Source organism: Stenotrophomonas rhizophila (assembly GCF_003651185.1).
In the GTDB taxonomy this organism is placed as follows: domain Bacteria; phylum Pseudomonadota; class Gammaproteobacteria; order Xanthomonadales; family Xanthomonadaceae; genus Stenotrophomonas; species Stenotrophomonas maltophilia_Z.
The window spans coordinates 54,859-110,304 of record NZ_RCDC01000007.1; the positions used below are offsets into that span (position 1 = coordinate 54,859).

The window sequence follows — 55,446 nt, forward strand, 5'->3', positions numbered from 1 at the left end:
GTCCTCAATCTCTATTGAATTCACGCGGTCATGGCGCGCCAGATGGGCATGCCGGCCCTACCGGCTGACCGCAGCACCGACTCCGCTCCCGTTTTTTCACTCAAAGAGAGGCGACATGATGTCCAGTTCGATGAGCAAGGCCGCAGGTGTGATCGCGTTGTGTCTGTTGGGGGCCGGTGGCGCTGCCGCGGCGCCGTTGTTCGAGCCGGTCACTGTGTTGAGCCGGGCCGGCAACGCTCATCAACCGGCCCTGCAGGCCCTGATGGGCTCGCCGTCGACCAGCGCGGTGCAGGAGGTACGGGTGGATGCGAGGGCGGTCGCGCCGGCACAGAAACACCTGGAGTTCGAACTGCTGGGACAGCCGGTGCAGGCCCTGCAGAGCAAGGTCGAGACGCTCGCCGACGGCGGCAGCATCTGGTACGGCCAGATCGGCACGCGTGCCGGCGCTCGCCTGATCAAGGCCGGCGCGCCGGACCCGATGAACGCGGTGATCCTGGTGCGTTCGGGCGACACGATCACCGGCTCGATCCGGAAGGACGGCCAGCTGTACCGGCTGCGTCCGCTGAGCGATGGTCGCCATGTGCTGGTGGAAGTGGATGAGGCGCGCATGCCGACCGATCATCCCGCCGAGTACAACACCCTGCCCACCGTGGCGATGCCGGCCAATGACCGGCTCGGGATCGCGGCCGCCTCGTCGGGTACGCCGGCCACCATCCGCGTGCTGGTGGTAGCCACCAATGGTGCGGTGGCGGCCTATGGCGGCAACATGCAATCGCTGGTGCAGCTGGCGGTGGCCGAATCCAACCAGGGCTACAGCAACAGCAATGTCGGCATCACCCTGGAGCTGGCCGGGTACGAGACCACCAGCTACGCCGAGTCGAGCAGTTTTTCCACGGATCTGTCGCGCTTCCGCAACACCAGCGATGGGGTGATGGACAGCATCCATACCAGCCGCAACACCACCCGGGCCGATGTAGCGGTGCTGGTGATCAACAACGCCAGTTCCTGTGGCCTGGCCTCGGGGATCGGCTCCACGGCGGCGACGGCGTTTGCAGCGGTGCATTGGGACTGCGCGGCCGGGTACTACTCCTTCGCGCACGAAATCGGCCACCTGCAGAGCGCACGGCACGACATCGCCACCGACGGGAGCGCTTCGCCGTATGCCTACGGCCATGGCTACCGTTACGAGCCGGCGAGCGGCACCGGCTGGCGCACGATCATGGCCTACAACTGCACACGCAGCTGCCCGCGGTTGAACTACTGGTCCAACCCGAACGTCAGCTACAACGGGATCCCGATGGGCATCGCCAGCAGTGCCGACAACCAGCGCGTGCTGGTCAACACCAAGGCGGCTGTGGCCGCATTCCGCTGATCTGGATTTCCCGCGGCGGCCACTGGGCCGTCGCGGGGGCGGTTCAGTTCGCCAGGGCGTCCAGCGTCCAGCCATCGGGCGTGACGCGCAGCACCGAACCCTGTTCGTACCAGTCACCCAGCACGATGCGGGTGCAGTCTCGCCCGCCGGCCTGCAGCGCGTGGATGGCGGGGCGGTGGGTATGGCCATGGATCATCGTGTCCACGCCATAGCGGCCGAACGTGGCGTCGACCTCTGTCGGCGCGACATCGGTGACGGTTTCGAACTGGGCGCGATCGCCCTGTTTCATTTCCGACTGACGCGCTTGGCTCGCATCGCGCGCCTTCTGCGCGAACGCGATGCGTGCGGCCAGCGGCTGCGACAGGAACTGCGCCTGGAAGACCGGGTCGCGGGTCTGCGTGCGGAACTGCTGGTAGGCGACATCATCCGTGCACAGCAGATCGCCGTGCTGCAGCAGTACCGGACGGCCATACAGGTCGATGACGCTCGGGTCGGGGAGAATCGTGAACCCTGCGCGGCGCGCGTAGTCCTCGCCGACCAGGAAATCGCGGTTGCCGCGGATGAAGTACACCGGCACTCCGGCATCGGCCACGGCATGCAGCGCGATCGCCACCGCATCGGCGGCCGGGGAGGGCGTGTCATCGCCGATCCAGGCTTCGAACAGGTCGCCCAGGATGTACAGCGCCTCGGCCTGCATCGCTTCATCGCGCAGGAAGGCCAGGAACAGGTCGGTGATGGCTGGACGACTCGGGTCCAGGTGCAGATCGGAGATGAACAGCGTGGTCATGGACCCATTGTAAAACGCAGGTGCGCGATGCGCGCGTGCCTGTTGCTCACACCGGCAACGGCAGCCATTGCAGGCTGGCGGCAGCGAGCAGTGCGGCGATGCCGGTCGCGGCCAGCACATCGCTCGGGTAGTGCAGGCCCAGCACCACCCGCGACAGCCCGATCAGCACGGTGAAGGGCACCAGCAGCGGGGCCAGCCACGGGTAGTAGGCCAGTGCCACGATCGTGAAGGACACCGCGTGCAGGGTGTGCCCGGACGGGAAACTGAACTCGTCCAGCGGCGCCACCCAGGCACGGATGCGCAGGTCGGCGGCAAATGGCCGCGGGCGGCGCGTCCAGCGCTTGAGGCCCTTGTACAGCAGCAGTGCCATCAAGCCGGTGGCAGCCATGTGCAACGAAGCACGCAGGCCATCGAAGCCGTCCAGCAGCACCAGCGCGCCCATCAGCGCGTACCAGAACGCGCCATCGCCCAAGCGGCTGATCACCGCGAAGGCATGGCGGATCCGGCGGTGCCGGCAGTAGTGGTTGGCGCGGCGGCACCAACGGGTTTCGCGCCCGCGCAGGGCATCAAGCGGCGTGGTCGGCATGCGGCCTCCGGGCCTGGGCCAGTTCGGCCAGCAGCGCATCGAACTCGGCCACCACGTGCTGCGGATGCAGCCGCTTCATCGCAACGGCGGCCGTGCGGCCGAGCCGGTGGCGCAGGGCGTCGTCGCCGGCCAACTGCACGGCGGCGGTCACAAACTCGCTGTCGTCATTCACGGCAATGCCGTTTTCATCGGTGCGCAGGTACTCGCGGGCAGCGCCGTAATCGAAGGCGACCGTGGCCAGACCGCTGGCCATCGCTTCAAGGGTCACGTTGCCGAAGGTCTCGCTGCGGCTGGGGAAGAGGAACAGATCGCCGCTGGCGAAGTGCCGCGCCAGCGCATCGCCGCGCTGCACGCCGCAGAAGATGAAGTCCGGGTTGTCATGCGACAGCTTGGCGCGTGACGGTCCATCACCGACAAACACGAACCGCGCCTTCGGTCGCACCTGCTGCAGGCGGCGGAATGCTTTGACCGCCAGACCGAGGTTTTTTTCCGGTGCGATGCGGCCGACATAGATCGCCGCGAAGCCGTTGCCATCGATGCCCCATTCCTCGCGCAGTGCCGGATCGCGCCGCTCGGGCTCGAACTGGCTGCTGTCCACCGCGCGCGCCAGCAGACGCACCCGATCAAAGCCCTGTTCGCCGAGGAAGTGCTGCAGCTCCTGGGTCGGCACCAGCGTCGCATCGGCCTGGTTGTGGAAGCGCCGCATCCAGCGCAGGGCGGCCGCCTGCAGCCAGGCCACGCCGTAGTCGGGCAGGTACTCATCGAAGCGGGTATGGAAGCCGGTCGCGACCGGGATCCCGAGGCGCCGCGCGGTGCGCAGTGCCGACCAGCCCAGCGGGCCTTCGGTGGCGATGTAGATCGCGTCCGGCCGCTGGTGTTGCCACTGGCGGGCCAGGCGGGTGGGGGCGGGCAGGCCGAAGCGCAGGCCGGGATAGCGTGGCAGGCCGGCACCGGTGACCAGCACGGTGCTGTCCACCGCCTCGCTGTCGGACGGTTGCCGCGGCCGGACCAGATCGACCTGATGGCCCGCGGCACGCAAACCCAGTTCCAGGCCCTGCACGGTCAAGGCAACGCCATTGACTTCAGGGGGGTAGGTTTCGGTGACGATGGCATAGCGCATGGCGGGCCTCCGGTATGCCACGCATGCTGGGGCCGGGCGATGTAGCCGACATGACCGCTGTATGACGCTTGGATGACGCGCGCGCCGCCACAAAAAGCCACGGCCCCGAAGGGCCGTGGCAGTGACCTGGTGCTATCCGGCGGCGATCAGAAACGCTGCTGGTACTTCATGTACATGAAACGGCCGATGTCGTAGCCGCCGTAGTAGGAGAACGCCGAGTTCGGCTGGCTGTACATGATGGGGCCGTACTTCTGGAACACGTTGTTGGCGCCGACCGAGACAGTGGCATCCCAGGGCAGGTTGTAACGGAACTGCACGTCGTGGAAGGTGACAGAGCCGCGCCGGTTGTAGTCGCGCGAGCCGGCAAACCAGGGCGCCTGCATGCCCGGGTCGGAGCACTCGTCCGGCCGGGTCTTGACGTTGATGCAGCGTTCCTTCACCCCGGAGTAGTAGCGCGCGGTCCAGCTCACCCCGAAGTCCCCAACGTCCCAGCCCAGGGTCAGGTTGGAGCGCACGCGGAAGCCGCTGCCGATGCCGTTGCTAGGGGTCGGCACGACGTCGGTGTCGTTGGTCGAACGTGACAGGTACGAGCTGACGTAGGTGGTCGACCATCCCGTGCTCAGCTTGCCGTAAGCGGTATCCAGATGGTGGCTGAGCTCCAGGTCGTAGCCTTCGGTTTCCACGAAGCCGGAGTTGCGCTTGCCGTACTTCAACTGGTCGACGATGCCGGTGACCGGATCGCGGGTGAAGCCGCTGCAGCGAGACGCGATGCCCTGCTCATAGCAGTCGCGCAGCATGTCGTTGGGGTGGTCGTTGACGATGGTGTTGTCGATGCGGATCTTCCACCAGTCCAGTGCCACGTTGAGGTTGGGCACGAAGGTCGGGCTCCAGACCAGGCCCAGCGTGCGGCTGGTCGAGGTTTCCGGCTGCAGGTCCGGATTGGAGCCATTGGTGAACGGCACCGGGGTCTGGTCGCTGCTGCTGGTGATCGGCACGCCGCCCTGGCGCAGCTGACGGTAGCTGTCCGCATTGGCGATGTCAGCGGCACAGCGCGCGCGGACCTCGGCACTGCTGGCCGAGGCGCCGTAGACGGTATCGCAGGGGTCGCGGTAGCCGGTGGTGAAGGTCTCCGAGCCACCGCCGTACAGATCGGAGATGGTGGGTGCACGGAAGCCTTGCGCCCACGTGCCACGCACCAGCAGCTGCTCGATCGGCTTCCACTTGAAGCCGAATTTGCTGTTGAGGGTGGTGCCGAAGGTGCTGTAGTCCGAGTGACGGGTGGCGGCGTTCAGGCTCAGCTCGCGCGCACCCGGCAGGTCGGCCAGGATCGGCACGCTCAGCTCCAGGTAGGCCTCGTTGACCTTGTAGTCGCCGCCGGTCGGGCCGGCGGCCAGATTGGTGGTGGCGCCGCTCTGGGCCAGCGGATCGGGAATGAACTCACCGGCCTCCTTGCGGGTTTCCACGCCGAAGGCGAAGCCAAGACCGCCGGCTGGCAGCGTCATGACCGTACCGGCGATGCTGGCGAACGCGTTGCGGGTGGTGGTCTTGCCGCGGGAGACTTCCGGCGGGAACAGATAGTCGATCAGCGCCTGGTTGCCGGTCAGGCCATTGGGGTCATTGCTGCCGTAAGGCACCAGTGGATTCCAGGGCATGCAGCCGGCAATCGGCGCGCCAGGAACGCCGCATTCCACCTTGCCGGTAACCTCGTTGTAGTACGACGGGCCGACCGCGTTCTTGACGCGTTCCTTGTTGAGGTTGCCGGTGGCGCGCTGCAGCAGTTCGCTGCGGTTGTACTGGTAGCCCACTTCCCAATCGAAGTAGCGCTCGCCCACCTCGAAGCTGCCTTCCAGTGCCGCCACCGCACGCCAGGTGGTGAGGTCGCTGGTGCTGACCCGCGGGACCTCCCAGGTGCGGCGATTCCAGGCGATGTCGGTGGGGTTCTCGTACCCATGGTGATTGCCGAACGGATTGAACCAGCTGTCGGCCGACATCCGCCCGATGCCGGCGGTGGAGGACTGCAGCGGATAGCCGGCGATCTGGCGGGTGGACGTGCGCTTGTTGTAGCCCAGCTGAGTGGTCAGGCGGATGTCATCGGTCAACTCCAACCGGCCATCCAGGAACAGCGAATCGCGCTTGAGCGGCGAGATCAGGTGCATCTGTTCCTGCGCGTTGCTGACGTCGCCGGTGACGGGGGTCAAGTCACTGAGATGGTAGTTGCCCGGGTTGGTCGGGTCGGCGCCGCGGTCCAGTGAGTAGTTGCAGCCTGCCGCGGCGGTACAGCCCGGGCCCTTCAGGCCGTTGATCTGACCCCACTGACTGACCTGGGTCCAGTTGTCGCCGGGGTGGCGCGTGGTGTTCGGGAATTGGCTGAACCAGCGATCGCGTGCCCACACCCCCTTCTCTTCGGTGTGCTCGGCCGAGAAGGTCAGCGAAGCGCGGTCGTTGGACCAGCCGGCCACCACGTCGACGCTGTTGCGCGCGCCATCGCCCTGGCTGTACTGGCCGTGGTAGACGTTGGCAGTGACGCCATTGACGTTGTGGCGGGTGATGATGTTGATCACGCCGGCCATGGCGTCCGAACCATAGATCGCCGAGGCGCCGTCCTTCAGCACTTCCATGCGTTCGATCGCCGAGACCGGCACACTGGAGATGTCCTGGTAGCCGCCGGTGTTGATGCCCAGGCGCTTGCCGTTGATCAGCACCAAGGTGCGCTGTGCGCCCAGGTTGCGCATGTCGATGTAGGTGCCACCGGCGTTCTCGCCAGCGGCCAGGACGTTGGAGCGGCTGATGGACGGGCTGCCTACCGCGGTCAGGTTCTGCAGGATGTCGGCGACCGAGCTGAAGCCCTGGCGTTCGATGTCGGCGCGGCTGATCGCGAGCACCGGCTGCGCGGATTCGACATCAACCTGGCGGATGCGCGATCCGGTGATCTCGATGCGGTCCAGGGTGGTCGGGGTGGCGTCCTGGGCGAGGACGGCAGTGGAGGCCAGGCCAGCGGTGCCGGCCACGAGGGCAAGGCGGATCGCCTGCCACAACGGGGTGGTGGATGAAGACATGATCGACTCTCTCTCTCTTATCGGAACGACGTCCAAGAAGTCGGCGGACCCAAGTGCCGCCTGCTTCAAAAGTCCGGCCGTGTGAAGACCGGTGTCCCGAGAGTAGATCGATTGGTTAAGAAGCCATGAAGCACATGTGAGGCCGTTCTCACTATGAGTTCATGGGTGCAGCGATCTGCGAATTCAGCCCATGAATTGCTGCAGATGCACGTTTAGAAACGGTTGAAAGCGTCATGCAACGAAGGGTCGGAACTGCACACCCAGCCCGGCCATACCCTCGGTTTCCCCGATCAGATCCGCGCGCAGCAGCGGACGCGCATCGATATACGCCTGTGGCAGGATCAGTGACAGTCGCGCGTCATCGGCGGTCAGTTCCAGCGCCGGCATCGGGGTGTCTTCGTGCGCGCGGTTGAGCAGGACCGCCAGGCGCAGCAGCGCGGTCATGCGCCGTGCCGGCTGCAGCAGACGTTCGGGCAGCGCCTCGAAGGCGGACTTGGAAATGTTGCGGCGATGGCTGCGCACCAGCGCGGCCAGCAGCTGCTGTTCCTGCCGCGAGAAACCGGCGATGTCCGAGTTCTCCAGCACGTAGCTGCCATGCACGTGGTAGCCGCTGTGCGCGATCATCAGGCCGAGCTCGTGCAGGCGCGCGGACCAGCCGAGCATGCGCGCATCGTCCGGATCCAGCTGCCAGCTTTCTTCGACCTGGGCCAGCAGGTTCATTGCCGTGCGTTCCACACGATCGGCCTGCACGGTATCGATGCCGTAACGCTGCGTCAGTGCCGCGACCGATTCGTCGCGCAGGTCGTTCTCGCTGGCGCGGCCGAGGATGTCGTAGAGAATGCCCTCGCGCATCGCGGCCTTGCTGACCAGCAGCTTCTGCAGCCCGAGTGCCTGGAAGGCGGCTTCGAGCACCAGGATGCCACCGGCGATGATCGGGCGACGATCCGCGGACAGGCCCGGCAGATCGATGTCCTCGATGCGCTTGGCCTTGAGCAGTTCATCGCGCAGCTGCGGCAATGCCTCAGCGGTGATCGCGCCCTTGCTCAGTTTCATCGTGGCGCAGATTTCGCTGATTGCCTTGTGCGTGCCGGAGGACCCCAGTGCTTCGTGCCAGCCCAGTGCGCGGTACTTGTTGGCGAACTGCTGGAACTCCGCGCCGATTTCGGTCAGGGCGTCCTTCCAGCGCTTCTTGCTCAGCTTGCCGCCGGGAAAGAAGCGGCGCGTGCTGGCGATGCAGCCGGCCTGCAGGCTTTCGCGCTCCAGGGTCTGCATGCCCTGGCCGATGATGAATTCCGTGGAGCCACCGCCGATGTCGATCACCAGCCGGCGCTGGTCCGCCTTGGGGGGCTGCGCATGGGCCACGCCGAGGTAGATCAGGCGCGCTTCTTCGCGGCCGCTGACCACTTCGATCGCATGCCCGAGCGCGGTTTCGGCCGGCATCAGGAAGGCCTGCGGCGAGCGCAGCTGGCGCACCGTGTTGGTGGCCAGCGCGCGGACGCGCACCGAGGGGATCGCACGGATGCGCTGGCCGAACCGGGCCAGGCACTCCAGCGCGCGCTGGCGGGCCTCGGCGGACAGGCCGCCCTTGCCATCCAGGCCATCGGCCATGCGCACGGTTTCGCGCAGGCGGTCGACCACCCGCAACTGCCCGAGGGTGTATCGCGCGATGACCATATGGAAACTGTTGGATCCCAGGTCGATGGCGGCGAGCAGGTCGCCATCCTGCAAAGCGGGCGGAGTCGTGGAGGTATGCGGCATGGGCGAATGTTAGCCGAAGGCAGGGGCCCCGCGTCACCGCACCGCCTTCACAGGGGATGCGACGCGGGGTCGCAGGCTACAGACCCTGCAGCAGGGCCATCTGCGCCGCGTGCGGCGGCTCGTCGTGGCCGGGCGTGCACTTGATGTAGCTGCCGTCGGCCTGCAGTTCCCAGGCGTTGAGGTTGTCGTCCAGGTAGTTCTGCAGCACGTCGCGGTAGACCTTGCGCGCCAGTTCCGGGTCCAGGATCGGGAAACAGGTCTCGACCCGGCGCAGCAGGTTGCGCTCCAGCCAGTCCGCGCTGGCGCAGAACAGCTCCGAGGCCCCGTCATTGCCGAACCAGTAGACCCGGCTGTGTTCCAGGAAGCGGCCCACGATCGAGCGCACCCGGATGGTGTCCGACACGCCGGGCACGCCGGGTCGCAGCGTGCAGGCGCCGCGCACGATCAGGTCGATCTGTACGCCCGCCTGTGAGGCCGCGTACAGGGCCCGGATCATCTGGGGTTCGTTGAGGGCGTTCATCTTGGCGATGATCCGCCCGGGGCGGCCACTGGCGGCCAGGCGCGTTTCACGCTCGATCCGTTGCAGCAGGCCCGGGTGCAGGGTGAAGGGCGACTGCAGCAGGCGCTTGAGCTTCATCCGCGGGGCCAGCCCGGACAGCTGCTGGAACAGCAGGTGCACATCGTTGCCGATGTCCGCATCGGCGGTGATCAGGCTCAGGTCGGTGTAGGCCCGCGCGGTACCGCTGTGATAGTTGCCGGTGCCCAGGTGCACGTAGCGGCGCAGCTTGCGGCCCTCGCGGCGCACGATCAGCAGCATCTTGGCGTGGGTCTTGAAACCGACCACACCGTAGACGACCTGCACGCCGGCTTCCTGCAGGCGGTCGGCCAGGCCGAGGTTGGCTTCCTCATCGAAGCGCGCGCGCAGCTCGACCACGACGGTCACGTCCTTGCCGTTGCGTGCGGCCTGGATCAGCGCATCGACGATCAGCGAATCCTTGCCGGTGCGGTACAGGGTCTGCTTGATCGCCAGCACATTCGGGTCGACCGCCGCCTGCTTGATCACATCCAGCACGGCGGTGAACGCATCGAAGGGATGGTGCAGCAGCACGTCCCGGCGCGCGACGATCTCGAAGATGCCATCGCTGTCGCGCAGGACGCGCGGGCTCAGCGACGGGTACTTCAGGTCCGGCCGCTGGATCACGTCATACAGCTGGACCACGCGGTTGAGGTTGACCGGGCCGTCGATGCGGTAGACCGCGTTCTCGGTCAGCCCGAAGTTCTGCAGCAGGGTGCGGACGATGTCGCGCGGGCAATCCTGCGCGATCTCCAGCCGCACGGCCGGGCGGTAGCCACGGTCGACCAGCTCATCGCGCAGGGCAAGCGCGAGGTTCTCGACTTCTTCCTCGTCCACCACCAGTTCGGAATTGCGGGTCACGCGGAACTGATACGCGCCCTGGACTTCCATGCCCGGGAACATCTCATCGACAAAGGTGGACAGCACCGAGGACAGGAACACGAAGGTCTGCGGGCCGCCGAGTTTTTCCGGCAGCTGGATGATGCGCGGCAGTGAACGCGGTGCACGCACGATCGCCAGATGCCCCGCGCGACCGAACGCATCGGTGCCCTTGAGCACCACCACGATGTTCAGCGATTTGTTGAGGATCTTCGGGAACGGGTGCGACGGATCCAGGCCAAGCGGGGACAGCACCGGCATGATCTCGTTGCGGAAATACGCCCGCAGCCAGCGCTTCTGGCGATGGTTCCAGGAGTGCCGGCCGAGCACGTCGATGCCGGCGTCATGCAGTGCCGGGCGCAGGGTCTCGTTCCAGCAGCGGTACTGCTGGTCGACCAACTGCGCGGCACGGTCATGGATGGCATTGAGGATCGCCTGCGGGGTCATGCCGTCCGGCGCGGGCGGCAGGCCGAATTCCTGCGCATGGCGCACCGCAGCCGCGCGGATCTCGAAGAATTCATCCAGGTTGGTGCAGGAGATGCACATGAAGCGCAGGCGCTCCAGCAGCGGCACCTGCGGGTCCATGGCCTGGGCCAGTACGCGGAAGTTGAAATCCAGCTGCGACAGCTCGCGGTTGATGTACAGCGCCGGATCGCGCAGCGGATCGCCGTCCACAGGCACGGCGACGGGAACAGGAGTGCTCATGCGGAAAAGTCTTCAGAAGAAGGAAGGGAGACGACCTCGTTGCGCGCACGCACCTGGTCGGTATCGAAATGGCAGGAGAACGTGCTGCCTTTGCCGACCTCGCTCTGGATCTCCAGACGGGCATGGTGCAGGCCGAGAATGTGTTTGACGATCGACAGCCCCAGCCCGGTGCCGCCGCTTTCGCGCGAGCGGCTGCTGGAGACGCGGTAGAACCGTTCGGTCAGGCGCGGCAGATGGTTGGCCGGAATGCCGTAACCGGTGTCGCGCACCGACAGCACCACGCCATCGCCTTCGCGCGCGAACGCCACTTCCACGCGGCCACCGGCCGGGGTGTAGCGCACCGCGTTGGTGACCAGGTTGGAGAACGCACTGTGCAGTTCCTTGTTGGAGCCCTGCAGATCCACACCGGCGGTATCGATGATGCTGATCTGGTGACGGCCCTGGCTGTGCGCTTCGGCCTCGCGGCGCAGCGTGGCCAGCATCGGCGTCATCGCCACGGCTTCGGCTTCGGTGTGCTCCTGCGATTCCAGCCGCGACAGGGTGAGCAGGTCTTCGACCAGCTGCGCCATGCGCTGGGATTGCTTGCGCATCTCCTCCAGCATCGGGCCGGTGCCGGGGAAATCCTCCGGATCCATCATGTCCAGGTAGCCGTGCACCACGGTCAGCGGCGTGCGCAGTTCATGCGAGACGTTGGCGACGAAGTCGCGGCGCACCTGTTCCAGTCGCAGCAGCTTGCTGACGTCACGCGCGATCAGCAGCCAGTAGTCGGGCGAGTAGGGAATCAGGCGCAGGTTGAGGCGGATCGCCGGATCGACCGGGGAGGGTACATCCAGGATCGGTTCGGCATTGCGGCCCCCGGCCAGCCAGTGCGCCAGCGGCATCGGTTGCAGGCGTTCAACCAGCGCTTCGCCCAGGTCGCCCGGGTGGTGCAGCCCGAGCAGCGAGGTCGCCGCTTCGTTGAACCACTGCACGCGCTGGCTGTTGCGGTCGACCACCACCACCGCATCCGGCAGCGCGGCCGCAGCAGCGCGATAACTGCGCAGCATGTCCAGCAGGCGCCGCTTGCGCGTGCGCATTTCCCACTGGTTGCGGTAGAGCAGGCGGTCCAGCTCGTTCCATACACCGGTGCCGTCACCCATGTCCCAGCGATGGCGCGCGGTGAGGCCACGCAGCACCCGGCGCAGCCGCCAGTAATGCCAGGCCAGTGCACCGATCGAGGCCAGTGCGATGCACATCCACACATGGCCGGCTGCCAGGCCCAGCAAGCCGGCCGCGAGCAGCAGGGCGGCGAGGGTGGCCAGCGTTTTCAACCAGGCAGAACGGATGTGGCGGGGCATTGCGGTCTCGCAGAAAGTGCGGTCCTCGGACTCGATCCAAGGTTATAGCAGGAGTGGCCGGAACCAGGCATGCGCGCCCGGGACCGGCCCGACGAGACTCAGGTGGAGGTGGAGAACCGGTAACCGGCGCCGCGCACGGTCTGCACCATGTTCTCCGCGGCGAACGGCTCCAGCGTCTTGCGCAGGCGGCGGATGTGCACATCGATGGTGCGCTCCTCCACATACACGCTGCCGCCCCACACGTGATCCAGCAACTGGGCACGGGTGTACACGCGCTCAGGGTGGGTCATGAAGAAATGCAGCAGGCGGTACTCGGTCGGGCCGATCGGCACCGGCTGGTCGCCGGCGAAGACGCGGTGTGCGGCGCCATCGATGCGGATCGTACCGACCGCGACGCTGCCATCTTCGTCATCGTCGCGGGCGCGGCGCATGACCGCACGGATGCGGGCCAACAGTTCGCGCGCCGAGAACGGCTTGACCACGTAGTCGTCGACACCGGCTTCCAGGCCACCGACACGGTCGTTCTCTTCCCCGCGTGCAGTCAGCATGATGATCGGCACCTCGCGGGTGAGGGCTTCTTTGCGCCAGCGCCGGGCCAGCTCCAGGCCGCTGGTGCCCGGGAGCATCCAGTCCAGCAGGATCAGGTCCGGGACGCGATCGGCGATGGCGGTCTGCGCCTCGCGCGCGTCGCCGGCATGGATCGGATCGTAGTCGCCCTTGCGCAGGGCAAAGGCGACCATCTCGCGGATCGCGGGTTCGTCATCGACGATCAGGATGCGTTTCTGCACGTGCCCACCGTATTGCTCATCAGATCGGGATTGAGCTCAGTAGACTACGGTTTCATGACAGGTTTGTGACGAGGTGGCCGTTACCGTCGTGGGCCGCCATCCCACCGTCATCCGGGCGCACCTCAGCGGCGGTCCAGCTCGGGGTCGTCGATTCCCTGCCGGCGCATTTCCAGCACCGTGGGGGTGATGCTCTCGATCCGGGCATCGACCCGGGCACGGCCGACATAATCCAGGTTCGGCTGCCGCTTCAAGGCCTGCAGCTGGATCAGCGCCTGCTCCGGGCGGCCACTGAGGTACGCGGCTTCGGCATAGGCCTCGCTGGCCCGGGTGGTGTCGCCAGCCAGTTCACTGGCGCGGGCGAAGCGCTGCTGGAAGACCGGATCATTGCCGCTTTGCGACAGCATCGGGCGCAGCATCGCCTGCGCGCGCTGGCCGGCCTCGCGCCCGCCCTGTTCATTGAGGATGGCCGCATAGGTCAACGCGACCGGGCGGCTGCCGGGGTGCTGGCGCATCAGGGTTTCGAACCGGGCGTTGGCCTGCACCGGCTGGCCGCTGCGCGACTCCGCCTCGCCCAATGCCAGCGCCACCCAGACGTTGTCCGGGTGGTCGCGCAGCATCTCGGCCAGATCGCGGGTGGCCTGCGCGGCCGCACTGTTGCGCAGCCGGCCCAGGGCCAGCCCGTAGCGTTGCGGCTCGGTCAACCCGTTCTTCTGCGCGCGTTGCAGGCTTTCGTATTCCCGGATGACATCGCCAGGGGTATCGGCACTGAGCACGCGCAGGCGCTCACGCGCCCACTCGAACTGGCCGGTGCTGCCGCGGCTGAGCGCGTTGACCGAAATCTGCATCGAGGCCGGCAGCAAGGGGTTGCTCCGTCGCACCAGCGGATCGGACAACGCCGGGTCGGACGGGTTTACCCGCTCCTGGCGAACCCCGCCGGGCACCTCGGTGGTGAGCAGCACCGTGTCCTTCTTCATCTGCTCGGCGCGGGCCTTGGCCTCGCTGATGCGGGTGGTGGTGACCGGATGGGTCTGCAGGAAATCCGGGACGCTGTAACCGCCCTGGTTGCCCCGCATCGAGGCCGACATGCGCTCGAAGAAGCCGGCCATGGCATCCACGTCGTAGCCGCTGCGGGCCAGGGTGCGGATGCCCAGGCGGTCGGCCTCGGATTCGTTGGAGCGGGTGTAATTGATCTGGCGCTGCTGCATCAGGCCCATGCCCGAGGTGATCGCGGCCATGGTGGCATCACCGGAGGAATTGCCGCCGGCCTGCTGCGCGGCCACGATCGCGGCGAGCATGCCGAGCAGGATCGGGATCTGGTCGCGCTGGGCACGTTCGACACCGCGCAGCACGTGCTGCTGGGTGACGTGGGCGATTTCGTGGGACAGCACCGCGGCCACTTCGTCCTCGCGCTCGGCGGTCAGCACCAGGCCCGCGTTGACCCCGATATAGCCGCCGAGGGTGGCAAAGGCGTTGATCTGCCGGTCCTTGAGCATGAAGAACGTGTAGGACTGGCGCGGCTGGGCACTGTTGGAGCCCAGCCGGGCGCCCATGGTCTGCAGCCAGTCATCGACCAGCGGGTCATCGAGCAGATAGCCGTAATTGCGCAGTTCGCGCAGCATCATCCCGCCGTACTCGGCCTGCCGGGCCGGGGTCAGCAGCTCGCCGGCCGAGGAGCCGATGTCTGGCAGCTTGCTTTCCTGGGCCCCGGCCAGCGGCACGGCCAAGGCCAGGGTCAACGCGGCAGAGAGCAGCAAGGGGCGCAAACGGAGCTCCTGGGGGAAGACGGACGACAGCGTGACAGGGCCAGTACAACCTGCAGTTAAACCACAGTGTTGCGGTGGTGACGTGGAAAATCCAGCGGACCGCTACCATATACAGACCAACGTTCCGCTGTGGAGTTTCCCGTGAGCCAAGATGCTGTTTCCACCCCCGGTGGCGCACCCGCCATCACCATCTACTCGACCGCGGTGTGCCCGTACTGCGTGGCCGCCAAGAACTTCCTGAAGAGCAAGGGCCGCGACTGGACCGAGGTCCGGATCGATCTGGACCCGGTCGAGCGCGATAAAATGATGGCCAAGACCCGCCGCACCAGCGTGCCGCAGATCTTCGTGGGCGAGGTCCATGTGGGTGGCTACGACGACATGATGGCGCTGCACCGTGCAGGCAAGCTGGAGCCGCTGCTGGCCGGGCAGGACCCGGCATGAGCGCGGCCGACGACGGCAGCAAGGACCGCATCGCCGAATTCACCGAGTTCCGCCAGCGCATGAACCAGCGCATCCTGGGTGAACCCAACCAGGTCGTGCGTCGCTTCTTCGCGCTGGACACCCAGACCTACCAGGCCGGTGCGCTGGATGTGAAGACCAAGGAACTGCTGGGCCTGGTCGCCTCGATGGTACTGCGCTGCGATGACTGCATCAGCTACCACGTGGCCCAGTGCAAGGACGCCGGCGTGACCCGCGAGGAGTTCTTCGAGACCTTCTCGGTCGGTCTGGTGGTCGGCGGTTCCATCGTGATCCCGCACCTGCGCCGCGCCGTGGACTTCCTGGATCAGCTCGAAGGTGGCGCCGAAGCGCCGGCCGTTCACGAGCATTGAGCTGGGGCCGTGATGGCCCCGCCGCGGTAGGCGCCGACCGTTGGTCGGCTGCTTCGGCGCCCCAGCGATGTCGGCGCTTCCGGTGGCGCACCGTTCAGGTGCGAGACCCCGTTCAGCAACCCGGATAGCAATGCCTCTGGAGGAAAGCCCCTTCTGTTGAAGGGGCGCGCCGACAGGCGCGGGGTAGAGGGGGAATGCGCGGGCAAACCGCTTCGCGGTTTGCAGGGGCGCGCCGACAGGCGGGGGTAGAGAAGGAATGCGCGGCCAATTGTGCCTTTGCCGGGCTGCGCCAATGGTCTAGTTGGGACGTCTGCCCCGGCTAAGGCATAATTGCCGATGAAACTTCCCTTGCGCCCGCGCTTCGCGCACCTCACGGATGGCGCTCCCCCTCGGTTCGGAATACACATCAATGACGCAGAAAATCACGGTCATCCGCGGTGACGGCATCGGCCCGGAGATCATGGACGCTACCCTGTTCGTGCTCGGCAAGCTGGACACCGGCTTTGAATACGAAGACGCCGACGCGGGCCTGGTCGCGCTGGAAAAGCACGGCGATCTGATGCCGGCCTCCACGCTGGAGTCGATCGCACGCAACAAGATCGCGCTGAAGAGCCCGCTGACCACGCCGGTCGGTGGTGGCTTCACCTCGATCAACGTCAGCCTGCGTCGCCACTTCGACCTGTACGCCAACGTGCGCCCGGCCGTCTCGTTCCCGAACACCAAGTCGCGTTTCGGCGACGGCGTGGACCTGATCACCGTCCGTGAGAACACCGAAGGCGCGTACCTGGCCGAAGGCCAGGAAGTGTCGGCCGATGGCGAGACCGCCTTCTCCGGCACCCGCATCACCCGCAAGGGCTCCGAGCGCATCGTGCGCTACGCCTTCGAGCTGGCCCGCAGCACCGGCCGCAAGAAGGTCACCGCCGTGCACAAGGCCAACATCATCAAGTCGACCTCGGGCCTGTTCCTGGCCGTGGCGCGCGAAGTGGCGGCCAAGTACCCGGACATCGAGTTCCAGGAAATGATCGTCGACAACTGCTGCATGCAGCTGGTGATGCGTCCGGAACAGTTCGACGTGATCGTGACCACCAACCTGTTCGGCGACATCATCTCCGACCTGTGTGCCGGTCTGGTCGGCGGCCTGGGCCTGGCTCCGGGCGCCAACATCGGTGAGAACGCGGCGATCTTCGAAGCCGTGCACGGCACCGCGCCGGACATCGCCGGCCAGGGCAAGGCCAATCCGTGCGCGCTGCTGCTGGCCGCTGCGCAGATGCTGGACCACGTCGGCCAGGTCGAGAACGCCGAGCGCCTGCGCAAGGCCATCGTGGCCACGCTGGAAGCCAAGGATTCGCTGACCGGCGATCTGGGCGGCACCGGCAACACCATGGGCTTCGCCCAGGCCATCGCCAGCCGCCTGTAAGCGCGCGGGTCGGTTGTCCAGAAAGCGGGGCGCTTCGGCGTCCCGCTTTTTTGTTGCCTGGCGCCTCATTCGGCAGGGGGTGGGGACATGAAAAAGGCGCCTTGCGGCGCCTTCGTCATCGTGCAGTGAGCGTGTGGCTCAGCGCTGCTGGATCTTGGACAGCAGGCGCAGGAATTCCACGTACAGCCACACCAGCGTGACCATCAAGCCGAACGCGCCGTACCACTCCATGAACTTCGGTGCGCGCGCCTCGGCACCGGTTTCGATGAAGTCGAAATCCAGCACCAGGTTCAATGCCGCCACCACGACCACGAACAGGCTGAAAGCGATCCCCATCCAGCCGCCCTCGTGGATCATCGGGATGTTGATGTTGAAGAAGCTCAGCACGAACGAGGCCAGGTACAGCAGCGCGATGCCGCCGGTTGCCGCCACCACACCCAGCTTGAAGTTCTCGGTGACCTTGATCAGGCCGCTGCGGTACACCGCCAGCATCACGAACATCGTGCCGAAGGTCAGCATCACGGCCTGCATCACGATGCCGGGGAACTTGGCGTTGAACATCGCCGATATCGCACCCAGGAACAGGCCTTCGACCAGCGCATACATCGGTGCGGTGACCGGTGACCATTCCTTCTTGAACACGGTCACCAGGGCCAGCACCAGGCCGCCGATCGCGCCAACGAGCGTGTAGAGCATTGCGCTGGAGGTGGGCAGGCCGTTCGCATCGATCGACTGGCTCCACGCGAACGCGGCCGTCAGCACAGTGAGCAGCAACAGGACGCCGGTCTTGTTGACGGTGCCGTTGATGGTCATCGCCTGGTCGGGGCGGGCCACGACCGAGCCGCTGGCCAGGTCGAGGAAGGTGGACTCGGAAAGTGCGGGATTGCCGCTGCGCATTGCCAATCTCCTTGATGGGGTAGGGGTTCGGCCCTCCGGCCGCTGCCCCGAGCATAGCCGAAGCCGCCATCGGCAATGACGACATGTGAATTGATGTGTGAAAACCGTTGACAGATGCCTTGTCGATTCCCACAATAGGCGGCTCTTTCGGGGGGAACCCCGGAGGGAAACAAACCGCCGGGGTATAGCGCAGTCTGGTAGCGCGCCTGCTTTGGGAGCAGGATGTCGGGGGTTCGAATCCCTCTACCCCGACCAAGCCCGCTGCTCAAATCGGGATTGGAATGCGACAATCCGGATCGAGCGCCCGTAGCTCAACTGGATAGAGCACCGGCCTTCTAAGCCGGCGGTTACAGGTTCGATTCCTGTCGGGCGCGCCATTCGGTGCAAGCGGTAGGAACAAGGTTTTCAGTGGTGGCTGTAGCTCAGTTGGTTAGAGTTCCGGATTGTGATTCCGGTGGTCGGGGGTTCGAGTCCCCTCAGCCACCCCACTGATTCAGACTGGTTCACCGAAAGTGAATCAGGGTTGCAAAAGGCAGCACACACGCTACAATGTGCGCCTGAGTTTTCAGGGCTGTTAGCTCAGTTGGTAGAGCAGTTGACTCTTAATCAATAGGTCCAAGGTTCGAATCCTTGACAGCCCACCAAGACAGAAGCCATCGGGTCCGCCCGGTGGCTTTTTTCTTGTTTGAGACATCGCGTTGAACGGTGTAGTAGTTGAGCGTCTACGGACGCCATTCGCCATCCATTTAAATAAAACGCTTGCGTCGCGCGCAGGAAACCCTGCATAATTCGCCTCCCGATTTTCGGGCTGTTAGCTCAGTTGGTAGAGCAGTTGACTCTTAATCAATAGGTCCAAGGTTCGAATCCTTGACAGCCCACCAAGACGAAAGCCGCCTGGTCCGCCAGGCGGCTTTTTTCTTGTCAAAGCGCTTCAGCTTTGGGCGCGGGCCTGCAACAATGCGCGCCTGAGTGTTCAGACTCGCGAAAGTGGCGGAATTGGTAGACGCCCTGGATTTAGGTTCCAGTGCCGCAAGGCGTGGGGGTTCGAGTCCCCCCTTTCGCACCAGTGCAGGGCATTTTCGCCCGCACCATGACCATGGGCACGTCCCCGATCGGGGAGACGGCCACATGCTGGGCCCTGGCGGCCCCCGGGCATTCTCGGCCCGCGCTGGCGGCGCTGGCGTTTATCGGCGAAACTACAGGGCTGCGGCGGGCATGCGCGTCCACGACCCCGCGTCCAAAACCCGTTTCATCCATCACATCGTGCCGGGGCCCATGCCGCCGGTGGCAGGAGTCAACATGCAAGCTTCGATCGAATCCACTGGCAATCTGGAACGCCGCCTGACCTTCTCGCTGCCGGAAGACCGTCTGCAGACGCACATCAGCGGCCGTCTGGGCGAAATCGCCCGCACCACGCGCATCAAGGGCTTCCGCCCGGGCAAGGTGCCGGCCAAGGTGATCGAGCAGCGTTTCGGCCAGCAGGTCCGCAGCGAAGCCGTCGACGGCCTGCTGCGTGAGACCTTCGATGCCGCCCTGCGCGAGCACGAGCTGCGCATCGCCGGCACCCCGCGCATCGACAAGGGCGAGGGCGAGCTGTCCTTCGTGGCCACCGTCGAGCTGGTGCCGGACTTCGGCGACGTGGACGTCAGCAAGCTGACCGTGGTCCGCCACACCGCCGAGATCAACGACGCCGACATCGATCAGATGATCACCAACCTGCGCGAACAGCGCCGCAGCTGGAGCCCGGTCACCCGTGGCGCCCAGGACGGCGATCTGGTCGCCCTGGAAACCTGGTCGCAGGCCGGCGATGAGCGCCTGCCGGCCGAAGGCACCGAAAAGGGCAGCGTGATCGTCGGCCAGGGCATGATGTTCGAGCAGATCGAACAGGGCCTGGTCGGTCTGACCGCCGGTGAAGAAAAGACCCTGGACGTCGAGTTCCCGGCCGATTGGCGCGTGCCCGCGCTGGCCGGCAAGCAGGTCAAGGTCACCGTCAAGGCGGTGGACGTGTCCGCGCCGGTGCTGCCGGAGGTCGATGCCGAGTTCATCAAGAGCTTCGGCGTGAAGGGTGGCGACGTGGAGCAGTTCCGCAAGGACATCCGCGCCAACCTGGAGCGTGAGCTCAAGGGTGCCCTGATGAACCGCCTGCGCCGCGAAGTCGGCGAGCAGCTGATCGCCGCCTACGCCTCGGTGGAAATGCCGCCGCGCCTGGTCGAGAACGAAGCCCGCGCCATGCTGGATCAGCAGCTCGAGCAGATCCGCCGCAGCGGCCGCAACCCGGGCGACGTCCCGGCCGATGCCCATGAAGGCTTCAAGGAAGCGGCCGCCAAGCGCGTGCTGGTCGGCCTGCTGGTTGGTGAAGTGGCCCGCAAGAACGACCTGCGCCTGGACCCGAAGCGCCTGAATGAAACCATGCGCTTGATCGCGTCGACCTATGAAGAGCCGGAGCAGGTCATTGAGATGTACCGCAACGACCCCCAGCTGATGAGTGGGCTGCAGAATCGTGTGATGGAAGAGCAGGTGATCGACTGGATCGCCGAGCGCGCCCAGCACACCGAAGAGAAGCTGTCGTTCCAGGACGCGATCCGCCAGTAAGCGGTCCGCGTTTTACGCCCCGCGCCCCGGCGCGGGGTCGTTCCCCCCAAAATAGGTGCCTCACTAATGGACAACCGAACCACAGCCCTGAACATGGTTCCGATGGTGGTCGAACAGACCAGCCGCGGCGAGCGCGCCTATGACATCTATTCGCGCTTGTTGAAAGAGCGTCTGATCTTCCTCGTGGGCCCGATCGACGATCACATGGCCAACGTGGTGGTGGCGCAGCTGCTGTTCCTGGAAGCGGACAACCCGGAAAAGGACATCAGCATCTACATCAACTCGCCCGGTGGCGTGGTCACCGCCGGCATGGCGATCTACGACACCATGCAGTACATCAAGCCGGACGTGAGCACCATCTGCGTCGGCCAGGCCGCCTCGATGGGCGCCCTGCTGTTGGCGTCCGGCGCAGCCGGCAAGCGCTATGCGCTGCCGAATTCGCGCGTGATGATCCACCAGCCGCTGGGCGGCTTCCAGGGCCAGGCCACGGACATCGACATCCATGCCCGTGAAATCCTGACCCTGCGTTCGCGCCTGAACGAAGTGCTGGCCAAGCACACCGGCCAGTCGCTGGAGACCATCGCCCGGGATACCGAGCGTGACAACTTCAAGAGCGCGGTCGATGCGGTGGCCTACGGCCTGGTCGATCAGGTCCTGGAGCGTCGTCCGGAAGAGTCGATCCAGCCGGCGTAAGGTTGTGCCAGGCCGGGAAACCGGCTTGTTTCCACCGGGTCGGGCAGGACTGGCGTCCTCCTGACCCTGTGCTATTCTCGAATCGAACCCCCGTTCAGTCGGGTGGGGTAACTGGGTAAGCGAAGCATGAGCGAAGACCGCCAAGGTCGTTCCACGGACACCGGCAAGATCCTCTACTGCTCTTTCTGTGGAAAGAGCCAGCATGAGGTGCGCAAGCTGATTGCGGGTCCGAGCGTGTTCATCTGCGATGAATGCGTCGAGCTGTGCAACGACATCATCCGTGAGGAGCTGGAGGAGAAGGCGCAGTCGGCCCGCAGTTCGCTGCCCAAGCCGCGCGAGATCCTCGAGGTCCTGGACCAGTACGTGATCGGGCAGAACCGCGCCAAGCGGACCCTGGCCGTGGCCGTATACAACCACTACAAGCGCATCGAGAGCCGCCAGAAGAACGACGAAGTCGAACTGGCGAAGTCGAACATCCTGCTGGTCGGTCCGACCGGTTCGGGCAAGACGCTGCTGGCCGAAACCTTGGCCCGCCTGCTCAACGTGCCGTTCACCATGGCCGACGCCACCACGCTGACCGAAGCCGGTTACGTGGGCGAGGACGTGGAGAACATCATCCAGAAGCTGCTGCAGAAGTGCGACTACGACGTCGAGAAGGCACAGCAGGGCATCGTCTACATCGATGAAATCGACAAGATCTCGCGCAAGAGCGAGAACCCGTCGATCACCCGCGATGTGTCCGGCGAAGGCGTCCAGCAGGCCCTGCTGAAGCTGATCGAAGGCACCGTGGCCAGCGTGCCGCCGCAGGGCGGTCGCAAGCACCCGCAGCAGGAATTCCTGCAGGTGGACACCAAGAACATCCTGTTCATCTGTGGCGGCGCGTTTGCCGGCCTGGACAAGGTGATCCAGCAGCGTTCCAACGATTCGGGCGGCATCGGCTTCGGTGCCAAGGTGAAGAGTTCCGAGCGCAAGCAGGAAGTGGGCAAGATCCTGGCCGAAGTCGAGCCGGAAGATCTGATCAAGTTCGGCCTGATTCCGGAGTTCGTCGGCCGCCTGCCGGTCGTGGCGACCCTGGAAGAGCTGGACGAGGCCGCCCTGGTGCGCATCCTGACCGAGCCGAAGAACGCCATCACCAAGCAGTTCAAGAAGCTGTTCGAGATGGAGCACGTCGAGCTGGAGTTCCGTCCCGACGCACTGGCCGCCATTGCCCGCAAGGCGCTCAAGCGCAAGACCGGTGCCCGCGGCCTGCGTACGATCGTCGAATCGGTCCTGCTGGACACCATGTATGACCTGCCCTCGGCAGAGAACGTCAGCAAGGTGGTGGTGGACGAATCGGTGATCGAACACAAGTCCGAACCGTACCTGATCTACCAGACGCCACCGGCGCCTGAACAGAAGGCGGCTGGTGCTGAATAATCAGTTCAAGTAATTGAATTGAAAGAATTTTTTCAGAACAGCTTGCATCTAGAAGCCGATGGCCCCATAACGAGGCCATCGGCTTTTTTTGTATCCGGGCGAGGCGCCCGGAGGCCATCCCCACTGTTCCACTGGAGCCCACATGGCCCGTTCCCCAACTGAGACTCTCGACCTGCCGGTACTGCCGCTGCGTGACGTGGTGGTGTTCCCGCACATGGTCATTCCGCTGTTCGTCGGCCGTGACAAGTCCATGCATGCGCTGGAGCAGGCGATGGAAGCGGACAAGCGCATCCTGCTGCTCGCGCAGAAGTCCGCCGAGACGGATGATCCGTCCGCCGCCGATCTGTACCAGGTCGGCACGCTCGCCCAGGTCCTGCAGCTGCTGAAGCTGCCCGATGGCACGATCAAGGTGCTGGTCGAAGGCCTGTCGCGCGTCAACGTCACCGACGTGACCGAGCGCGACGGCGCGCTGCACGGCGTGGGCATGGAAATCGAATCGGACGAGTCGCGCGAGCCGCGCGAGATCGAGGCGATCGCCCGTTCGCTGATGTCGCTGTTCGAGCAGTACGTCAAAACCAACCGCAAGCTGCCGCCGGAGCTGCTGCAGACCCTGGCCGGCATCGATGAACCCGCGCGCCTGGCCGATACCATCGCCGCGCACATCAGCGTGCGCCTGGCCGACAAGCAGCGCCTGCTGGAAACGCTGCAGATCGGCGACCGCCTGGAAATGCTGGTCGGCCTGGTCGATGGCGAGATCGACGTGCAGCAGATGGAAAAGCGCATCCGCGGCCGCGTGAAGTCGCAGATGGAAAAGAGCCAGCGCGAGTACTACCTCAACGAGCAGATGAAGGCCATCCAGAAAGAACTGGGTGACCTGGACGACGCGCCCGGCGAGATGGACGAGCTGGCCCGCAAGATCGCCGAGGCGGGCATGCCCAAGCCGGTGGAGACCAAGGCCAAGGCCGAGCTCAACAAGCTCAAGCAGATGTCGCCGATGTCGGCCGAAGCCGCGGTGGTGCGCAACTACCTGGATTGGCTGCTGGGCGTGCCGTGGAAGAAGCGCAGCAAGGTCCGCAAGGACCTCAAGGCCGCACAGGACACGCTGGATGCCGATCACTTCGGCCTGGACAAGGTCAAGGACCGCATCCTGGAATACCTGGCGGTGCAGTCGCGCGTGAAGCAGATGAAGGGCCCGATCCTGTGCCTGGTCGGCCCGCCCGGCGTGGGCAAGACCTCGCTGGGCCAGTCCATCGCCAAGGCGACCAACCGCAAGTTCGTGCGCATGAGCCTGGGCGGCGTGCGCGACGAGGCCGAGATCCGCGGGCACCGTCGTACCTACGTTGGCTCCATGCCGGGCCGCATCGTGCAGAACCTCAACAAGGTCGGCAGCAAGAACCCGCTGTTCGTACTCGATGAGATCGACAAGATGTCGATGGACTTCCGTGGCGATCCGTCGTCGGCGCTGCTGGAAGTGCTCGATCCGGAGCAGAACAACGCCTTCAACGATCACTACCTGGAAGTGGACCTGGACCTGTCCGAAGTGATGTTCGTGGCGACCTCCAACTCGCTCAACATCCCCGGCCCGCTGCTGGACCGCATGGAAGTGATCCGCATCCCCGGTTACACCGAGGATGAGAAGCTCAACATCGCCATGCGCTACCTGGTGCCCAAGCAGATCAAGGCCAACGGCCTGAAGCCGGAAGAGCTGGAGATCGAGGCGGACGCGATCCAGGACATCGTGCGCTATTACACGCGCGAGTCCGGCGTGCGCAACCTCGAGCGCGAAGTCGCCAAGATCTGCCGCAAGGTGGTCAAGGAGATCGCGCTCGCCGGCCCGGTGGCACCGGCCAAGGCCGCCAAACCGGCCAAGGCCGGCAAGAAGGCCAGCGCAAAGAAGAAGGCGCTGGTGGTGGTCAACGGCAAGAACCTGGACAAGTACCTGGGCGTGCGCCGGGTCGATTTCGGCCGGGCCGAAGAGCAGAACGAAGTGGGCCTGGTCACCGGCCTGGCCTGGACCGAAGTGGGCGGCGATCTGCTGCAGATCGAATCCACCCTGGTGCCGGGCAAGGGCCAGCTGATCCTGACCGGCCAGCTGGGCAACGTGATGAAGGAATCGGCCTCGGCGGCGCTGTCGGTGGTGCGCTCGCGCGCCGAGCGGCTGGGCATCGACAACGAGTTCCTGCAGAAGCACGACGTGCACGTCCATGTGCCCGATGGTGCTACGCCCAAGGATGGCCCCAGCGCGGGTATCGCGATGGTGACCTCGCTGGTGTCCACGCTCACCAAGGTGCCGATCCGGGCCGAAGTGGCGATGACCGGCGAGATCACTCTGCGTGGCCGCGTCACGGCCATCGGCGGCCTGAAGGAGAAGCTGCTGGCGGCGCTGCGTGGCGGTATCACCACGGTCATCATCCCCGAGGAGAACCGCAAGGATCTGGCCGATATCCCCGCCAATGTCACCCGCGATCTGAAGATCGTGCCGGTGAAGTGGATCGAGGAAGTGCTCGACCTGGCCCTGGAGACGCCACTGACTGCACCGAAGCCGAAGAAAGATGGGCAGCGTGTCACGGTACGTGGCAAGTCCAAGACAGCTTCCACGACGCGCGTCAAGCACTGACGCGTGCTGTGGAAATGCCCGAAACCCGCGTCGTTATTGGCTTTTCAGCTTGCGTGGGTAGGGGGGCACTGGTATAAAAGCACCACTCGCAAGTCAGCGTCATGCTGAATTCGGCGAACTGAGAACTTCACTGGCATCCGGCGGCGTATCGTCCTCGGGTGTCTCAATGTTGAATCCGCGGAATCCCCGCCAAAGGAGCTGTAGAGAATGAACAAGACCGAATTGATCGACGCCGTTGCTGAAGCCGCCGACCTGACCAAGGCCGAGTCCAGCCGCGCCGTTGATGCCGTCATCGCTTCCGTCACCAAGGCCCTGAAGGGCGGTGACGCGGTGACGCTGGTGGGCTTCGGCACGTTCCAGGTCCGCGACCGCGCTGCCCGTACCGGCCGCAACCCGAAGACCGGCGACACCATCAAGATCGCTGCGTCGAAGAATCCGTCGTTCAAGGCTGGCAAAGCCCTGAAGGATGCCGTAAACTAAGCGGCTTGCTGGGGTGCTTAGCTCAGCGGTAGAGCGTCTCCTTTACACGGAGAGGGTCGGGGGTTCGAAACCCTCAGCACCCACCAGGCACTGCCAGTAAAAGTTTTGAAATGTGGAGCGGTAGTTCAGCTGGTTAGAATGCTGGCCTGTCACGCCGGAGGTCGCGGGTTCAAGTCCCGTCCGCTCCGCCAGTTTTAAAAAAACCTCGAAAAAAGCAGTATTTCGGGGTGGGCAATCTGAATATCTTCGGATAGAATGAGCGCCTGCAAAGTTCAAGTGCGGAGCGGTAGTTCAGCTGGTTAGAATGCTGGCCTGTCACGCCGGAGGTCGCGGGTTCAAGTCCCGTCCGCTCCGCCAGTTTTAAAAAAACCTCGAAAAAAGCAGTATTTCGGGGTGGGCAATCTGAATATCTTCGGATAGAATGAGCGCCTGCAAAGTTCAAGTGCGGAGCGGTAGTTCAGCTGGTTAGAATGCTGGCCTGTCACGCCGGAGGTCGCGGGTTCAAGTCCCGTCCGCTCCGCCAATCTTTGAAAAGCCCTTGGTGAAAACCAAGGGCTTTTTTTTTGTTTTCAATTCAGCATGTCGATCGACGAGGCGGCGCACGCCCGTCGTCCGCCACGGTCAGCGGGTGTGGCAGCGGGCGGATCGCGCGCAGGGGCGGCCGCGGGCACTTTTGGAGCCTGCCGAGAAGCGGGTTACACTGCCGGGCTCGCCAATCAGGCCTTGATTTTTCCCATGCTGCAGAAACTTCGCGACAAGACCTCGGGCTGGATCGTTACCGTGATCCTGGGGCTGCTGATGATTCCGTTCCTGTTCGTGATCGACTCCAGCTACCTCGGTGGCGTCGGCTCGCAGAACGTGGCCAAAGTGGCCGCCCCGCCGACCTGGTGGAAGTCCGCCCCGTCGTGGTGGCCGGTCTCGTTCCTGTGGCAGCACCATGAGATCAGCTCCAACGATTTCCGCGTGCGCTTCGAACAGGCGCGCCAGCAGGCACGCCAGGAACAGGGCGAGGATTTCGATCCGCGCCAGTTCGAAAGCACCGAAAGCAAACTGGCCGTGCTCGATCAGATGATCGATGAGCAGGTCGTGCGCCTGGCCGGCGAACAGTCCGGCATCGTGATCGGTGATGGTGCCGTGCGCGAGTACATCGCCTCGATCCCGGCCTTCCTGGATGCGGACGGCAAGTTCAACCAGGACAACTACCGCATCGCGCTGGCCAGCGGTAATCCCCCGCGCACCCCGACGCAGTTCGAAGCGCTGGTGCGCGAGAGCATCCAGCAGTCGATCATTCCGTCGGCCCTGCAGCGTTCCGGGTTCACCACCCAGAGCGAAGCCGAGCGCCTGATGAAGCTGCTGGGCGAAACCCGTGATGTCGAACTGGCCGCGCTGCCGGAAACCCCGGCCGATACCGCCGAAGTGACCGACGCGCAGATCAAGCAGTGGTACGACAGCCACGCCAAGGATTTCCGCCAGCCGGAAACCGTGTCGCTGGAGTACGTCGAGATCAACGGCGCGAACCTGCCGGCGCCGGCGGCGGCAGACGAAGCCACCCTGCGCAAGCGCTATGAAGATGAGAAGGCACGCTTCGCGACGCCGGAACAGCGTCTGGCCTCGCACATCCTGATCAGCGCCGACGGCAGCGATCCGGCCAAGCTCAAGGCCGCTGAAGAAAAGGCCACGCGCCTGGCTGCGCAAGCCAAGGCACCGGGCGCCGATTTCGCCGCACTGGCCAAGGCCAACTCCGAAGATCCGGGTTCCAAGGACACCGGCGGCGACCTGGGCTGGGTGGAACGCGGCGCGATGGTGAAGCCGTTCGAAGATGCCCTGTTCGCCATGAAGGCGGGCGAGGTCACCGGGCCGGTCAAGACCGACTTCGGTTTCCACGTGCTCAAGCTGCGTGAGACCAAGGGCGGCGAAGGCCGTTCGTTCGACGAGGTTCGTGACCAGCTGGCCGCCGAGCAGCTCAAGGCCGATACCGACCGCGTGTTCACCGAGCTGAGTGGCCGTCTGGTCGATCTGGTGTACAAGAACCCGACCTCGCTGGAAGGCCCGGCCAAGGACATGAGCCTGCCGGTGCAGACGATCGGTCCGTTCACGCACGCCACCGCCAGCGGCATCGCCGCCAATCCGGCCGTGCTGCGCGCGGCGTTCTCCGACATCCTGACCCAGGATGGCACGGTGAGCGACCCGATCGAACTGGGCCCGAACCACAACGTGATGATCCGCGTGACCGAGCACAGCCCGGAGCAGGCGCTGCCGCTGGCCAAGGCCCGTGAGCAGGTGATCGCCGCGATCCATGCCGACCGCACCCGCCAAGCCTCGGAGAAGGCCGTGGACGCCGTGCTGGCCAAGCTGAAGGCCGGGCAGACCCTGCAGGCGCTGGCGACCAGTGACAAGCTGCAGATCAGCCCGCTGCCGGGCCTGCCGCGTACCCAGCCGGTGCCGACCCCGGAGATCAACCGCGCCGTGTTCAGCGCGCCGCTGCCGGCCGAAGGCAACCCGAGCTACGGCAAGGTTGCCGTGCAGGGCCGCTACGTGATCTACGCGGTGACCAAGGTCACCCCGGGCAACGTGGCCGAAGTGGATCCCGCCCAGCAGCAGCAGCTCAAGGAGCAGCTGAGCCAGATCGACGGCATGGCCGCCGCCAAGGCCTACGTCGACGCGATGCGCAAGCACTTCAAGGTGCAGACCGAAGAAGCCAACCTCTAACCGGGTCGGCGTCTGCCGCACAGCAAAAAGCCCGGCAATGCCGGGCTTTTTGTCGAAAACGACACTGCCCGGCAGGACCGGGCAGTGTCGTCACCCGCGATGCGATCCGCGCGCTCAGTCTTCGACGCGCAGCACCGCACCGGGCTTGAGCACACTGCTCCCGCTGAGCCCATTGAGCGACAGCAGGGCCTTCAGGGGCATCCCGTAACGGCGGGCGATGGTCCAGGGCGACTCGCCGTCGCGCACGGTATGCCGGCGGCTGCGCGGGCGATCCGCGCTGGCGACGGTACGGGTGGCTGCCGGCGCAGGGGTCGTGCGGCCCGCCGTGGTGTCCGCCGGTGCGCTGGGAGCCATCGCAATGGCGGCCACGCTGGCGCTGGCATCCACCGGCGCGTGCGCGGTTGGGGCCAGAACCGTCACCAGGCCGGACGGGCGGCCTTTGCCGCTGGCCAGGGCCGGGTTGAGGCGGGCGATCCGCGCCGGGTCCAGATCGCGCTGCTGGGCCCACTGCTGGACGCTGGTGCCGGCCGGCAGGGTGTGGCCCTTGAGCACGGGCACGGTGCGATCCAGCGAGGCCATCACCGCAGGCTCGGTTTCCGCATCTTCCAGCACGCAGGCCAGCGCATGCAGCTTCTCGACATAGGCATAGGTGACCGGCGACAGCCCCGGCAACTCGGCCGGCCGCGCGTTCTGCGCGTTCATGCCCGCCTTGCGCAGCGACTGCAGCACCCGGTACTCGCCGGCGTTGTAGGCCATCGTCGCCAAACGCCAGTCGCCGCCGAACATGCCGTGCAGGGTCTTGAGGTACCGCACCGCGGCCTGGGTGGAATCCACTGCCGAGAGGCGACCGTCGTAGCCCGGGGTCATCTGCACGCGGTGGTTCTTGGCGGTGGTGGCGATGAACTGCCACAGGCCGGCCGGGCCGCCGCCGTTGCGGGCGTTGGGCCGGTAACCGCTTTCCACGAAGGGAATCAGCGCGAATTCGGTGGGCAGGTCGGACTTGCGCAGCTCTTCGACCACATAGCCGAACAGCACCAGCGCATCATCATCCTGGTTGGCCAACCGCGAGGGGGCATGCGCGAACTGCTTCTGCCAACGCGGGCTGGTCGCCTCGGCGTCGCAGGTGGGTTCGGCCAGGCCAGCGCGGAAGCTGGCGAAAATGTCCTGCCCGTTGCGCACCGAGGCCGGCGGCAGCGCCGCAGCGGTCAGGGGGAGGGAGGACAGGCCGGCCACGTTCTGCGACATGCCGGCGGTCAACGACTGGGCGCCCGCGCTGCCGGCCACGGCGATCGCCAGGCCAAGCGCGAGCGGCAACAATCGCCGACTCATGTTCGAAATCCGTCTTTCCAGTGTCGCAGCCCTGCGACAACATCGACTTCATCGGTAACGGGACGCCCGAGATGGGCGCTGACGGCCGCCTGGATGGCGGGGGTGTTCGTACGCAGGAACGGGTTGCATTCCAGCTCGCTTGCCAATGAAACCGGCAGCGTTGGCAGGTCATCGCGGCGCATGGCCAAGGCCTCCTCATGGCGCTGCGACAGCGCAGCGTTGGTGGGGTCTACATGCCGCGCGAAGACGGCATTGGACAGGGTGTACTCGTGGGCGCAACAGACCATCAGTTGCGCTGGCAGGGACGCCAGCTTCCGCAGGGATGCCAGAAGCTGGGGAGGCGTACCTTCGAACATGCGCCCACAGCCCAGGCTGAACAACGCATCGCCACTGAAAAGGTGTTCAGCGGTGTGAAACGCGATATGGCTCCGGGTGTGCCCGGGCACGGATACTACGTGGAACCCCAGCCCCAATGCCTGAACGCATTCACCTTCGGCGACCCGATGGGCCGGGACCTCAATGCGCGGTTCCGCCGGTGCATAGACCTCCACCGCCGGAAAACGGGCCTGAAGTTCGGCGACGCCGCCGATGTGGTCGTCGTGGTGATGGGTCAGCAGAATGCTGTGCGGGGCCCATCCCTGCTGCGCTGCGGCGGCCAGGACGGGGTCGGCGTGGCCGGGGTCGATGACCACGGCGCGGCCGTCGTCGGCGACCAGCGCCCAGATGTAATTGTCCGCAAACGCGGGTAGGGCGGTCAGTCGCATAGAATTGGACCATGCCCCTCGTGCCGAGCCCCCGTCAAGCGACAGTCGCATCCTGGTTTGATACTGAACCGGCACAAGCGTTGTGCCGTCTGGAATCCGAGCGGTTGCGCACCCTCCTCGCCGAGCGTCCGGTGAACCCCTGGCTGTGGCTGGCACCGACGCCTGGCTGGTTGGGGAGTGTGGAACTGCCCGGCCGTGGCCTGCGCCTGTTCCGGGACGGCGCGGCCTACGCCGGGGACGTGCACTGCGGGCTGCCGTTGCCGCTGCCGGATGAGAGCGTCAACGCGATCGTCCTGCAGCATGTCACCGCGCGGGATGCCGAGGCGTTGATCGCCGACTGCGCCCGTGTCCTGATGCCGGGTGGCCGGCTGTGGCTTTCCACGCTCAACCCGTTCAGCCCGTACCGCCGCCAGTGGCGCCATCACGGGCTGGTCGTGCGCAGCCCGCAGCGGCTGCGCCACACCCTCACGCAGGCCGGCCTGAGCTGCGAAGACCTGCAGTACCTCGGCCCGATGTGGCGTGACCGCTCGCCGGCGCGGCGCGACCTGGCCCCGCTGCGGGCTGCCTGTCTGTTCACCGCTGAAAAACGCACTCTGGCCTTGCCGGGACCGACGCCCGTGGCCGCGCCACGCTGGCACGGGACCGTGGCCACCTGATCTGGAATGGAATGAAGACGATAGAAATCCACACCGACGGTTCCTGCCTCGGCAATCCCGGCCCCGGCGGCTGGGCGGCGTTGCTGCGCTACAACGCGCACGAGCGCGAACTGAGCGGTGGTGAAGCGCATACCACCAACAACCGCATGGAGCTGATGGCGGCCATCTCGGGGCTGGAAGCGCTCACCGAGCCGTGCAACATCGTGCTGTTCACCGATTCGCAGTACGTGCGCCAGGGCCTGACCGAGTGGATGCCCGGCTGGATCCGCAAGAACTGGAAGACCGCCGGCGGCTCGCCGGTCAAGAACCGGGAGTTGTGGGAGCGCCTGCACGCGGCCACGCTCAAGCACACCATTGACTGGCGCTGGGTCAAGGGCCATTCCGGCGACCCGGACAACGAGCGCGTGGATCAGCTGGCGCGGGACGCCGCGATCCGGATCCGCGCCGCTGGCCCGGTACACTGAGCCCATGCGTCAGATCATCCTTGATACCGAAACCACCGGCCTGGAATGGCGGAAGGGCAACCGCATCGTCGAAATCGGCTGTGTGGAACTGCTCGAGCGCCGCCCCAGTGGCAACAACTACCACCAGTACCTCAAGCCGGACTGCGAGTTCGAACAGGGCGCGCAGGAAGTCACCGGCCTGACCCTGGAGTTCCTGGCTGACAAGCCGGACTTCGCCCAGGTCGTCGACGACTTCCTCGCCTACATCGACGGCGCCGAGCTGATCATCCACAACGCGGCGTTCGATCTGGGCTTCCTGGATAACGAGCTGTCGCTGCTGGGCGACCACTACGGCAAGATCACCGACCGCTGCACGGTGATCGATACGCTGAAGATGGCGCGCGAGCGCTTCCCCGGCCAGCGCAATTCGCTGGATGCACTGTGCCGTCGCCTGGGCGTGGACAACGCCCACCGCCAGCTGCACGGCGGCCTGCTCGATGCCCAGATCCTGGGCGATGTGTACATCGCCCTGACCTCGGGCCAGGAAGAAATCGGCTTCGGCTCGGCCGATGAGCAGAAAACCGGCAGCGCCCACGCGCAGACCTTTGACACCTCGCGCCTGCTGCCACGCCCGCGCGTGGTTGCCACCGCCTCCGAGCTGGAAGCGCACGAAGCGCGCTTGGCCAAGCTGCGCAAGAAGGCCGGCCGCGCGATCTGGGATGGTGAGCCTGAAGCGGTGGAAGCGGTCAGCGCCTGACGGCCCGCCCCCGGTAGATCCCGGCCGTTGGTCGGGATGCCTGCCTCAATGACACCGCACCAGGATCACGGTGATGTTGTCCGAACCGCCGCCATCCAGCGCGGCGGCGACCAGCGTATCCACGCATTCCTGCGCACTGGCATCATCGAAGGCGAGGGTACGGGCGATGCCCTTGTCCTCGACCTCTTCGGTCAGCCCGTCGCTGCACAGCAGCAACTGCATGCCCGGGCGCAGCTCACCGGTGGTGGTCGCCACATTCAGGTGCGCCGGATCGGTTACGCCCAGCGCCTGGGTCACTACATTGCGATGCGGATGCGCACGCGCCTGCTCGGCGGTCAGATTGCCCTGCGCGACCAGTTCCTGGACCACGCTGTGATCCTGGCTGAGCTGGGCCAGCGTGCCGTCGCGCCACAGGTACGCGCGGCTGTCGCCGACCCACGCCACCTCATACCGACTGCCCTGCACACGGGCCGCCACCACGGTGGTGCCCATCGGCAGGCTGTCGTTGCGGCGGCGCGAGGTGCGGATGATCTCCTCATCGGCGATGCGGATCGCATGCGCCAGCGTCGCCCCGCGGCGGATCTCCCGCACGATGGTCTCGCGCGCCAGCGCACTGGCCACCTCACCGCAGGCGTGCCCGCCCATGCCATCGGCGACCAGCCACAGCGCCAGTTCGCCATCGCCGTAATACGTATCCTCATTGAGGTCACGGCGCAGGCCGGGGTGGGTCAGGTGTCCGAATTCGATCATGAAGGCGCGTGCCGGTGAGGATTGCGAGGGATAACGGCATGATCGCGGCCCGCCGGACATCCGGCAAGGCATCCATACAGAAGAAATTCACTTCTTTGCACGCAATGACTTGTCGCCAGCGCGTCCTGCCCGTATCATTCGCGTCCCGGTTCGCCGGGACCATCTGGAGAGGTGGCAGAGCGGTTGAATGTACCTGACTCGAAATCAGGCAGGCGTTTATAGCGCCTCGGGGGTTCGAATCCCCCCCTCTCCGCCAGATACATGAAAAAGGCCGCCCATTGGGTGGCCTTTTTCATGTCCGAGATCGGGCGTCTTCCGACCGCTACGAAATGAGCGGCGCCCAATTGCGGGGGGACGAGAACCCCCGACGGGGGTTCGACGGATCTGCAGGAGCAGATCCGGACAGACGAACGTCTGGCCCTGGAGCGCGCAAGCGCGGAAGGGCGGGGTGCAGGGATGCACCCCGCAATCCCAATGAAGCGGCCACCCTGTTTCCGAAGCCCTCAGCGCCATCACCGACATTCCCGGGCGCGCGGCGACGCGGTCATCCCCAACGGCGTCTCCAGCTCTGGGAGGCGCGGCCCTGGAGCGCGCAGCGCGGAAGGGCTGGGTGCATGGATGCACCCAGCAGTCCCAATGAAGCGGCCGCACGCTTGCCCCACACCCCTCCAACATGCGCTCCGCTAAACTGCCCACCTCACGTATACGGATCCCCACCATGACCGCTGAAATCCTCGTCCCCGTGTCCTTCGGTGAACTGCTCGACAAGATCTCGATCCTGCAGATCAAGTCCGAGCGCATCAGCGACGAGGCCAAGCTGGCCAACATCCGCACCGAGCTGAGCGCGCTGGAAAAGACCTGGATGGCGCACCCGGCCGGGGTCAAGGACATCGCGCGTCTGCGTGCCGAGCTGAAGGCCGTCAACGAGCGCCTGTGGGACATCGAAGACAACATCCGCCTGCAGGACAAGGCCCAGGCCTTCGATGACCACTTCGTCGAACTGGCCCGCAGCGTCTACCAGCAGAACGATGAGCGTGCCCGCATCAAGAAGGACATCAACCTGGCGCTGGGCTCGCTCTACGTGGAAGAGAAGTCGTACAAGGATTACGCGCCGCGCGGGGCGTAATCGGCCACATAACGTTCGAAGGCGGCAATGCCGTCCTCGACCGTGATCAGCTGCATCACGTCGTCGAATTCGATCTTCGCACCCCATTTCAGTTCGCTGGCCGGCTTGCCCAGGAATTTGCGCGCGGCAGCGTCGTAGCGGTCCACGCAGTAGCGGCGGTCGGAGTAGGGGCCGCTGCGGTGCGGGTTGCTGGCCGCATGCAGGCCCAGCACCTTGGCGCCCATCGCGTTGGCGATATGCATCGGGCCCGAATCGGGCGTCATCACCAGCGCGGCGCGCGCCAACAGGGCGGGCAGCTGCTTCAGCGTGTCCTTGCCGACCAGATCCAGCGCCGGGGTGGTGAGCTGTGCCTGGATGGCATCGGCCATGCCGCGCTCCAGGTCGCTGCGCCCACCGCACAGCACCACCCGCCAGCCGCGTGAGGTGGCGTGGTTGGCCACGGCCGCATAGCGGTCGGCATACCAATTGCGGCGCACGTGGCTGGAGCAGGGCGAGATCATCAACACCGGGCGGCCATCGTCGGCCCATTGGGCATTGGCCCACTCGAACGCCGCCGGCGGCACGGCCAGGTCCCAGCTGACCTCGGTCTGTTTCAGGCCCAACGGCTCGCAGAAGCTGCCGATCGCGTCGAGTACGTGGATGCCCGGGCGGTCGGGAATGCGCTCATTGATGAAAAGCCCGTGAAGGTCCTTGGAGCGCGATCTGTCGTAGCCGATGCGGCGTTTGGCGGGTACGAAGGCAGACAGCACGTTGGCGCGGAAGGCGACCTGCATCTGCAGCAGCGCATCGAACCGCCCCGCGGGAAGGCTGTCGCGCAGGGCCCGCATGCCGGCCAGGCCGGTCTTCTTGTCGTAGCTGTGGAAGGTCACGCCGGGCAGCCCGTCGAGCAGCTTGTGGCCGGCCTTGTCGATGATCCAGTGCAGTGACACCCCGGGATCGGCCTGCTGCAGGGTGCGCACCAGCGGCACCACGTGGGTCACGTCCCCCAGCGCGGACAAACGCAAAAGACACAAGGAAGAGGACGTTGGTGCCATGGTGTTGTTAGACTCGAAGGAATGGTCGCATTCGACGCCACTGAAGCGCTGACGCCCTGCCGCGATGGACGCGGTATCGGCGCCATTCTGTTCGACCGCGAAGCCTTGCGGCAAGCCGAGATGAGCCTGTTCGCGCCGGCCCACTGGGGCGAGCGGGCACGACCGGTCGCCGATGGCGGCCGCGGCGGCGCCTGGTTCGTCGATGCGCCCTTCGGTCATGCCGTGCTGCGCCAGTACCTGCGCGGCGGCCTGGCGGCCAAGCTCAGCCGGGACCACTACCTCTGGCGCGGCGCCAACCGCACCCGCAGTTTTACCGAATTCCGGCTGATGCGCGCCCTGCACGCACAGAAGCTGCCGGTACCGCGCCCGATCGCCGCGTTCTACATGCGCGAAGGCCTGCGCTACAAAGCGGCGATCCTGATGGAGCGGCTGGAGGGCGTGCGCTCGCTGGCCGACCGCGCGCTGGTCGCCGGGCGCGGCGCGCCATGGGAAGAGACCGGCCGGCTGATCGCGCGCTTCCATCGCGCCGGGCTGGACCATGCCGATCTCAACGCCCACAACATTCTGTTCGACGCCAACGGCCACGGCTGGCTGATCGATTTCGATCGCGGCGTGCTGCGTATCCCGGCCACCCGCTGGCGCGAACGCAATCTCAAGCGGCTGCTGCGCTCGCTGATCAAGCTGCGCGGTGAACGCAGTCATGACGACGTCGAAAAGGACTACGCACGGCTGCGCCGCGCCTACGACCTGGCCTGGAACCGGGGTTACTGATGGACTGGGCATTGCGCTTCATGGGGGTCGGCAATGCGTCGGCCGTGCAGCTGGGTTCGCCGATGGCGGTGATCGAGCGCGACGGCCGCCCGTGGCTCACCATCGATTGCGGCGGGGAAGGGCTGACGGCCTTCCAGGCGCACTACGGGCATGTGCCGCAGGCCCTGTTCGTCACCCATGTGCACCTGGACCATGTCGCCGGTTTCGAACGCCTGTTCGTGGATGCCTATTTCTCGCCGCAGCGTCGTGGGCGCATCCGCGTGTACGTGCCGGCGACGGTCGTGCCGCTGCTGCACAAGCGCGTGGCCGATTATCCGAACGTGCTGGCCGAGGGCGGCGCCAACTTCTGGGATGCCTTCCAGCTGATCGTGGTCGGCGATGCGTTCTGGCATGACGGCGTGCGCCTGGAAGTCTTCCCGGTCCGCCATCACTGGCCGGAAACCGCATATGGGCTGCGCCTGAAGGGCGCGGTCACCTGGAGCGGCGATACCCGCCCGATTCCGGAAATGTTGGCGCGCTATGCCGACGACAATGAACTGATCGCCCACGACTGCGGCCTGCACGGCAATCCCTCACACACCGGTGTGGATGACCTGGAGCGTGAGTACACGCCCGAGCTGCAGGCGCGGATGTTGCTGTACCACTACGCCAGCGAGAGCGACGGCGATGCGCTGCGCCAGCGTGGCCACCGCGTGGCCCTGCCCGGTGAACGTGTGGCGCTGGCCACCCCGACCGCCGTGCACGTGCTGGCCCAGGATCCGCCCTGAGCATGGATGACGCGCTGGCCGCCCATCTGCAGGCGCTCGAACGCGCGTTGCATGGGCCGGCGGTCCGCGGTGATGTCGCGCAGCTGGCGGCGCTGTTGGATGACGACTTCCGTGAGATAGGCAGCTCGGGCGCGTGTTTCGACCGTGCTGCTGCGCTGGCCGAGATTCCGCGCGAGCGCGCGCAGGTGGAGATCGTGTCCAGCGATTACGAGGTCGGCCTGCTGGCCCCGACGCTGGCGCAGGTGCGCTACCGCAGCTGGTATGTGATCGACGGGGTGCGCCAGCGCGAGGTGCTGCGCAGCTCGCTGTGGCGGCTGCACGGCGAGGCATGGCGGATGGTGTTCCACCAGGGCACGCCCGCAGCGCCTTGAGCGGCAGCATCGCGTGGGGAAAACCGGGAGCCCAAAAAGGTGGCGGCCCCGCCGGCTGACCTCGGCGCCCGCGTCGATCGATACCGTTGCTGCCTTCCGGCCCTGGCGGGATTTTCGACCTAGCGTCGCGAGGGGCCGACGGGGCCACCATAGAGACGTTCCGGCTGCAGGGCGATCAAGGATCAGCCGGCCGCAGGCGGAAGGTGCACCGCAGGAACAGGCCCGGCAGTGCAGTCGCGCATTCTAGCGCATGCGTGGCACGCAGTGCCAGACGCGGAGGCTGAATCCCGTGTAGCCCGTCGTGACACGGAGCGGCCAATGCGCGGGCGGGTTGCTAAAATGCGCTGCACAGGAGGAACGGCCTCCCCCATTTCGGGAATCACTGACCAGGACGGCCTGGCCCCCATCAAGGAGGGCCGCATGGCCTGGATCTATCTGTTGGCAGCGGGTGTACTGGAAATCGTCTGGGCGTTCTCGATGAAGCAGTCCGAGGGGTTCAGCAAGCTCACCCCCTCGATCATCACCCTCGTGACCATGATTGCCAGCTTCTGGCTGCTGTCGTTGGCGATGCGCACGTTGCCGTTGGGCACCGCGTACACGATCTGGACCGGCATCGGCGCGGTCGGCGCGTTCGTGATCGGCATTGCCTTCCTCGGCGAGCAGGTCAGCGCGATGCGGATTGCCGCGGCGGTGTTGATCGTGAGCGGGTTGGTGTTGATGAAGTTGAGCAGTAGCTGAGGCGTTCAAAACGCACGCTGCGCGCTTGGGGGTAGGGCCACGCGATGCGTGGCTGACGTAACCCTGACGCACTCCAATCACTGGCGCCGCTCAACGTGGCGCCAGTTCGAGTGCCATCTCCACCGCATCCAGTCCGGGGCCGTGCCCATCGGGGGTGATGTGGGTGACGACGAAGCCGAGGCCGGCGTAGAACGCCTGCGTGTACTGGCTGGTGCTGAGCGTGACGCGCTGGGCGCCGAGCGTTCTTGCGTGAGCCAGGCGTGCGTGGGAGAGCTGCGTGCCCAGGCCCTGGCGATGCCGGGTGCGGTCGACCATGCCCCAGCAGAAGGCCGCGGTGTGTTCGTTGTCGAGGGCGAGGCCGCCGCAGGCGACAAGGTGGCCGTTGTGTTCGATGACCAGATAGTCGTGGGCGCGGTGTGGGTGGAGCAGGTAAGTGGCGAAGTCGTGGCGTTCGTGTGGGGCGAAGTAACGCGGCACGTTGGTGTCGAACAGTGCGAGGCAGGCGGGGGCGTCAGTTGGGGTGTAGGGGCGGAGGGTGGGCATGGGGGGACTTTGGCATGGGGTGGCTGCGCAAAGAGCAGCCGACCAGCGGTCGGCTCTACCGTTAGCGGTGGCGACGGTTTGCGTGGCGCTAGCGTTGGCGGCGCAGAGGCTTCGGATGCAGGGTGGCTGCTTCATTGGGATTGCTGGGTGCATCCATGCACCCAGCCCTTCCGCGCTGACGCGCTCCAGGGCCAGCCGTTCGGCTGTCCGGATTCGCTCCGGGCGAATCCGTCGAACCCGTTGGGGTTCTCGTCCCCCATGCTGTCCGCCACACAAATAAAAAGGCCGCCCCTGAGGGCGGCCTTTTTATTTGTGTGGCGGAGAGAGGGGGATCGGATCGACTCCAATCTAACCCCTTGACCCTGCAGCAGATCGCAAACCGGACATGTGTCCTGTGTTGTGTCCCGCAATGATAAGGCAGCCGGAAGAGATTTCCCACCGGACAGCTATCTCCTCGACCCCGTTGGCGATTTGGTTGCCGTAACTTGGGGAGAGAGTTGGGACTGCTCCACCATCTTCGCTACGTCGTTCTGTATTCCTTGAATCAGCTTCTGAGACAGCTTGTTGGCTCGGTCTTTCCTTTCCTTCCGTAAGCTGTCCACAACCTGAGCAAGAGAGGGCTCTAGTGCAGGGTCGAACTTCAGCTCATATACGTCCATTTCCTTCCGAAGCGCATTTGCGAAGGCGGTGACAGATTCAGTGGTTAGGGTGAGCCAGCCAGGCGGTATTTGGCGCTGTTGGGAAGGGCCATAAGCGAAGAGCGTCGCCAAACTCTTAGTATTATCAGTGAAAGAGGCCTTGGGAATTCGTGCGCTTCTCCATAGGGTCTCGGCCAAGCGAATCTTCCTGATTGACTTGATTTTCCCCGTCTTTGATGCGCTCTCCATCTTCTTCAGGCGGGTTAGATAGCTATCTTTCATGCTCTCCCGTGCCGACGTGTATGCGGTATGTAGGCCTGCGAGGTCCGACATGGGGACGCAAGAGAATAGGTCACGCTGGTAAATCAAGTAGTGTATCCAATGCAAGTGCTTTAGATCGGCACTTTTGTTGGCATTGGTCAGAATCGACCTCCCATGGTCAAACAGGCGAAGAAACTGCGGCTCCGCTATTCGATCCGGCTCGCTGCGGGCGGGGGAGATCCGGTGAACATCGAACGTCGCAGATTCTTGCAGCATTCGCTTCGCCTGAAACACTGCGGCGCGGGTTATGTCGCCGTTGACTCTGAGTATCAGTGCGAAGTCTGCTCCTGTTGATGGCTCCGCATGATCTTCATTCCCATTCTTTTTATATTTTACCCAGGTGAAGTCTGGGGCGGTCCCATATGCTTCACTGCACCAGGGGGCCGCCGACGCTATGTATGCAAGTAAGCCGCTAGTGGTCGACTCTTCATCCTCGACGATGAAGTTTCCATCCAAGATGAACTCTTGTAGTCCGATATGAAGAGTGGAGGAGAGTGCGGTCTTTTCAAACGGATTTCCCTTTTTGACATGCTTTTCGTCTATCACCTGCTTGATGCTGCGCGTGCGTTTCAATGCGGTTGCCTGCGTCTTTTGCCAGCGACAGGTCAATACTAGCAGCATGGTGGGCTTTCATTGCAGACAAGATTTTGGCGGTGATCGGCAGTCCATGCCTCTCAATCAGACTGTCTAGGCTGCGCTTCAAGTCGTTCTCGGATGGGGGCGCTTTCCCGTTCAGAACAGCTAAGGCGGAGGGAGTCCTTTCGGATAGACCCAGGAGCCAGTCACGAACCTGTCGCGAACACCGGTCTCCCAACCGAGTGCATTCCAGTGCTAGACGCCCTAGATAAATGTTTAGTTCGACCATGGTTTCTGCCTCGACAACGCTGTGTGTTACAGCTTCCCGCAGAGTCTTAAAGGAGGGGCCGATACTTTGGTGATTGATGCTATCTCGCACTGCCCATTCGCGCCTATCGTTCTGACGTTCTATGGATAAGCCGAACCTCGCGATTCTGGCGCTCGCCTGAACCCTATTCACTAGATCTCTTCTCGAAATAATAATGAAAATAGCTCGCGGATCGGACTTGTCAATCCTTGTGAGGGATCTAGCTTTTCCAGCCCTTAGAAAGGCAATGAAAAGGGCCGCTTATTGCGGCCCTAGGGATTAGACGGACATGCTTATGCTATTGCGTCAAGTGGGCATAAAGCACAAGCAGGAACATCGGCAGCCCACTGAGCAGGCCAAACACCCAGAAAGCGCCCATCAGCGTCAGCGGCGTCATGATCCACCACTGCCACCACGTAAAGCCCACATCGCGTGCCTGCGCTGCGTGGGCCTCGACCGGGTAACGACGCGCCGCCTTCCGGGTTGCGCGTCGGGCCATGAGCGGCCCGACGACGAACCCGAAAGGTCCTAGGAAGAGCAGGGTCAGCGAATACCACCAGAAGAATCGGTCTCGCGGGGTCATCAGCCTCCGGGACGCGGGACGCGTATGAGTAGCGAATGGAGGGGGCAGGGCACTCATTTGACGTAGGCCTTCCATGTTCCGGATTCCTTGGCATATCGAAGGTTCTTGCTGACGGGGACAGGCACCTGCCGGCCGCCGATGTCGATGGATACTTTTCCGGTCGTGTCGCACCGGTAGCCTTCCATGTCTTGGGCTTCTACGCACCCGGACAGCTGGAACTCTTGGATTCCGGTGATCTGACCTGCGCCACTCTGGGTAAGCAGGGCTGCCAAGGCCTTCTCGGCATCGCTGCTGGAAGGCGGACCACCGCAGGCGGTCAGGGTGAGGGCAACGGCCAAGCCGGCCAAGATGAACTTCGTTGCTTTCATGGTCATTCCTTGAGATGGGCGGGGCAGCCAAGGGCCCCCAAAGTTATTGCGACGAGGTATCTGCTTAGCGGTCGCGGTTGCCTTCGGGCTGGAAGCCGGCGATCCACATCCTTGAATCCTTGAACGGGGTCAGCAGCCCCGAGGCCCCGGGGTGCAGGTCGGCGGTCTGAATGAACCCAGCGACCCAGGCGACCCGGAGGGCCACATCGACGGCCCGGTCGGATACGCCAGGGCGGGACACGTTGACGACGAACGGCTGCGCGGGCGGGTTGGGGCCCGTGGACCGGCTGGCCCCAGTGTTGGCCTTGCCGGCAGGCACTCGAACGCCCATAAGAGCGTCCCGTCCCTTCCAAAGGGCCGACGTGTTGAGCTCCGCCACATCGCCCACGTCGTCGGGCTCGGTCACGGCGGCATTGGCGCAAGTCCGGAAGGTCTCAGTGGTCGACGCGGAGGGGCTGGTCCAGATCCGAGCTTCGACGGACCAGCAGGGCAGTGACGCCCCCCATTCCTGAAACGTCAGGGCGACCTTGGGCCAGTCGAGCTTGCCCTGCTGGGCAAGCTGATGGTTGTCGGCCTTGAACAGGCCGCGGATCTTTCCGGCCCCACTGACCGGGGTGTAGATGTCCCCGCCGCTGACAGTGGTCTTCGTGCCCTGAGCCGGCTTGACTCCAACCATCTGCTCGCCAGCATTTTTCAGGCTAGTGCCCAACTGGCGGAAAAATCCCGGCTTGTTAGGCATCTCTTCCTGCCCGGGAGGGCTTTGTGCGCCCGCGCCTTGGGAGGTCAACAGCAGCGCCGCTGCCAGGCAGGCAGTCATCCTTGTCTCGATCTTCTTCATGAAAACCCCTGTGGTTGTTCGGAAGGGTGCTACATTTCATGAAGAGTCTGCCATGCATCGAGGGACCGCGTCATGCTGTCTACCCAGGTTTTCAACATCCGTTCACTTGCCCAGCACCTCCGCCCGCACCCTGTTCGCCGCCCGCTTGAAGCAGGCCAGGGAACTCCGTGGCATCGCCAGTCAACGAGCCCTGGGGGTCTTGATGGGCCTCGATAAGAAGCTGGCCAGTAGTCGGGTGAACCGGTATGAGACCGAGGTCAGCGGGATTGACCTTGATGGACTGGGGCGGCTGGCGGACGTGCTGGGCGTGCCCATGGCCTACTTGGTCGCGAGAGATGACCACATGGCCGACGTTATTCTGGCGTTGGAAGAGCTTTCGCCGGAGGAGCGCGCTGATGCGGCGCTTTGGTTGCTGAAAAAGCTCAATCGGTGACTGTCGTTGGTTCCCTTTCTAGAAGGAGAGCTGAAAATGGCAACGAGGAAAGTCGGACGCGATGCTGGAACGGGTCAGTTCAAGCCCGTGAAGGAAGCTCAGCGGGACAAAAAGGGTTCGGTGGTTGAGACGATCAAAACGCCGCCTCCGAAGCCTAAGAAGAGATGACGAATGCGTGCCACAGGGAAGTGGCACTTCAACCAGCCTTCGCAAATGGTCGCCATGGACGTATGGGGGCGGCGTCAGCAGTGCCCAGGGAAATAGACGGTGTCCCACAACTTATTGATTGTTCTGAGTGTGGCGGCCCAATGTTGACTTGGGTCACAAAGATGCCTCTAATCGAGGCAAGGCGTCGGGCAAGGAGATCCGACGGAAGGGGCCTCGGGAAATGAGTTCGACCGTCATCGCTGATTTTCTGTCCACCGCTCCATTGGCAGAGGAAGGCGGCGCGATCTCCGCGGATCGCTTCGATTACCAGAAGAACTGGGCTTTGGCTCGGTTGCTGACCCTGCATCAGGGATCAGGGAACTACGTGCTCCTTTGCGAGTTGCACGAGGACATCGCTGTCCTTGATTGTCCAGACCAGCCATCCCGCGCCTCTTTCTATCAAATCAAGACCAGCGCAAAGAGTGCTTGGACGCTGAAGAAGCTGACGAATCGGAAGAAGGGCAAGAGCGGCGATGCTCTACCCTCTATCCTCGGGCGGCTATGTGCAAAGGCTTCTCAGCTAAAGCAGCAGCAAGTCACCTTCCAGTTCGTGACGAACGTGGGAAGCGGGTATGGCTTCCCGGTCAGCGAAAAGGCGTCTGAGCCATTTGGTGAGCGATTGTTTGAAGTCCTGAAGCCGACAGAGTGGGAGGTCATCAGAACCTGCTTGGCGGACGAACTAGGGGAGGACTTCGAAGAGCCGCTCCGGGAGCAGTTAACGGTTTCGATTTCCCAGATCCATCTGGACACGCACAACGAAACCACTGTGGGCTTGGTCACCAACTTCCTTGACCAGCATGTCAAAGGTGTTCACATTCCTCCTAAGGCCTTCTATAGAACCCTGTTTGACGAGTTGCGTAGACGGACAGTAGCTAAAAGACCATCTGGCAGCATCTTGGACGTATGCAAGGCAAAGGGTATCGATAGGGATTCCTTCGACGCGATGCTTGGCAACGCTAGATCCGTTGTTCAAGCTGCTGGTGCTTGGAACAATGTTCAGTCAGAGATGCATAAAGACAACGTGCCGTTCCCTGTCCGCGCCAAGCTAAGAGAAGCATACCCAGACTACTTCTCTAGGATGCAGGATCCGCTGGATGCTGCCTTCCGAAGAGACAGCCAAATCCTCGTCGCAGCCGGTGAGAGCGTTATGGCTGATAGTTCAACGCTGCTTGAAATGGCGAGCGCTGCCGTTGCGCTCGCCCGAAGTGACTCCGGATACGGCGCTGCTGCGCTTTCGCCCGAGCAGGAACTCATTGTCGTAATGATGACCTTCTATGAAAACCACTCCCAATAACTTCCGGATGCTGGTGCGCAGTCTAAGGACCAGGACTCATGAAAAACTTAGTCTTTCAAAGGCTTCATCTCGTATCCCATCGGGAACGAAAAGCAAGGTCGGTCGAGTTCCATCCCGACGTGACGGTGATCAAGGGTCTAAATGACGTAGGCAAGTCATCGCTGGCCAAGTCCATCTATGGAACGCTGGGCGCGGAAGCGGCAGAGATCCATCCGGATTGGAAAGGCGCGAGCGTCATATCGGCGCTGGAGTTCACTGTCGATGGCGATTCCTACGTCATGCTGAAGGAAGGAAAAACCTTCACATTGATCGAATCCGACCGTGTCAGAGGTTGCTACACCAGCGTGACCGAAGGTCTCGCGCCGGCTCTCTATGAGTTGCTTGGTGCAAAGCTTCGGCTCAAGAATCGGAACGATAAGGTGGTCGTTCCGCCGCCCGCTTACCTTTTTATCCCTTTCTATGTGGACCAAGACGCTGGGTGGAGCAGTCCTTGGACTTCCTTTGCTCGTCTGGAACAGTTCGCTCGCTGGCGAGAAGACGTTGTTAACTTCCACGTGGGGGTGACAGGTGCTGAGTATTTCGAGGCTCTGGAGCTCCAGGCGACAGCAACGGCAGCCCGAGTTGAGCCGGCCAAGCAGTTGGACGGATTGAGGTCGCTTCAGAAGCGAGCCAAGGAGACCGTTGCCGAAGACATCGACGTAGAAATCGATCCGGAAGTTTTTTCCGAGGAGATCGAGCGCGTGGTGGGGATGCTCCAACAGTTGGTGGAGGTTCGTGAGGAAGAGCGAGCAAAACTATCGGGCTTGACCCAGCGTCGCCTGCAGTTGGAGGCCCAGCGGGAAATTCTCGATCGCGTTCGCAGGGAGCTGCATGCGGACTACATGTTCGCTGTGAAGCATGAGGGTGAAGACCTGGAGTGCCCGACGTGCGGCCAGCTTCACGAAAACTCGTTTGGTGAGCGGTTCGCTTTGGCGCAAGATGAGAGTCGGACAGACGATGTCTTGGTCGAGGTGATGAATGCTCAGGCGATTGTCTCTGCTCAGATCGCGATCAGTCGTCAGCGCCTCAAAGACGCCACCGAGGACGAGCAAAGGTTCAATGAACTTCTCACTCGCAGACGTGGACAGGTCACGTTCGCACGCCTTCTTGAGCGAGCAGGGCAGAAGCGATTCTCCTCGCAGCTGGACGATCAAGTTACTGAGCTTGTTCAAGAGATCGCCACTCTGGACTATCGGATCAAGCAGGCGACTGAGCGGCTAAAGAATGCGCGCTCGACGGAGCGAAGGAAGGAAATCCTTGAGACCTATGCTGGGTTGTTAACTGGCTTTGCCAGGAAGCTTAGCGTCATTTTCCAAGACGACTTCCTTAAGTCGCTCATGCTCAAGATTCAAGAGACGGGAAGTGACCGGCCACGCGCCATCCTCGCTTACGTTTATGCAATCCTTCATCTCATCTGGGATGCAGAGGATGCTGTGAGATGCCCGATTGTGCTGGATTCGCCCAAGCAGCAAGATCAGGATGACATCAATCACCTAAGTCTTCTTCACTTCATCAGGGACGACAGGCCGTCTGGATCTCAGCTTATCTTGTTGCTGGTCGACGACGCAGAGGTTGATTTCGGCTGCGACCCATTAGTGTTGGACACGAAGTATTCGCTGCTCTCCACCGAAGAATATGAGCAGACATCTGAGGTGATTCGTGGTTTCCAAGCCATGCGAGAGATGTCGGCGCATTGATCCTCATCGCCGCAACTTGTTGTAGTGGCTTCTACAGTCGGAAAGCCCTGGTCATCTGTCGTGGCTAACTCAGTCAGTATGGGGGCGTATGTATAACTTGTTGATGGTGTATCGGGAGGGGACTTGGGATGAGGACGAGTTCATCCTTGAGCTGCCACGTTACCTTGAGCACACTGTTCCACTGCTGGCAGAGCGCTTTGCTACCCTGACCGCGGATACCATTACTGCCCTTAAGGGGCTTCCCACGCTGTTTGCTTATGAAGATCGAGGACGTGACGTTGGGCCGTCTTCGCAGGTCGGTCGGATCGAGGACATCCAAGTTCGTTACGGGGGGGTGCGGATCACTTGGTCTATTGACGCGAGAATAGGCCCTATCCCCGCTACACGCCTAAAGGAGATGTTTGGCCAGCTGGATATCTCGGAGCGAAACTGGGAACACACGCGCACCCACTGGGCGGTGAAGGACGTTGACCTGATAGATGTCCTGGTGCGAAACGGTATCTTGCAGGATGAACCATCTCCACCCCCCAAGGTCTTCGTTTCGTATTCTTGGGATTCCCCTGAGCATCTGGAGTGGGTCCGTAGGCTGGTGATTGATTTGCGGGCGAACGGTGTCGACGCAATCTCGGACCGAACACACCTTCGGTTTGGACAGGACCTGCCCCATTTCATGGAGCAGGCCGCTGAGTGTGATCGGGTGATCGTGGTCTGCACAGAGAACTATATGAACCGCGCGAACCAGCGCTTGGGTGGGGTTGGGTATGAGCACCTGGTGACCGCCGCACAGCTTGCCGGCGATCCCTTGTCTATGAGATTCATCCCCGTCATCAAGGATCAGCGAGATGCCGGAAACACCCCTGTAAACCTAAGGGGAAGAATGTTTGTGGATCTCAGTGATGGTCCGGGATACAACAACAACTTTCAAGCGTTGGTCCGGGACCTTCATAACGCCGTCCCTCCCGTCCCGCCCCTTGGTCGACGACCGCAGTTCTAGGTGGTCGTTTGCCTTAAGGATGGAACTTGCTCCGGTCCGCCAAGGCCGCTCGGAACTGCCCTACTTGGTAGATCGGCAGCGCCACGTCGGGGCGATATTTCTCTAGAACTGCAATCTGCTTCGTCCGCGCCAATGCTGGCTTCTTGTGGAAATAGGCCTCGTGCAGCACAGGGACCCGCTTGCTGATGGAGTGGCCGGTGACCAAAGCGATGTCTTCATCAGCCACCCCCATGTGATGCAGCTCAGTGGCAAGGGTGTGCCGGAAGGCGTGGAACCCGACGCCTCTAGGGAACCCTAGGTCTTTCATGTATCGGCTGAACTGATTGAGCACGCCTTGGCTGTAACGGGCGTTGGTCTCGCCGGTGTCGCGTCGCACGCCGGCAGACAGGTGGGGGAAGAGGCGAGGATGGCCACAAGCTCGGATGTCCTCCACGAACGCCAGGAACCCAGCATCGAGGAGTGGCTGCGGGATAGGCAGGGTTCGAACTGCCGCCTTGCCTTTTAGGCTTTGCCTGCTCCGGTTGCGATCCCTATGACTGAGGTCGCTATCCACGGTTTTCTGAATCCGGATGCACCACACGCCAGCCTCCTGGACGATGTCGTTCAACTTCAGCTGAGCGACTTCATTGATACGCGCTCCCGTATGGAGTCCAATCATCGGCACCCACCACCGATGGGGCGCTTTCATGGCCCAGGGGATGAATGTGTTGGGGGCAAAAATGCGACGCAAATCTTCTTCGTCAAACAAGCGCTCTGCCTTGTCGGGGTCAGTGACAAGGTCCTTCTTCGCCTCTGGGAAAAAGTGCATGGGAGACCCCACAATGGCTTTTGCTTTTTCCAGTCGGCCAAAGAAGGTGACCAGGAACCGTCTGTGCTTTTCTACGGTGGCCGGTGCAGGCGGCTGGACACAGAGCGCCTTCCCCTGAGCGACCGCCTGCTCATGCGTGTAGTTCCGATACTGAGGGTCTGACTGTAGAAGTGGCGGAGCCCAGCGCATCAGCTCCCATAGTCGGTAGATATGCACGTGGTCGACCCGGGACACCGGAATATCCCCGCAGGCCATCTGGAGCAGTTTCAGTGATCGTGCTGTGGCCTCGATGGTGTTGCGGGTCAGGCCCATGCGCTCGCGGTCAGCCAAGTAGTCGCGGATCTCAATCGATAGCAGGCGAGCAGGGGCAGCGACGGGGAGCGGCTCTGGGTAACGCGTGCCGTTTTTCCCAAGGCGGGCCCGGCGGGTCCGCTCGCAGGCATCGTTGATGAGCTCTTGAGCGTGGATGGCTGCTTCGCGGCCGGTGACGATCATCTCGCCGATGCGAACACGGCCGATGCGCACGTCTGTAAGTTTGAGGGTGCCGGTTGCGTCGGCCAAGTATGAGTTGAGTTGTTGCGAGGTGGGCGAGGTCACTGCGTTGCTTCCATCTGAAGGATGGAAGTAGGGATACGACAGGCGCGAAAATCGTCAACGAAAAATCACGATTTTGTTCACGGCCTTAGGCGTTGCGTGGGAGGCTCCCTTCTGCGCCTCAGTGCTTTCAATCGTACTGCCCTAAGGAGCTCTGCCATTTACATTAAAATCAACGGCTTGCGTATGTCGAGGCGGCTGGTTTTCGGAGTCATTACTGTACTGTTTAACTTAAGTAAGCTAACAGTTCATTTTTTGAATATGAATGAAAGATAAATGTCATTTTTACTTTGTTAGCTAGTTCATGCCGAAGCGTCCAGGCAAATGCCAGCCGGCTGCTCGTGTTTCTATCCATGCGTTACAGATATGTTATCATTTAGTGTTAAGGACGATCAGGGGTCGGCGGTGGCAGAGGCGCGTTTCAAGGACATTTTTCTCGATTGCGCGAAAGTGCAATCCGCTCTCGCGGATGCGGGCGCGACTGACTTGGTCGAGCGAGTCGTGAGGAAAGGGCTGACTCAGCATAGTGGCAAGCTCAATGGGGTGCCTTTCCTGGTGCAGATTTTCCTCAACAACGGCGGGAAGTGCACCATTGGAAGATCAAAAGGGTTTGATGATCCGACCTTCGAGGTGGTGGCCGATGCGATCAAGGACCGGTGCGGGTATGGTTCTCCTGCCCCTCTGAATGTGAGCCTGCCTCGCTTTGAGGATAAGCAGGTCTCCTTTGTTTTGGATTTCTTGCTTGAGCAAGGCGTGGAGATCAACGGCGACGAGACGACAGCCAACTACAGGCTGATTCGTGTTGTTGGAGCGAATGGAGAGCGGCTGACTTTCAAGCACTACAAGAATGGCACGTTCCACATGCAAGGCGTGCATGGAAAGGTCGCCGGTTGGGCGTTGGATGCAGTGCAAACCATGCTTCCTGTGGACAAGATCCTTGCTCACCAAAAGGACATTTACTCTGTCCCTTTGTCGGTTGAGCAGATCAAGCAGAACCTCGAGGTTAGGATTCCTATCGTTCACGATTACCTGCGTGACACCGTCCGTATCCAGTTTTCATCTTCGCTGGCGCTCACGCAGGTGGGCATTGCCTTGGAAGATTACTCTGCAGTCGCTTATCCGGCCCTGCGCGGCCTTGAGGGCTATTGCTTCCAACTGCTGAATGAAGAAGTGGGCATTGCGCTCGGTGTTAGGGAAAAGCTGGGTGAGTATTTTGACCAGGAAGCACCGACGCTTCGAGTGCTGTCCATGTATGAGGCGACATGCTCACCCGAGGTTCACCAAACCCTTGTGGCTGGTTACCAGCTGTGGCATAACCTTCGGCATCGTCTATTCCACATGGATGGCAACGTGGACACCACGCGAATGCTAAAGACGCGTGAAGAGGCGGTCGCGATAGTGGATGAGGTGTTTTCGCTTGTAGAGAGTGGCCATCAACGAATCAGCCGTTCAAAAGGCAAGGTATGCGAAAGTTTGTCGTCATAAGTTCCTCATCGGAAGCCTTCTCGGTCGTCGTCATGGCGACAGGGCAAAGCTTGCCTCAGGAGAACTTGGAAGACGTGGCTGAAGAGCTGCGGCGACGCCGGGTGTCTGGTAACGTCGTCTTTGATCTTTTAGCGTCGAATGGCTCTCGCCACTGCCGGTTTTATGAAGCCGGCTTCGACGGTCACGCTTTTGACAGGCGAGCTCGGTTCAAAGCAGTGCAACCAGATTCGTGCGTCCGCGAAGCAGCGGCGCAATATCTCCAAGGTCACATGGATGAGTTTGACCTCTCCATGCTGACTCCTGCGATGCAGTTTGCCGCCAAGCGCGGCGTGGCCCTCTGAAAAGGCTCTTGGCCGTCTACGGAGCCCGGCCGCGCCAGCTTCGTCAGTTGACGCTGAGTGGGAGGCGCATTCCTTAAGCTGGTTAGTCGGAGATCCCTGGGAGGTTTGTAACGAACATCTTCCTCTTCGGGGAGCTCTTCGGCGTTTGTGACATCCCGGCTAAGGCGGATCCAATATTGCGATTTATATTCTTGCTTTCGTGACGAGCAAGTATTTCTCGGCACGCCTTGCCGGTTTCCCTGGCGCTATCTTTGGTGATGTCGTAATCCCCGTTCTTACCTTGTTGGATTCCAGTGGTTGGATCTGGTTCTCCGAGTTCATTCGCGGCATCTTGAATGGAACGTATGGATGGGAGTGATCGAAGATCCGGTTCCATCTTGCGATCAGGATCCTTTGGGTCGAACGGGTCGCCTGCTTCAGCTGCGCGCGTAATCACTTCAATGGCTGCCGCTTTTCTGTCATTCGTCGGTTTACCGCTCATCCTTAGCTCTCCGATTCCTAGGATTAGTGGCAGTATGGAGGATGAAAGGCAAGAGCGCACTTAGGCATCCTGACGGATGCGTGCGCCAAGGGCTCCGCCCCTGGAACCCCAAGCCGCTTTGCGACTTGCCAAAAGCAAAAGATGTTCCATAAAGACCCTTGTTTCCAAGGAGTTTTATGGCCATCTTCCACACCGCAATCAAAGTCTTTAGCCGAGGCAAAGGCCAATCCGCCGTTGCCGCAGCCGCCTATCGAGGTGGCTTGCTGCTGTCCGATGTCATCACTGGACAGCAGCATGACTACCGCCGCAGAAGCGGCGTCGTCGAGACCTTCTGCCTTGCACCCCCAGATGCGCCTGACTGGGCGCTGGTGCCCGGTGAGCTCTGGGCCGTTGCCGAGGCCGCCGAGCGGCGTAAGGACGCCACAGTCGCCCGGGAAATCGAGTTGTCCCTACCTCACGAGCTTTCTGATGAGCAGCGAGCACAGCTTGCCTTCGCGATTGCAGAGGCCCTTGTCGGCCGTTATGAGTTCGCTCTCCAAGCCAGCATCCACTCCCCGGGAACCCCTGACGGGCTTAACCATCACGTCCACATGCTGGCCAGCACCAGGCGCATAGGGCCGGACGGGTTCGGGGAGAAGACCAGGGAGCTGGATGGCGGGGTGTCTGGAAAGTCGCAGGTTCAGTGGATCCGGGAAATGGTCGCCGAAACCACCAACGCCCATCTGGAAGCTGCGGGGCTGTCGGCGTCCGTCGACCACCGCAGCTTGGCCGAGCAAGCGCGGGCCGCCTCGGACCGAGGCGACGAGCTTCAGGCGGCTGCGCTGTCCAGGGAACCGACCAAGCATTTAGGCAAGGACGCGGTGGCTCTGGTCCGCAAGGGCATGGATAGCCGGCTGGCAGCAGAGAACGACGCCATTGAAACGAACAATGCTGAGCATTTGATCTTCCTCGACCAAGAAGCGGGCCGAATGGGGTTGTCGGCGGCTTCCCAGCAGGCCTCGGCCGGCGGTGCCGGGCGAGGGCGCTCGGTGGGGGCTGCGCAGCTGGCCCCTGGCCTGGAGATTCGGGGGATGTTGGGCATGCGCCTACCTAGCCTTGCCGGACGCGCCCGAGAGGAGGTCGGGGCCACCGTGCCGCTGAGCCTCACGGAGCACGTGACCAACGCGTTGCGAGACCTGCACGAGGTGACACGGGCCAGGGCAGATCTCTCCGTGCGGCGCGTTCGCGCCGGGCTTGAATGGGTGCGGGATGTGCTCGCGGACTCAGGAGAGACACCGGCCATCCGGCAATGGGTCGCAAAAGCAGTCATCCGGGTGCGTGAGCTGCGGAACGCGGTCCTCGGGCGCGCGACCCGACTGATTGCCTTGGGGAGGGCTGAGCGATTGCATCACATCGCCCTGCAGGAGTGGGAGCGTTTCAACTCGGACTATCCGCCGGGTTCCACGTGTTACTCGCGACCCGAATGGACCCATCGGCGCGAGCGGCGGATGTCCGTCCTTGAGCAGCGGGCAGGGGAGCTTGAAAAAGCGAAGCTACGCGGGTCAGTGGACGCGATAGCGGTCTTAGACACTGATATCGTTCGTCGTGCTTCAGAGCTGGAGGCAATGCCCACGCCCAGCGAACGCGCCGCTCCACATAGCGAGATGCGACCCGTCGCTGACGATCTGCCGTTGCCAGTTCTCAGGCCGAGGCCACCAACCCTGCACTGAACGAACAAGCCCCGCTTACGCGGGGCTTTCTGTTAACAGGCTTCAGTGGATTGACGGGCCGCTGGGAGGCTTTCGAGTGGGTTGAGTTCTTGGAGCGGGTCCGAGTCCTCGGGCTTTCCGCCAGTCCTCTTGGGAGATAAAGCTTGGCGGCTCTTGAGCACGGTCTACCGTAGCGACACGTGGAAGGGGGCGTCCTCCGGAGCTGGGCACGCTGGCGTGTTGCACTTGGCCGGCAGGCGATGCGGCGAACCGACGCATCAGCGCGGCCGCAACATCTATGGCGTGCTGGATATCGGCTTCGCGCTCACTGACATCTCTTGTTCCGCTCTGCGCCATGAGGGCGGGAAGAAGGCGGCTGGCGATGCGAAGTTCTACGTTGGCGGGCATTGGTTTTCTGAAGCTCTCATTGTGAAGGGTATTCACATCGAAGCACTTAGTCGAAGATTAGCAAGAGATGGAAGCTGTGCTGGTTCACAGATCTGGAAGTTGAGTTCCGACGCCTAAGCAAGCAGCGGTGCTCTTCCAGGCCCCCGATGCTTTAGCAGCAGTTTTCCCATTGGCGCTAGATCGTGGGGTAGACGACTTTCTCATTGTGGTCGCTGTGGTCATCAGACCAGATCAGTCGGACGGGTTGCTTGCCTTGGGTGCCCATGTGGACGAACGCAATAAGGTCGACCGACTGATGAGGCTCCATGTGCTCCAGTGGGAACTTGGAGTCTATGTCTGATTGTATGAGGCAGTCCGTGCCTTCTAAAGGTTCCAAACGCACATTGCGCGCAACAGCCTTGCCCTTATTGAACACCTTGAGGCGATACTTGCTGCTTCCAAGCTTGTTGAACGCGGCCGCCAAGTCAGCCTTCTTCGCGTTGGTGGCTTCGCCAGACTCTTTCGCCATGAGAAGACGGTTGAGCTCTTCTTGAGTTTCGTTCAACTTCTTTTGACGCCTGTTGAACAGGAGAGTCATCACGGTCGCGAAGGTGGACAATGCCAGCGCGGCAGCAGCAATAACGTCGCCTGGGTCAAAATCGATAGCCATTACTTGATCCTGAAGTTCTTGTTGCCTCGAAATGCCTTCTTCAGGGTGTCGTGTAGATGCTTCTGCAAATCTTGGCTGACTTGCTTTTTGACCTCTTCGAGGTGCACGTCGATGTTCTCTGCATTTGCCTCTTGAAGCTCATCACGTGTCATGACACGCTCGCAGCCTGCGCACTTAATGGGCGCTTCGCCGGAAGTTTCTGCTTCGTCATACTCAAACTGCGTCCCAGCACAGGTCGGGCAGGCTAGGGTGATGGAGCGAGAATATTTTTCGTCATTAAGCGACATCGTTTCCCCCATTGCGGTTATAGGTGGTTTTCGGCCCCTTGCATTTTCCTATTTACCATGCTGCCGCGGATTCGCAACGTCTCGCTTGTTCATTTTTTGAGGAGCTGGCAAAGCACCGGTAGGTTCAGGCCGTAAGAAAGCACGGCCAGCCCCGGCGAGACGCCTTTAAGGCCTTCCAACTTTTCCCGGGCCGTGAAGCTACGGCTGTAGGTCGCATGGTGCTCGTCGTCCAGCTCATGGCCCACCAGTTGGGCCCGGAGCTCGGACACGACGCCAGCCCCCTGAAGCTCTTGGATCAGGGTTTTGCGCAGAGAATGGAAGCCCCTTTTGGCTTCTGGCCAGTTCGCTCCGACCTGCTCCAGGTGCCGGCCAAAGGCCTTGGTGATCCAGTTGCCCGCCCCGTTTTTGGCGTTCGCCTTGGCAGCGGCGAAAAGTCGTGGGGCCTTTTCGGCCCGCAAGCTCTCGACCCAGTCCAGAAATCCCAGTTCGATGAGATCCGGATGGACGGGAATGGTGCGCAGGCTGACTTCCGTCTTTACTTTTTGGTGCTCGCCTTCGTCCGAGATGCGGATGCAGGGGAGGCCGCCCACCGTCACCACGTCCTCAACCAAGAGCTGGCCAACCTCTGACGCCCGGGCTCCCGTATAGAGTCCAAGCAGGGAGGCCCAGCGGGCCGACAGCGCCAGATTCTCAAACGCGGTCGGCGCAAACAATGCTTGGACTTGGTGGGCGTCGTAGGCCCGGAATCCAAACTTCTTCCGGGCACGCTTTTCCCGGGTGGAGTAGGTGATGTGGCCGGCAGCTGGGTTGTCGCCTTTCGGGTAGTGTCCGGAGGCCATGGCCCATTCAAAGAACCCTCCGCGACCGCCCACATAGCTTTGCTTGTTCGTCAGGGTCGGTGTTGCCGCGCCTCCGTCGCGCATGTGCTGATACCAGCGAGCTAAGTCGGAACGCGTCAGCGAATGCAGCTTGGCCTTGTCGCCCAGGAAGGAAACCAGCGCCTCAATCGCGGTCTTCTTGATGGTGTAAGTCTTGGGAAGACAGCCGGGTTGGATGCTCGCCAGCCACGCGTCCCGGGCCTTGCCCAGGGTGATGGTCTCCACGGCGGGCTTTGAGATGCGGTTGGGCGTGGGGAGAGGCGCAACCTCGTTGCGAACGAGCTCAGAGAGGGGGCTGGGCCGCTGGGCCGTCAGTTCCATCATCTGCTGATAGAGCGTCACGTCCTCTGGGGTATCGATCTGCCAGTGCTCGGTGACCGTGCCGTCTGCGGCCTTGGTCCGGTTCAAGGTCAGCTTTTGGAGCGGGTCGCCGCTGGTCAAGCGATCCAGCAGCACACCAATGTCTTCGTCCTTCGTTTCCATGCGTTGTTCCCTCAACACGTCGAAGGCTCGAGCATAGCGCGCAGCCAAGCCTAGGGCGCGCAGCTGGGCCACGGCCAGCTCGGACGTGCGAAGGGTGCGCTTAAAGACGCGTCGGCCAATCATGGCCTGGAGATCGGTGGGAACCCGTTGCCGGAAAGACCAGAGGCCAGAGGGCGAGCGAACAAGATGGTGTGGGATGCGCATCGTGAGATGTGTCCCGATTTGTGTCCTGCATCCGGTCACCCCAGAAAAGCAAAAACCCCTGCGTAAACAGGGGTTTGCTTAATCTGGCGGAGAGAGGGGGATTCGAACCCCCGAAGCGCGGTTTAGACGCTTACACACTTTCCAGGCGTGCTCCTTCAACCGCTCGGACACCTCTCCGGACCTGCTGCGATAACCCGCTGCAGGGGCGCAGATTCTAGCGGGGGAATTGGATTCGCACAAGCGGTTCGTCACGAAGGGCAGGGGGGCTGGACAGGCGTGGCACAATGGTCGTCCCGATGAAGACGGTGGCCTGATGTCCTATCTCGTCCTTGCCCGCAAGTGGCGTCCGAAGCGTTTTGCCGAGCTGGTGGGCCAGGAACACGTGGTCCGTGCGCTCAGCAATGCGCTGGACAGCGGCCG

At 63.3% G+C, this 55,446-nt stretch carries 50 protein-coding genes, 12 tRNA genes and 1 other RNA gene (1 of these 63 only partly in view); 37 read left to right on the plus strand and 26 right to left on the minus strand.

Annotated elements, in window-relative coordinates:
* Positions 1-115 precede the first annotated feature (115 nt).
* Entirely contained in the window at positions 116-1,372 is a 1,257-nt protein-coding gene (locus BCL79_RS16285) for a zinc-dependent metalloprotease (RefSeq protein ID WP_121042950.1), read from the plus strand.
* 43 nt (positions 1,373-1,415) lie between these two features.
* On the opposite strand, the gene lpxH is transcribed toward BCL79_RS16285, so the two are convergent.
* From lpxH to BCL79_RS16330, 9 genes are all read right to left on the minus strand, one after another.
* Positions 1,416-2,159: a UDP-2,3-diacylglucosamine diphosphatase gene (lpxH, locus tag BCL79_RS16290; protein ID WP_121042952.1), complete on the minus strand. Its 744-nt coding sequence runs from the start codon at positions 2,157-2,159 to the stop codon at positions 1,416-1,418.
* Positions 2,160-2,205: 46 nt separating this feature from the next.
* Positions 2,206-2,745: a phosphatase PAP2 family protein gene (locus BCL79_RS16295; RefSeq protein ID WP_121042954.1), complete on the minus strand. Its 540-nt coding sequence runs from the start codon at positions 2,743-2,745 to the stop codon at positions 2,206-2,208.
* Positions 2,726-3,865, minus strand: a complete 1,140-nt coding sequence (locus BCL79_RS16300) for a glycosyltransferase family 4 protein (RefSeq protein WP_121042956.1) — start codon at positions 3,863-3,865, stop codon at positions 2,726-2,728. Before BCL79_RS16300 ends, BCL79_RS16295 begins: the two co-directional genes overlap by 20 nt.
* A gap of 146 nt (positions 3,866-4,011) precedes the next feature.
* The gene (locus BCL79_RS16305; protein WP_121042959.1) at positions 4,012-6,921 is read right to left on the minus strand and encodes a TonB-dependent receptor plug domain-containing protein; all 2,910 of its coding nucleotides are present in this window, start codon (positions 6,919-6,921) and stop codon (positions 4,012-4,014) included.
* 231 nt (positions 6,922-7,152) lie between these two features.
* Positions 7,153-8,679 (minus strand): exopolyphosphatase, encoded by a 1,527-nt coding sequence (ppx, locus tag BCL79_RS16310; RefSeq protein WP_121042961.1) that lies wholly within the window; start codon positions 8,677-8,679, stop codon positions 7,153-7,155.
* Positions 8,680-8,755: 76 nt separating this feature from the next.
* Positions 8,756-10,837: a polyphosphate kinase 1 gene (gene ppk1 / locus BCL79_RS16315; protein WP_121042963.1), complete on the minus strand. Its 2,082-nt coding sequence runs from the start codon at positions 10,835-10,837 to the stop codon at positions 8,756-8,758.
* Positions 10,834-12,174, minus strand: coding sequence for a phosphate regulon sensor histidine kinase PhoR (phoR, locus tag BCL79_RS16320; RefSeq protein ID WP_121042965.1), 1,341 nt, complete (start codon positions 12,172-12,174; stop codon positions 10,834-10,836). The genes ppk1 and phoR overlap by 4 nt, the downstream gene beginning before the upstream one ends.
* A 98-nt stretch (positions 12,175-12,272) precedes the next feature.
* Positions 12,273-12,962: a phosphate regulon transcriptional regulator PhoB gene (gene phoB / locus BCL79_RS16325; protein ID WP_121042967.1), complete on the minus strand. Its 690-nt coding sequence runs from the start codon at positions 12,960-12,962 to the stop codon at positions 12,273-12,275.
* 122 nt (positions 12,963-13,084) lie between these two features.
* Entirely contained in the window at positions 13,085-14,725 is a 1,641-nt protein-coding gene (locus tag BCL79_RS16330) for a M48 family metalloprotease (RefSeq protein WP_121042969.1), read from the minus strand.
* A gap of 141 nt (positions 14,726-14,866) precedes the next feature.
* On the opposite strand from BCL79_RS16330, the gene grxC reads away from it, so the two are divergent.
* The 3 genes from grxC to BCL79_RS16345 all read left to right on the plus strand — a co-directional run bounded on the left by grxC (position 14,867) and on the right by BCL79_RS16345 (position 16,972).
* Positions 14,867-15,166, plus strand: a complete 300-nt coding sequence (grxC, locus tag BCL79_RS16335; protein ID WP_121042971.1) for a glutaredoxin 3 — start codon at positions 14,867-14,869, stop codon at positions 15,164-15,166.
* Positions 15,163-15,555 (plus strand): carboxymuconolactone decarboxylase family protein, encoded by a 393-nt coding sequence (locus BCL79_RS16340; protein ID WP_019185812.1) that lies wholly within the window; start codon positions 15,163-15,165, stop codon positions 15,553-15,555. The genes grxC and BCL79_RS16340 overlap by 4 nt, the downstream gene beginning before the upstream one ends.
* A 409-nt stretch (positions 15,556-15,964) precedes the next feature.
* A complete protein-coding gene (locus BCL79_RS16345) occupies positions 15,965-16,972 on the plus strand; it encodes an isocitrate dehydrogenase (RefSeq protein WP_121042973.1) in 1,008 nt (335 codons plus the stop codon).
* A gap of 138 nt (positions 16,973-17,110) precedes the next feature.
* On the opposite strand, the gene BCL79_RS16350 is transcribed toward BCL79_RS16345, so the two are convergent.
* Complete coding sequence (locus BCL79_RS16350) at positions 17,111-17,869, minus strand: Bax inhibitor-1/YccA family protein (RefSeq protein ID WP_121042975.1); 759 nt, start codon at positions 17,867-17,869, stop codon at positions 17,111-17,113.
* A gap of 178 nt (positions 17,870-18,047) precedes the next feature.
* Between BCL79_RS16350 and BCL79_RS16355 the strand changes: the two genes are divergently transcribed.
* The 16 genes from BCL79_RS16355 to BCL79_RS16430 all read left to right on the plus strand — a co-directional run bounded on the left by BCL79_RS16355 (position 18,048) and on the right by BCL79_RS16430 (position 28,376).
* Positions 18,048-18,124 (plus strand) — tRNA-Pro (locus BCL79_RS16355).
* Positions 18,125-18,169: 45 nt separating this feature from the next.
* Positions 18,170-18,246 (plus strand) — tRNA-Arg (locus BCL79_RS16360).
* 34 nt (positions 18,247-18,280) lie between these two features.
* Positions 18,281-18,357, plus strand: a tRNA-His gene (locus BCL79_RS16365).
* Between the two features lie 80 nt (positions 18,358-18,437).
* Positions 18,438-18,513 (plus strand) — tRNA-Lys (locus BCL79_RS16370).
* A 161-nt stretch (positions 18,514-18,674) separates the two neighbouring features.
* A tRNA-Lys gene (locus BCL79_RS16375) sits at positions 18,675-18,750 on the plus strand.
* A gap of 100 nt (positions 18,751-18,850) precedes the next feature.
* Positions 18,851-18,935: transfer RNA gene (locus BCL79_RS16380), tRNA-Leu, on the plus strand.
* A gap of 233 nt (positions 18,936-19,168) precedes the next feature.
* A complete protein-coding gene (tig, locus tag BCL79_RS16385; protein ID WP_121042977.1) occupies positions 19,169-20,461 on the plus strand; it encodes a trigger factor in 1,293 nt (430 codons plus the stop codon).
* Between the two features lie 66 nt (positions 20,462-20,527).
* Positions 20,528-21,154 (plus strand): ATP-dependent Clp endopeptidase proteolytic subunit ClpP, encoded by a 627-nt coding sequence (gene clpP / locus BCL79_RS16390; protein WP_121042979.1) that lies wholly within the window; start codon positions 20,528-20,530, stop codon positions 21,152-21,154.
* Positions 21,155-21,280: 126 nt separating this feature from the next.
* Positions 21,281-22,570 carry an ATP-dependent Clp protease ATP-binding subunit ClpX gene (gene clpX, locus BCL79_RS16395; protein ID WP_019185803.1) on the plus strand — a complete coding sequence of 430 codons (1,290 nt, stop codon included), beginning with the start codon at positions 21,281-21,283 and terminating at the stop codon, positions 22,568-22,570.
* 142 nt (positions 22,571-22,712) lie between these two features.
* The gene (gene lon, locus BCL79_RS16400; protein WP_121042981.1) at positions 22,713-25,187 is read left to right on the plus strand and encodes an endopeptidase La; all 2,475 of its coding nucleotides are present in this window, start codon (positions 22,713-22,715) and stop codon (positions 25,185-25,187) included.
* 207 nt (positions 25,188-25,394) lie between these two features.
* Entirely contained in the window at positions 25,395-25,667 is a 273-nt protein-coding gene (locus BCL79_RS16405; protein WP_019185801.1) for an HU family DNA-binding protein, read from the plus strand.
* A gap of 11 nt (positions 25,668-25,678) precedes the next feature.
* Positions 25,679-25,753 (plus strand) — tRNA-Val (locus BCL79_RS16410).
* A 28-nt stretch (positions 25,754-25,781) separates the two neighbouring features.
* Positions 25,782-25,858: transfer RNA gene (locus tag BCL79_RS16415), tRNA-Asp, on the plus strand.
* Positions 25,859-25,947: 89 nt separating this feature from the next.
* Positions 25,948-26,024: transfer RNA gene (locus tag BCL79_RS16420), tRNA-Asp, on the plus strand.
* An 89-nt stretch (positions 26,025-26,113) separates the two neighbouring features.
* Positions 26,114-26,190 (plus strand) — tRNA-Asp (locus tag BCL79_RS16425).
* A gap of 212 nt (positions 26,191-26,402) precedes the next feature.
* The gene (locus BCL79_RS16430; protein WP_121042983.1) at positions 26,403-28,376 is read left to right on the plus strand and encodes a peptidyl-prolyl cis-trans isomerase; all 1,974 of its coding nucleotides are present in this window, start codon (positions 26,403-26,405) and stop codon (positions 28,374-28,376) included.
* A 114-nt stretch (positions 28,377-28,490) separates the two neighbouring features.
* Here the strand turns inward: BCL79_RS16430 and BCL79_RS16435 are convergent, their stop codons facing one another.
* Positions 28,491-29,705 carry a lytic transglycosylase domain-containing protein gene (locus BCL79_RS16435; protein ID WP_121042985.1) on the minus strand — a complete coding sequence of 405 codons (1,215 nt, stop codon included), beginning with the start codon at positions 29,703-29,705 and terminating at the stop codon, positions 28,491-28,493.
* The gene (gene gloB / locus BCL79_RS16440) at positions 29,702-30,469 is read right to left on the minus strand and encodes a hydroxyacylglutathione hydrolase (RefSeq protein WP_121042987.1); all 768 of its coding nucleotides are present in this window, start codon (positions 30,467-30,469) and stop codon (positions 29,702-29,704) included. The genes BCL79_RS16435 and gloB overlap by 4 nt, the downstream gene beginning before the upstream one ends.
* An 11-nt stretch (positions 30,470-30,480) precedes the next feature.
* Between gloB and BCL79_RS16445 the strand changes: the two genes are divergently transcribed.
* The 3 genes from BCL79_RS16445 to dnaQ are packed head-to-tail and all read left to right on the plus strand — an operon-like array spanning position 30,481 to position 32,325.
* Positions 30,481-31,125: a methyltransferase domain-containing protein gene (locus BCL79_RS16445; RefSeq protein WP_121042989.1), complete on the plus strand. Its 645-nt coding sequence runs from the start codon at positions 30,481-30,483 to the stop codon at positions 31,123-31,125.
* Positions 31,126-31,136: 11 nt separating this feature from the next.
* Positions 31,137-31,589 (plus strand): ribonuclease HI, encoded by a 453-nt coding sequence (rnhA, locus tag BCL79_RS16450; RefSeq protein ID WP_121042991.1) that lies wholly within the window; start codon positions 31,137-31,139, stop codon positions 31,587-31,589.
* 4 nt (positions 31,590-31,593) lie between these two features.
* Positions 31,594-32,325, plus strand: a complete 732-nt coding sequence (gene dnaQ, locus BCL79_RS16455) for a DNA polymerase III subunit epsilon (RefSeq protein ID WP_121042993.1) — start codon at positions 31,594-31,596, stop codon at positions 32,323-32,325.
* A 45-nt stretch (positions 32,326-32,370) separates the two neighbouring features.
* Here the strand turns inward: dnaQ and BCL79_RS16460 are convergent, their stop codons facing one another.
* Positions 32,371-33,075 carry a PP2C family protein-serine/threonine phosphatase gene (locus BCL79_RS16460; protein ID WP_121042995.1) on the minus strand — a complete coding sequence of 235 codons (705 nt, stop codon included), beginning with the start codon at positions 33,073-33,075 and terminating at the stop codon, positions 32,371-32,373.
* Between the two features lie 165 nt (positions 33,076-33,240).
* Here BCL79_RS16460 and BCL79_RS16465 point away from each other — a divergent pair.
* Positions 33,241-33,331 (plus strand) — tRNA-Ser (locus tag BCL79_RS16465).
* A 462-nt stretch (positions 33,332-33,793) separates the two neighbouring features.
* Positions 33,794-34,201, plus strand: coding sequence for a DUF6165 family protein (locus tag BCL79_RS16470; protein ID WP_019185792.1), 408 nt, complete (start codon positions 33,794-33,796; stop codon positions 34,199-34,201).
* Here the strand turns inward: BCL79_RS16470 and BCL79_RS16475 are convergent.
* A complete protein-coding gene (locus BCL79_RS16475) occupies positions 34,180-35,235 on the minus strand; it encodes a glycosyltransferase family 9 protein (RefSeq protein WP_121042997.1) in 1,056 nt (351 codons plus the stop codon). The two genes, BCL79_RS16470 and BCL79_RS16475, sit on opposite strands and share 22 nt — an antisense overlap.
* A gap of 21 nt (positions 35,236-35,256) precedes the next feature.
* Here BCL79_RS16475 and BCL79_RS16480 point away from each other — a divergent pair, with 21 nt between their 5' ends.
* Genes BCL79_RS16480 through BCL79_RS16490 form a run of 3 tightly spaced genes read left to right on the plus strand, consistent with a single transcriptional unit; the run spans position 35,257 to position 37,144 of the window.
* Positions 35,257-36,006 (plus strand): 3-deoxy-D-manno-octulosonic acid kinase, encoded by a 750-nt coding sequence (locus tag BCL79_RS16480; protein WP_121042999.1) that lies wholly within the window; start codon positions 35,257-35,259, stop codon positions 36,004-36,006.
* Positions 36,006-36,773 carry an MBL fold metallo-hydrolase gene (locus tag BCL79_RS16485; RefSeq protein WP_121043001.1) on the plus strand — a complete coding sequence of 256 codons (768 nt, stop codon included), beginning with the start codon at positions 36,006-36,008 and terminating at the stop codon, positions 36,771-36,773. Before BCL79_RS16480 ends, BCL79_RS16485 begins: the two co-directional genes overlap by 1 nt.
* Positions 36,774-36,775: 2 nt before the next feature.
* Positions 36,776-37,144, plus strand: coding sequence for a DUF4440 domain-containing protein (locus BCL79_RS16490; RefSeq protein WP_121043003.1), 369 nt, complete (start codon positions 36,776-36,778; stop codon positions 37,142-37,144).
* Between the two features lie 45 nt (positions 37,145-37,189).
* Here BCL79_RS16490 and ffs read toward each other — a convergent pair.
* Positions 37,190-37,286, minus strand: an RNA gene (gene ffs / locus BCL79_RS16495) — signal recognition particle sRNA small type.
* Positions 37,287-37,564: 278 nt separating this feature from the next.
* On the opposite strand from ffs, the gene BCL79_RS16500 reads away from it, so the two are divergent.
* Positions 37,565-37,882 (plus strand): DMT family transporter, encoded by a 318-nt coding sequence (locus BCL79_RS16500; RefSeq protein ID WP_121043005.1) that lies wholly within the window; start codon positions 37,565-37,567, stop codon positions 37,880-37,882.
* Between the two features lie 90 nt (positions 37,883-37,972).
* Here BCL79_RS16500 and BCL79_RS16505 read toward each other — a convergent pair whose 3' ends face one another.
* The 5 genes from BCL79_RS16505 to BCL79_RS16525 all read right to left on the minus strand — a co-directional run bounded on the left by BCL79_RS16505 (position 37,973) and on the right by BCL79_RS16525 (position 42,056).
* Positions 37,973-38,425 (minus strand): GNAT family N-acetyltransferase, encoded by a 453-nt coding sequence (locus BCL79_RS16505; protein WP_121043007.1) that lies wholly within the window; start codon positions 38,423-38,425, stop codon positions 37,973-37,975.
* Positions 38,426-38,871: 446 nt separating this feature from the next.
* Entirely contained in the window at positions 38,872-40,005 is a 1,134-nt protein-coding gene (locus BCL79_RS16510; protein ID WP_121043009.1) for a hypothetical protein, read from the minus strand.
* A 560-nt stretch (positions 40,006-40,565) separates the two neighbouring features.
* On the minus strand, positions 40,566-40,907 hold the full coding sequence (locus BCL79_RS16515; protein WP_121043011.1) for a hypothetical protein: 342 nt from the start codon (positions 40,905-40,907) through the stop codon (positions 40,566-40,568).
* A complete protein-coding gene (locus BCL79_RS16520; RefSeq protein WP_121043013.1) occupies positions 40,904-41,218 on the minus strand; it encodes a hypothetical protein in 315 nt (104 codons plus the stop codon). Before BCL79_RS16520 ends, BCL79_RS16515 begins: the two co-directional genes overlap by 4 nt.
* A 64-nt stretch (positions 41,219-41,282) precedes the next feature.
* A complete protein-coding gene (locus BCL79_RS16525; RefSeq protein WP_121043015.1) occupies positions 41,283-42,056 on the minus strand; it encodes a hypothetical protein in 774 nt (257 codons plus the stop codon).
* A 130-nt stretch (positions 42,057-42,186) separates the two neighbouring features.
* Here BCL79_RS16525 and BCL79_RS16530 point away from each other — a divergent pair, with 130 nt between their 5' ends.
* The 4 genes from BCL79_RS16530 to BCL79_RS16545 all read left to right on the plus strand — a co-directional run bounded on the left by BCL79_RS16530 (position 42,187) and on the right by BCL79_RS16545 (position 46,720).
* Complete coding sequence (locus BCL79_RS16530) at positions 42,187-42,489, plus strand: helix-turn-helix domain-containing protein (RefSeq protein WP_121043537.1); 303 nt, start codon at positions 42,187-42,189, stop codon at positions 42,487-42,489.
* Positions 42,490-42,877: 388 nt separating this feature from the next.
* Positions 42,878-43,990 carry a dsDNA nuclease domain-containing protein gene (locus BCL79_RS16535; RefSeq protein ID WP_121043017.1) on the plus strand — a complete coding sequence of 371 codons (1,113 nt, stop codon included), beginning with the start codon at positions 42,878-42,880 and terminating at the stop codon, positions 43,988-43,990.
* A 38-nt stretch (positions 43,991-44,028) separates the two neighbouring features.
* Positions 44,029-45,726 carry a hypothetical protein gene (locus BCL79_RS16540; protein WP_121043019.1) on the plus strand — a complete coding sequence of 566 codons (1,698 nt, stop codon included), beginning with the start codon at positions 44,029-44,031 and terminating at the stop codon, positions 45,724-45,726.
* Between the two features lie 88 nt (positions 45,727-45,814).
* On the plus strand, positions 45,815-46,720 hold the full coding sequence (locus BCL79_RS16545) for a toll/interleukin-1 receptor domain-containing protein (RefSeq protein ID WP_121043021.1): 906 nt from the start codon (positions 45,815-45,817) through the stop codon (positions 46,718-46,720).
* Between the two features lie 13 nt (positions 46,721-46,733).
* On the opposite strand, the gene BCL79_RS16550 is transcribed toward BCL79_RS16545, so the two are convergent.
* A complete protein-coding gene (locus BCL79_RS16550; RefSeq protein WP_121043023.1) occupies positions 46,734-48,125 on the minus strand; it encodes a site-specific integrase in 1,392 nt (463 codons plus the stop codon).
* Positions 48,126-48,488: 363 nt separating this feature from the next.
* On the opposite strand from BCL79_RS16550, the gene BCL79_RS20520 reads away from it, so the two are divergent.
* Both BCL79_RS20520 and BCL79_RS16560 read left to right on the plus strand, forming a co-directional pair.
* The gene (locus tag BCL79_RS20520; RefSeq protein ID WP_121043025.1) at positions 48,489-49,607 is read left to right on the plus strand and encodes an RNase LS family HEPN domain-containing protein; all 1,119 of its coding nucleotides are present in this window, start codon (positions 48,489-48,491) and stop codon (positions 49,605-49,607) included.
* Positions 49,586-49,948, plus strand: a complete 363-nt coding sequence (locus BCL79_RS16560; RefSeq protein WP_121043028.1) for a type II toxin-antitoxin system RnlB family antitoxin — start codon at positions 49,586-49,588, stop codon at positions 49,946-49,948. Before BCL79_RS20520 ends, BCL79_RS16560 begins: the two co-directional genes overlap by 22 nt.
* 82 nt (positions 49,949-50,030) lie before the next feature.
* Here BCL79_RS16560 and BCL79_RS20140 read toward each other — a convergent pair whose 3' ends face one another.
* The gene (locus BCL79_RS20140) at positions 50,031-50,429 is read right to left on the minus strand and encodes a hypothetical protein (RefSeq protein WP_147433918.1); all 399 of its coding nucleotides are present in this window, start codon (positions 50,427-50,429) and stop codon (positions 50,031-50,033) included.
* Positions 50,430-50,605: 176 nt separating this feature from the next.
* Here BCL79_RS20140 and BCL79_RS16565 point away from each other — a divergent pair, with 176 nt between their 5' ends.
* The gene (locus BCL79_RS16565) at positions 50,606-52,138 is read left to right on the plus strand and encodes a MobA/MobL family protein (protein WP_121043030.1); all 1,533 of its coding nucleotides are present in this window, start codon (positions 50,606-50,608) and stop codon (positions 52,136-52,138) included.
* 562 nt (positions 52,139-52,700) lie between these two features.
* Here BCL79_RS16565 and BCL79_RS16575 read toward each other — a convergent pair.
* The 4 genes from BCL79_RS16575 to BCL79_RS16590 form a co-directional block, all read right to left on the minus strand.
* Complete coding sequence (locus BCL79_RS16575; RefSeq protein ID WP_121043032.1) at positions 52,701-53,174, minus strand: hypothetical protein; 474 nt, start codon at positions 53,172-53,174, stop codon at positions 52,701-52,703.
* Complete coding sequence (locus BCL79_RS16580) at positions 53,174-53,461, minus strand: ECs_2282 family putative zinc-binding protein (protein ID WP_147433919.1); 288 nt, start codon at positions 53,459-53,461, stop codon at positions 53,174-53,176. Before BCL79_RS16580 ends, BCL79_RS16575 begins: the two co-directional genes overlap by 1 nt.
* Before the next feature lie 89 nt (positions 53,462-53,550).
* A complete protein-coding gene (locus BCL79_RS16585; protein WP_121043036.1) occupies positions 53,551-55,026 on the minus strand; it encodes a site-specific integrase in 1,476 nt (491 codons plus the stop codon).
* 84 nt (positions 55,027-55,110) lie between these two features.
* Positions 55,111-55,203 (minus strand) — tRNA-Ser (locus tag BCL79_RS16590).
* Positions 55,204-55,339: 136 nt separating this feature from the next.
* On the opposite strand from BCL79_RS16590, the gene dnaX reads away from it, so the two are divergent.
* Positions 55,340-55,446: the 5' portion of a DNA polymerase III subunit gamma/tau gene (gene dnaX / locus BCL79_RS16595; protein WP_121043038.1), read on the plus strand. The gene runs 1,906 nt beyond the window's last position; the window shows 107 of its 2,013 coding nt (coding positions 1-107); it begins with the start codon at positions 55,340-55,342; its stop codon lies off the right edge, out of view.

Excerpts from the sequence above, each read along its gene's own strand:
- clpP (WP_121042979.1), top strand. The coding sequence starts at position 20,528 with ATGGACAACCGAACCACAGCCCTGAACATGGTTCCGATGGTGGTCGAA.
- BCL79_RS16350 (WP_121042975.1), bottom strand. The coding sequence starts at position 17,869 with ATGCGCAGCGGCAATCCCGCACTTTCCGAGTCCACCTTCCTCGACCTG.
- BCL79_RS16430 (WP_121042983.1), top strand. The coding sequence starts at position 26,403 with ATGCTGCAGAAACTTCGCGACAAGACCTCGGGCTGGATCGTTACCGTG.
- BCL79_RS16285 (WP_121042950.1), top strand. The coding sequence starts at position 116 with ATGATGTCCAGTTCGATGAGCAAGGCCGCAGGTGTGATCGCGTTGTGT.
- BCL79_RS16520 (WP_121043013.1), bottom strand. The coding sequence starts at position 41,218 with ATGAAAGCAACGAAGTTCATCTTGGCCGGCTTGGCCGTTGCCCTCACC.
- BCL79_RS20520 (WP_121043025.1), top strand. The coding sequence starts at position 48,489 with ATGTTATCATTTAGTGTTAAGGACGATCAGGGGTCGGCGGTGGCAGAG.
- BCL79_RS16510 (WP_121043009.1), bottom strand. The coding sequence starts at position 40,005 with ATGCTGCTAGTATTGACCTGTCGCTGGCAAAAGACGCAGGCAACCGCA.
- BCL79_RS16565 (WP_121043030.1), top strand. The coding sequence starts at position 50,606 with ATGGCCATCTTCCACACCGCAATCAAAGTCTTTAGCCGAGGCAAAGGC.
- BCL79_RS16340 (WP_019185812.1), top strand. The coding sequence starts at position 15,163 with ATGAGCGCGGCCGACGACGGCAGCAAGGACCGCATCGCCGAATTCACC.
- BCL79_RS16515 (WP_121043011.1), bottom strand. The coding sequence starts at position 40,907 with ATGAGTGCCCTGCCCCCTCCATTCGCTACTCATACGCGTCCCGCGTCC.
- rnhA (WP_121042991.1), top strand. The coding sequence starts at position 31,137 with ATGAAGACGATAGAAATCCACACCGACGGTTCCTGCCTCGGCAATCCC.
- ppx (WP_121042961.1), bottom strand. The coding sequence starts at position 8,679 with ATGCCGCATACCTCCACGACTCCGCCCGCTTTGCAGGATGGCGACCTG.
- BCL79_RS16535 (WP_121043017.1), top strand. The coding sequence starts at position 42,878 with ATGAGTTCGACCGTCATCGCTGATTTTCTGTCCACCGCTCCATTGGCA.
- BCL79_RS16435 (WP_121042985.1), bottom strand. The coding sequence starts at position 29,705 with ATGAGTCGGCGATTGTTGCCGCTCGCGCTTGGCCTGGCGATCGCCGTG.
- BCL79_RS16300 (WP_121042956.1), bottom strand. The coding sequence starts at position 3,865 with ATGCGCTATGCCATCGTCACCGAAACCTACCCCCCTGAAGTCAATGGC.
- BCL79_RS16490 (WP_121043003.1), top strand. The coding sequence starts at position 36,776 with ATGGATGACGCGCTGGCCGCCCATCTGCAGGCGCTCGAACGCGCGTTG.
- tig (WP_121042977.1), top strand. The coding sequence starts at position 19,169 with ATGCAAGCTTCGATCGAATCCACTGGCAATCTGGAACGCCGCCTGACC.
- BCL79_RS16460 (WP_121042995.1), bottom strand. The coding sequence starts at position 33,075 with ATGATCGAATTCGGACACCTGACCCACCCCGGCCTGCGCCGTGACCTC.
- lon (WP_121042981.1), top strand. The coding sequence starts at position 22,713 with ATGGCCCGTTCCCCAACTGAGACTCTCGACCTGCCGGTACTGCCGCTG.
- gloB (WP_121042987.1), bottom strand. The coding sequence starts at position 30,469 with ATGCGACTGACCGCCCTACCCGCGTTTGCGGACAATTACATCTGGGCG.
- clpX (WP_019185803.1), top strand. The coding sequence starts at position 21,281 with ATGAGCGAAGACCGCCAAGGTCGTTCCACGGACACCGGCAAGATCCTC.
- lpxH (WP_121042952.1), bottom strand. The coding sequence starts at position 2,159 with ATGACCACGCTGTTCATCTCCGATCTGCACCTGGACCCGAGTCGTCCA.
- phoR (WP_121042965.1), bottom strand. The coding sequence starts at position 12,174 with ATGCCCCGCCACATCCGTTCTGCCTGGTTGAAAACGCTGGCCACCCTC.
- BCL79_RS16575 (WP_121043032.1), bottom strand. The coding sequence starts at position 53,174 with ATGGCTATCGATTTTGACCCAGGCGACGTTATTGCTGCTGCCGCGCTG.
- BCL79_RS16295 (WP_121042954.1), bottom strand. The coding sequence starts at position 2,745 with ATGCCGACCACGCCGCTTGATGCCCTGCGCGGGCGCGAAACCCGTTGG.
- dnaQ (WP_121042993.1), top strand. The coding sequence starts at position 31,594 with ATGCGTCAGATCATCCTTGATACCGAAACCACCGGCCTGGAATGGCGG.
- BCL79_RS16525 (WP_121043015.1), bottom strand. The coding sequence starts at position 42,056 with ATGAAGAAGATCGAGACAAGGATGACTGCCTGCCTGGCAGCGGCGCTG.
- BCL79_RS16500 (WP_121043005.1), top strand. The coding sequence starts at position 37,565 with ATGGCCTGGATCTATCTGTTGGCAGCGGGTGTACTGGAAATCGTCTGG.
- BCL79_RS16405 (WP_019185801.1), top strand. The coding sequence starts at position 25,395 with ATGAACAAGACCGAATTGATCGACGCCGTTGCTGAAGCCGCCGACCTG.
- BCL79_RS16585 (WP_121043036.1), bottom strand. The coding sequence starts at position 55,026 with ATGCGCATCCCACACCATCTTGTTCGCTCGCCCTCTGGCCTCTGGTCT.
- BCL79_RS20140 (WP_147433918.1), bottom strand. The coding sequence starts at position 50,429 with ATGAGCGGTAAACCGACGAATGACAGAAAAGCGGCAGCCATTGAAGTG.
- ppk1 (WP_121042963.1), bottom strand. The coding sequence starts at position 10,837 with ATGAGCACTCCTGTTCCCGTCGCCGTGCCTGTGGACGGCGATCCGCTG.
- BCL79_RS16580 (WP_147433919.1), bottom strand. The coding sequence starts at position 53,461 with ATGTCGCTTAATGACGAAAAATATTCTCGCTCCATCACCCTAGCCTGC.
- BCL79_RS16540 (WP_121043019.1), top strand. The coding sequence starts at position 44,029 with ATGAAAAACTTAGTCTTTCAAAGGCTTCATCTCGTATCCCATCGGGAA.
- BCL79_RS16505 (WP_121043007.1), bottom strand. The coding sequence starts at position 38,425 with ATGCCCACCCTCCGCCCCTACACCCCAACTGACGCCCCCGCCTGCCTC.
- BCL79_RS16345 (WP_121042973.1), top strand. The coding sequence starts at position 15,965 with ATGACGCAGAAAATCACGGTCATCCGCGGTGACGGCATCGGCCCGGAG.
- BCL79_RS16485 (WP_121043001.1), top strand. The coding sequence starts at position 36,006 with ATGGACTGGGCATTGCGCTTCATGGGGGTCGGCAATGCGTCGGCCGTG.
- BCL79_RS16480 (WP_121042999.1), top strand. The coding sequence starts at position 35,257 with ATGGTCGCATTCGACGCCACTGAAGCGCTGACGCCCTGCCGCGATGGA.
- BCL79_RS16470 (WP_019185792.1), top strand. The coding sequence starts at position 33,794 with ATGACCGCTGAAATCCTCGTCCCCGTGTCCTTCGGTGAACTGCTCGAC.
- BCL79_RS16545 (WP_121043021.1), top strand. The coding sequence starts at position 45,815 with ATGTATAACTTGTTGATGGTGTATCGGGAGGGGACTTGGGATGAGGAC.
- BCL79_RS16475 (WP_121042997.1), bottom strand. The coding sequence starts at position 35,235 with ATGGCACCAACGTCCTCTTCCTTGTGTCTTTTGCGTTTGTCCGCGCTG.
- BCL79_RS16305 (WP_121042959.1), bottom strand. The coding sequence starts at position 6,921 with ATGTCTTCATCCACCACCCCGTTGTGGCAGGCGATCCGCCTTGCCCTC.
- BCL79_RS16445 (WP_121042989.1), top strand. The coding sequence starts at position 30,481 with ATGCCCCTCGTGCCGAGCCCCCGTCAAGCGACAGTCGCATCCTGGTTT.
- BCL79_RS16560 (WP_121043028.1), top strand. The coding sequence starts at position 49,586 with ATGCGAAAGTTTGTCGTCATAAGTTCCTCATCGGAAGCCTTCTCGGTC.